Genomic DNA, 48,405 nt, shown 5'->3' with positions numbered 1-48,405 from the left:
ACCTCAAAAACTTTACCGCCTTAGTATCTCAACTATGCTTGTTCTAAATCAGCATGACGTTAATTGAGTCCATTACCTAGTATTTACCCTGATTTTGGCTAAAACGCGCTGATCCATTGTCTTGAGCTATTTGGAGATCAGCACTATGGCTAGCGTCAGTCAATCCGCATCCCTCACCAATATCGCCGCTTATCTTAAACATACTCATGCCTGTGACGAGCAAACTGCCTTAAGAGAAGCCCGTGAGGTCATGCAAAACCTTGTGAGTATGCGCCAAAAAGGGTTTATTACTGGCTGGTATTTCGATGAACGTGGACACTTGGAGTTACTCCCAAGTGATGAGATCTTAAAAAGAATAGGCGAAGATCACGGCTGACCGTCACTGTGCTTTATTTTATCCATGTCACCTCCCCCTACTCCACAGTCATTTTTCAAACCGTTTTTGATCTAAAAGCAACTTATTTTGCTCAGTTAACCATCAAGCTAAAAACCTCAGCTCATATCTCACAAAATGCAGTTTGGGTGGATTTCCACCCATAGGCAAAATCAACGTGAGCGAGATCTCACCCACAAAACTAAAAGTGTGACAAACGTCAAATGAACTACACTTTATTAACCAAACACTTACAGAATCCATCGTAAGTTGGCGTGGTATTTGCCTTTATTAAGACAGACCTCAGGGAAATCAAGGCTGTATTCCTACTCACACTTGGTAACAAACTAACCAAGGCTGAGGACAAATCCTAACAACAGAAAAAGGAACTCAAAATGACATTGAATCAACAAACTGGATTGACCCGTCCACTCAAAACCTTAGTCAAAATGCTCGCCGTTGCCTCCGTATTCGCAACCAGCTTTAACGTATTTGCAGAACCGATTGAAATTAAGTTTTCACACGTTGTGGCAGAAAATACGCCTAAAGGCCAAATGGCACTGAAGTTTAAAGAACTCGTTGAGCAACGTTTACCGGGTGAATACAAGGTCAGTGTATTTCCTAACTCACAGTTATTTGGGGATAACAACGAGTTAGCAGCACTATTGCTAAACGATGTGCAATTTGTAGCACCTTCACTCTCAAAATTTGAACGTTACACCAAACGCTTACAAGTTTTCGACTTACCTTTCCTGTTCAATGACATGGATGCAGTAAACCGTTTCCAACAGGGTGAAGCTGGTCAAGCACTACTCAACTCAATGAGCCGCAAAGGTATTGTGGGTTTAGGCTATTTACACAATGGTATGAAGCAGTTTTCTGCTAACGCACCACTCAAGCAACCTTCTGATGCTAAAGGCTTAAAATTCCGCGTGATGGCATCTGACGTATTAGCCGCACAGTTTGATGCAGTTGGCGCTATCCCCGTGAAAAAACCATTCTCAGAAGTGTTCACCCTGCTACAAACCCGCGCAATCGACGGTCAAGAAAACACTTGGTCTAACACTTACTCACAAAAATTCTATGAAGTTCAAAGCCATATTACAGAAAGTAACCATGGCGTATTGGATTACATGGTCGTGACCTCTGATGCCTTCTGGAAAAGCTTACCTGCGGACAAACGTAAAGTGATCAAAGAAGCATTAGACGAATCTATCGCTTTAGGTAACAAGATCGCTGCAGAAAAAGATAACGAAGACAAGCAATTAATCCTTGATTCAAAACGTTCTCAATTGGTGACCTTAACCCCAGCAGAACGTCAACAATGGGTTGATGTGATGAAACCAGTATGGGCTAAGTTTGAAGATCAAGTCGGTAAAGATGTGATTGAAGCCGCTGTTGCTGCAAATAAATAATAATGAAATAAGCCGCTTAATCTCATTTTGAGGTTAAGCGGTATTTGAGCGAGGGGAGTACAGCTGTGATATCGCGAATTTTTGGTTACTTTGAAGAAGGGGTGCTCAATCTCTTGATCACCTTAATGACACTCTTAGTGTTTACAGAGGTAGTGGCACGATTTTTCTTCAATACCGGTTTCTTATGGATCCAAGAACTCACCTTAACCCTGTGTGGTTGGTTTGTACTCTTTGGTATGTCCTATGGGGTGAAAGTCGGCGCTCACATCGGTGTTGATGCGTTTGTAAAAAATCTACCACCTAAAGCTAAAAAGCTCACATCTCTAGTGACAGCATTGATTTGCTTGGCTTATTGCGGACTATTTCTAAAAGGTAGCTGGCAATATCTGTCGCAGATGTACCAAATTGGCGTTCCGATGGAAGATATTCATTTCCCTAAGTTTTTGTTAAACAGCTTAGATCCTGACTTTGCTTGGAACACATTAAAAATTGATATTGAAGACGGCGCTGTGCCAATTTGGTTATCCCAAAGCATTCTATTGATTGGTTTTAGCATGTTGACTTGGCGTTTCTTAGAACTGTTTATCGCTATCCTGCGCAACCAAGTCTCTGGGTTCCAATTTGCCGATGAAGCGAAAGAAAGCATGCATTTAATTGATGAAGCTGCTCAGCACGCACAACAAGAAACAGACAATAAGGAAGCGAAGTAATGGCCATTGCGACCCTCTTTACTGCCCTACTCGTCTGTATGTTTTTAGGTATGCCTATCGCAATTGCGTTAGGTTTCTCGAGCATGCTGACGATTTTATTCTTTTCCAACGATTCCCTCGCCTCTGTGGCATTAAAACTTTATGAGTCATCGTCAGAGCACTACACCCTGCTGGCGATCCCTTTCTTTATTCTGTCCTCGGCTTTCCTATCAACCGGTGGCGTGGCAAGGCGGATCATCGACTTTGCAATGGATAGTATCGGCCATATCCGTGGCGGTTTAGCCATGGCCTCTGTGATGGCCTGTATGTTATTTGCCGCGGTTTCAGGTTCTTCCCCAGCGACAGTAGCCGCAATTGGCTCAATTGTTATCGTTGGCATGGTAAAAGCAGGTTATCCCGAAAAGTTTGCTTCAGGGGTAATTACCACCTCTGGCACTTTAGGGATTTTGATCCCACCTTCAATCGTGATGCTAGTATATGCAGCGGCGACAGAAGTCTCTGCGGCTAAAATGTTCATGGCGGGTTTAATCCCAGGCTTAATGATGGGTTTCCTACTGATGATAGTGATTTATATCGTCGCCCGTTTTAAGAATCTGCCATCACGTCCCTTCCCTGGCTTTAAGCAACTGGGAATTTCAAGTGCCAAAGCCTTAGGCGGTCTGGCGCTGATCTTTATCGTGTTAGGTTCAATCTACGGCGGTGTAGCCAGCCCAACTGAAGCCTCTGCCGTGGCTTGTATGTATGCATACTTTATTGCGGTATTTGGATATCGTGATATTGGTCCATTGAAAAATGTCGCATGGCGTAACCCTAATGAAGCCATCCCAAGCGCGATCGCTCGTAACTTAGGTCATATGGTGCTAGGGCTGATAAAAACCCCAATCGACAAAGAAATTCGCCATGTGGTGCGTGATGGTGCCAAGGTCAGCATCATGCTGCTGTTTATTATTGCCAACGCCATGTTGTTTGCACACGTGCTCACCACTGAACGTATTCCCCATATTATTGCCGAGTATATTGTGGGGATGGGGCTACCCGCTTGGGGCTTCTTAATCATTGTTAACTTACTGCTATTAGCGGCGGGTAACTTTATGGAGCCATCAGCGATCGTGTTAATTATGGCGCCAATTCTATTTCCGATTGCCACTCAACTTGGTATTGATCCTATCCACTTAGGCATCATTATGGTGGTCAACATGGAGATTGGTATGCTAACGCCGCCTGTTGGGCTTAACCTCTTTGTGACAGCGGGGATCACTGGCCGCAGCATTGGTTGGGTGATCCAATCCGTACTGCCATGGTTAGCACTGATGTTGGCCTTCCTGGCGCTGATCACCTACGTGCCACAAATCTCGCTATTCTTGCCAGAATTACTGGATAAGCTTAATGGATATTAATCTTCAGGAATAAAGATTATTCCTTGATTCTAGATAGTTTTTAAGCGAGCCTACTCAGGCTCGCTTTGTTTTATTCAGTGTGGATCAGGATCGCCTGCTATGTTGCCCATGACGCCTAAAGCCAAAAAACGTCTATTCATGACCATAGTGCTACTTGCGGGTTTGTTTGCCATCTTAAAATTAACGTACTGGGTGCATTTTTATCAGGGAAAAATAGACATCCAACAACAATCTGAGAAACAACTCAAAGAGCTAGTCAGCTTCTTAGATGGCGCCCTGTCACGCTATGAAAGCATCCCTCATGTACTCTCAACCAATCCCATGCTCGCCAATGTGCTCAACGATCAACAAAATGCCAAGAAGGTGCAAGAGCTCAACCTGTATTTAGAGGAAATTCAGCATGTGACAGAGGCGTCTGATATTTATCTTATTGATGCCCTCGGCATTGCAGTCGCAGCCAGCAACTGGCAACAGCCCTTTTCATTTATCGGCAAAGACTACTCCTTCAGACCCTATTACACCGATGCGATTTCGGGCAATTTAGGCCGCTACTATGCGGTGGGCACTAGCTCGGATAAACGCGGTTTTTACTTTTCTTATCCTATTTATCAGCAAGGCGGAAAAGGCATTCTGGGTGCCATTATTGTAAAAGTGGATATCGCCGATATTGAACAGCAAAGCACCAGTATTGCAATGGCTGGCCAATACCAATTTTTAATCAGCGATCCCGACGATATCGTGTTTATTTCAAGTGTAGATGAATGGCGCTTAACCTCACTCACACCACTGACTCAGGCCAAACAATATGCCTTAAATGCCTCAAAGCGTTACGCCGAACGCCCGATAGGTGAACTATTAATAAAACCGCAATATCAAGAAAATAGCCTCAGCAGCGGCCATATCTACCAAATCCGCCAAGGCAATAATCAAGCGCAATATATGGATACCCACCATTTGATGACTAAAGCGGGTTGGCGAGTACATATTCTTGCACCATTAAAACCGCTACATGACTCTTTACCTGCACTGATGCTGCTATCGGCATCTATCTACTTGCTGCTTGCCTTAGGTTTACTCTTTAGCAGCGAGCGGCGCCGTAACTTGCAGCGTATGCAATTAGCACAAAGTTTGTTAGAGCAACGGGTCGAGGAGCGTACCCAAGATCTGCAGCAGGCAAATGATCGTCTAAAAGATACCCAAGATGAACTGATCCAAGCCGCTAAGCTGACCGTGATTGGTAGTTTATCCGCCAGTATCAATCATGAGCTTAATCAGCCCTTAGCGGCCCTTCGCAGCTACGCGCAAAATACTCAAACTTTCCTTGCCCGCAATATGCAAGATAAGGCACTGGATAACCTGAAAATCATTATTGAGCTGACCGACCGCTTAGCCGATATTGTTGGGCAATTTAAAAGCTTTACCCGTAAGAGCAAAGGTGCGGATAGTGCCACCGATCTTAAGGGCTGTATAAAACAAGCTCTAACCATAGTGCAGCCCGAAATCGACAAACAAGGGGTTGAACTCGATGTATTGCTACCTGAAGGCCAATATCAGGTTTGGGGCGACAAAGTGCGCTTGCAGCAAGTGTTTGTCAATATTATGAGCAATGCGGTAGTTGCCATGCAGCAATCTCCAAAACGTACACTGAGTATTAGGGTAAACTGTCAGGACAAGTTCTGTATCAGTATTCAAGATTCAGGCCCTGGAGTACGCGAAAGCCAAATGGAGAAAATTTTTGAGCCTTATTTTACCACTAGCGAGCGTACAGGACTTGGCCTAGGTTTATCCATTTCCCAGCGCATTATTGAGTCTATGCAGGGGCAGATTAATGTTGCCAATGCCGAGGACGGCGGCGCCATTTTCCACATTTTTTTACCGATTTATTTAGCTGAGGAACGCCAGTCATCATGAGTCTTCCCAATTCAATTCAAGACTATAGCGTACTGATCATCGACGATGAGCCCCATATTGGCACAGTCCTGGTACAACTGTTTGAGCTTGAAGGCATCAAAGCCTTTGCCACCACCGATCCTAAAGGCATTGCTAAACTCCTTGATAGAGACTGGGCAGGTGTGGTGATTTCAGATGTGAATATGCCGCAACTCGATGGCATCAGCCTAATGCAGCAAATTCGCCAGCAAGATCCCGATTTACCCGTCGTGCTACTCACTGGCTTTGGCGATATCGCTATGGCAGTCAATGCGTTAAAGCAAGGTGCCTACGATTTTCTCGAAAAACCCTTTAACAACGAGCATATGTTAGATGTGGTGAAACGTGCCTTGGATAAACGCAGCCTTACCCTCGAAAACCGCAAGTTAAAGAAAGAGTTAGAAAGCCATAACGTGCCAGGGCCAAGAATATTAGGCCACAGCGTCGGCATTTTGCGTATGCGCCATATTATCGACCAAGTTATCGACACCCCCGCAGATGTGCTTATCGAAGGTGAAACTGGCACGGGTAAAGAATTGGTCGCACGCTATCTGCATGACCACAGTAGTCGCAATCAGGCCAACTTTGTCGCTATTAATTGCGGCGCTATTCCTGAAAATTTAATTGAGAGCGAACTCTTTGGTGCCGAAGCCGGCGCGTTTACCGGCGTCGATAAGCTACGGATAGGTAAGTTTGAGTACGCTAATGGTGGCACACTCTTTTTAGATGAAATCGAAAGTACACCGCTGTCGTTACAAGTCAAACTGCTGCGGGTGCTCGAAGATCGCAAGGTCGAACGCCTAGGCTCCAATAAAAGCATCCATTTGGACATTCGGGTGATTGCCGCCACTAAAGTGGATTTAAAGTCCCTATGTGACACAGGGGAATTCCGCCAAGACTTGCTCTATCGCTTGAATCTGGTGACTGTGCCAATTCCACCACTCAGGGATCGCCGCGAAGATATCCCTTTATTGTTCTTACATTTTGCTCGTATGGCATCAGCGCGCTATCACAAGGCCTTGATTGCCCTCAATGCCGAGCAAAATGCCATCCTTACCTCCCACGATTGGCCGGGTAATGTGCGCGAACTTAGAAATCTGGCAGAGCGTTATGTGTTACTCGGTGGTGAAGCCGCCTTCGCTGGCACCTTAGGTAATGCACCGAGTCTGCATACCAGTATGTCCTTACTGCAACGGGTTGAGTTTTTTGAGCGAGTCTTGATTGAAGAGGCCTTAAGTCATAACAAAGGCAGTATTAAGCAAACCATGGAACAACTCGAACTGCCCCGCAAAACCTTGTACGACAAGATGCGTAAGTACGATTTAGACCGCAAGCAATATATCAACGCCGACGAATAAGCTTGTCGGTGCCAATAAAAACCCCGCAAACCGGTTCACGGCTGCGGGGTTTGCTTTATCTAAGGAACTTCAAACTCGCATTAAAATGCTTATGTTTCAAAAACGCATATTGCAAAAGTGAGTCATTACTCATCCCGCACGCACATACCTTTTGATGATTTCACATAAGGCGCAAGAATAGGCATCATCCCTTTCATCACTTGTAATGGCAGCGCCGAGGTAAAACTAAAATCATCGGACTTACTGCCCGGCACAAAGGCAGTTAAGGTGCCGAAGTAGTTATCACCTAAGTAAAACACAAAAGTCGCAGTACGGTTCATCGCCGTGGTAGCGACTTTTCGGCCCTGCTGCATCTGGGTCACAATACGGTTGTCGCCCGTACCCGTTTTACCGCCAATGGCCAGCATCTCGCCGTTATCATCGGTAAAGATACCCTTAAGACGTCGTGCAGTACCGTTTTGAACGACATTTGCCAACGCCGCCTTTAACGCCAGGGCGACTTCATGACGCATCACTCGTTCGCCTTGGGTATTTTGGTTTTCGAGCCGTACTTCATAGGGCGTACCTTCAGCAAAGTGCAATTGATTAATCCGTACCGTCGGTAAACGATAACCATCGTTTTGAATAATCCCCATTAATTCCGCTAAAGCAGCAGGTCTGTCGCCCGAGCTACCGAGCGCCGAACCTAAAGAAGGCACCATAGATTCAAAGGGATAGCCTAAACGCGCCCAACGCTGATGAATATCAAGGAAAGCTTCGACCTCCAGCATTACTTGTACACGCACATCCCGCGCGTTTTTGTGCCGAGTTCTAAACAGCCAGCGATAGACTTCCTGACGCTCATCTTTACTGGCCTCTTTCACATCGTTGAGGTTAGCTTCAGGATGTTGATTCAAATAATCGAGTACCCAGAGTTCAAGCGGATGCACCCGCGCGATATAGCCTTGATCTGGGAGGTTATATTTTTCGGGGCCGTACTTGTTATATAGCTCTTTGATGCGCTTATCGGTGTAACTATTTTGTGGTAGCCGCTGCTGTAAAAAGGCCTTAAAGGCGGCGATAGACTCATTAGGCTGCAAATAACGATAAGCCGCAGTGAGTTGTTGTTCAGCTTGGGTTTGACCATCGAAAAACAGTTCTAAACGCTCATTGGGTGCCACTTTCTTATATTTACGGTAGAACTTAGTCACGAAGGTATTGCCTTCACGATCAGCAAATACCCGCAGATATTCCTCTCGGCGCGGATCCTTATCATTGCGCAGCAAACGCGCCATATTGCCTTCGTTTTGCATACTGCTGCTGTAGTTGACAATGTCACGCATTAAACGCACGAAGGGCAAGTTGATCGAGTCTTGCAGTGCTTGATACATGGTCGGAATCTTAAGATCTTCCGTTTTCTTAAAGTTATTAAATACATGCAAACCACCGCCAGTGAAGAACTGCTCATTAGGCGAGGCGGAATATTCCCGTTGCAGCGCAGCATCGAGCATACGATCAAGGCGCCTATCGGGATTGACAATCAAATAGTCAATCGCCCAGCGCGTGAGATGATCGCGAGGTTCAATCACAATCGACTCCAACTCAATGCCGTGCTTTTTCGAATACTTATCGTGAATTTCAGCAATGATCTCAAGGTAAGTCGCGAGCACCCTTAGCTTTGCCGTCGACCCAAGCTCCAACTTACTACCTTCGTTAATATCGAAAGGTTGGTCAGTACTGTCTGTTTGTACCCGTACACGATTGGCCGTGGCGGTTTTTTCATACAGCGTAAAACTGTAGAGTACGTTTTGCAGTTGGCTAGGTTCGAGTAAACGCTCACCTAAAAGTCCGACTTTTTCAGCCGTTGAAGTTTGCCCAAGGCTGCGTAAGTAGTTACTTACTTGCTGTTGTAACTCACTGTGTAGACTACTATTCACGGTTAAATCGAGTCGGTCCAAATCATATAACCCGACATTCAACATACCCGCTGTACGAATACGGATAGTGTTAACGCCCTTGTCTGCGCCCGATTGGGTATTACGCTGAGGTTTAGCGACTTTAAACTGTAATTTTTGTCCTAGTGCGGCATCCCTGAGTTTACGGTCAATCAGATAATATTGGCCGAGTAAACGGATATGGCTATCAACTAGATTCTCTAAATCTTCATGTCCCTGTAATAGGTAATAGGAAGGACGACGCTGAGCAATCATCAGTGCCACCACCTGGCGAAACACTTGACCACGTTTGGCTGTATTAGCTTTAATTTGGGGGGAAGACAACAGTTGGTTTGCTGTATCGAAATCTGTACCAAACCAAGCCCATAGGCCGTCACCTATGCCATGCACTTCACCATGGTTAGGGGCTGAGGATAAAGGCACTGTGTTTAAGTAATCTTGGATGATACGTTTACGGGCAGGTTCAGTGATTTCTCCCTGTTGGTACACTCGCACTGTTGCTGAGGCTATTTGCAGCAATTTATCCTTGATACTTAAAGTTAATCCCTGAGAAGAATGGCGAAACTTTTCAATTTGCGTCGCCAGTGTACTGCCACCGGCGGTTGAGACATTCATCCCCACCATTTCAGCGATTTGGCTCATCCCCGCCACAATAAAACGTGGCCAATCAATCACCGGATTTAGTTTTGGCTCTGTGGTCCACAACTCGCGGTTTTCAATAAACAGCAAAGTATTGACGATTTCATTAGGGATTTTATCGTCATCCTGATACACACGTTTTGGATAAGTGAACTCGTAGAGATCGGTATTGCGACAGTCGAGCAAGGTCAAACCCGATTGTGCTTTCTCATGGTAAGGCGGGAAAAAGCCTATCTGGGCGTATTCCTGCAACGCAGGAGAAAACTCAACCTGCTGTGTCACTTGGAAATTACGTTGCAATAAGCGATCAATATATTGTGGCAATTTACTGTAGCCATGACGCTCATCGAAGGGACCATAACTTGGATAGATAATCGACTGAGTGGGCTCGTTTTTCAGCTCATAGGTCAGAGTTTTAGCGTATTGGTGAATATACTTAGACTGGTAATAAGAGGTTTTGACCTCCTGACCAATCAAAATCGCTAAACAAAAAACAAGAATAAATAATAGAAACCAAGCACGCCCTTTAGATCTAGGCTTACGCTCACGCTTTGCCTTAGGCTCGGGTTGTGGCGGACGAGGACGATAGTTTTCAAATTGCATTTCTTGCGTAGAATTAGGCAAAACGGCTCCAAAAAATCACTTAACACATCCTTTCTACGTGGGATTTTTCCCAACTTATGCTTAATAAACCAACATGAAGTACAACGGCAAAACTCACACTTATGCTTATCTGAGTGTATCGCCACGATACATTCTTATACCTTGCTCGAACAAGACCTAGCTGCTCTTGGATGATGGATTATATGTGTTATATCTCACCATATTTTAATGACTTGGCAGCAAGCCTCAAAGTGGTTAGCACAAAAATTCTTATATTTTGGTTAAGTGCTAACCGAGCTTAGGTTAATCCCAAATAAACTCACGAAAATGTTTACGGCATACCGATTCGTAACTTTCATTACCGCCAATTGCGACCTGCTCACCTTCGCGCATGACTTTTCCTTCACCATCTAGCCGCACCACCATATTCGCTTTGCGACCACAGTGACAAATGGTTTTTAGCTCAATTAATTTATCTGCCCAAGCTAATAAATAATGGCTACCACTAAAAAGCTCACCTTGAAAGTCAGTCCTCAATCCATAGCACAATACAGGGATATCTATATTATCAACAATGTATGTAAGTTGTTTGACTTGTTCTTTAGTTAAAAACTGGCATTCGTCTACCAACACACAACTCAGATGATTCACTTGATGGGCAGCGGTAATCATTTCAATCAAGTTGTCATCACGGCTAAAAACCTGCGCCTCGGTCTCAATACCAATCCGCGAAGCTACTTTGCCCTTACCGTATCGATCATCGATAGAAGCCGTCATCACTAACGTATTCATACCGCGCTCACGGTAGTTATAGGAAGATTGTAATAAAGAGGTAGATTTACCCGCATTCATTGCTGAATAGTAAAAGTACAATTGCGCCAAAATGAATCCCTTTTTCAAACTGATTGATCATATCTCTGTCACCAGAGTTTATGCCGCTTAGTTTAGCATTGCGCTTGACCCTAGCACACTAGGCCTTTCTCAGCTTTTATACTGAAATCTCAATCTAAATATCTAGAATGGATATTTTAGTGATTTCATGGTCAATCAACTTTGAAAATCATTGTTCGTATTTCTGTTCAACGCTCAACATATGGAAACAGATAAAGCCATAAAAGCGCAATTGTTACAACAACCTTAATTTAACCTTAAATATTGTTTTAATTAAGAAGAATCACATTAACAAAAGTTTAGAAATGCGATCTACCTCCAAAGTTATAGTCCTAAATGCGGTTTGGTTCAAAAAACAAACATATCAATAACAGTAATATTTCATCCGAGACCAAAAGTACTCAATTTAAAAAATAAAAGTATTCGATGCTTGCAAATGAAATCAGCGGTTCAAAGCACTAATCTCCCCTGCAAACGTTAGTGCTGCAATCCGTGCCTTTAAATGCGTATTGGATTAATGGAGATTATGATGAGAATATTCACCTCTAAAAAACTGGCATACGTTGTCGCCTTAGCACTTACCGGTGCTCTCGTAGGTTGCGGCAGTGATGGTAAAGATGGTGTAGATGGCGCGCCAGGCACTCCGGGGACACCTGGCACACCGGGAACACCGGGTGAACCTTGGGTTCCACCACCAGTCACGAGTTCAACAGTCACCAATGTAAAAGTACTGAACTATAGCTTTGGTGAAGGCAATATCACCTATGAATTTAAGATCACTGACGAAAATGGCAACTTAATCAATGGACTGAAAAATGCTGAAGCCAAAGTTGCAGCATTAACCGATAAAGGCTTTATCAATAATAGAAATGAAGCCGACAAAACCGACGCAAGTGGCAATCCTGTCAAAGATAACGTCAATATCGGTGGCGCTGCGACTCAAGCAACTGAGGGCGCTTTGCTCACTTCATTAGGCGATGGTCACTATAGCTTTAAAGCCCCAATGAAAGGTGTTAACGCTGGTACCGAAGGTATTGTATGGCTCAGAGTCGGCGGTAATGCTGAAACTGGCATTGCTCGCTCAGCACCGCTGGTGGTGAACAAGCCAGAGGGAACTCATTCAACCACGACCGATAGTTGCTATTCCTGTCACGTAGACTATTCAACAAGCCCACGTCGTCACGCTAGTTATGTAGCAACCGGTATGGACAGCGAAGTCACCTTCGTTGAAGGCTGTTTAGTCTGTCACGGCTCAGTTAGCTTTGCAGCAAAAAATGCCGAAGGTTTCTCTATCGGCGGTTATGCAACCAACACACTGTCTAAGATTGGCCACATTAATCACCAGAAATTTACTAAAGATTTCAGCGTGATGAACTGTAGTTCTTGCCACGTTGAAGCTCCAACCAATATTAGTGTTTCTGGCCCAGGCTGTATTGACTGTCACAATACTGGTGGTGTACCAGGCGCGATTGTGCCAAGTAATGGTGCAGATGTCCGTCCGATGCATGAAGGTAAAACAGGTATTACTGAGCGCCAAGCATTACGTGCTAAGTATAAACTTGAATTATCTACCCCTGTTAAAGTTGATGATATTTCAACAAAAACAGATCATTATGCGCCAACTGGTGCAGCTTCTGCCGTTACCGCACCAGGCTGGTGTACCACTCTGACAGTAAAAGATACTGACGGTAATATCTTTAGCATTAAAGATAACTTCAACTACTCAAATCCGCTGGTATTTGATGCTAAGAAACCGATTGTTTACGCAGGTGCTTATCTGCATTCCTACGAAAAAAATAGCTTAGTCGGTCGCCCAGGTAACCGTACTAACTATTACTATGGCTACAATGCTGATGGTACTAAAAATATCTGTCATTTGCTGACCGATATCAGCCCTGTAAACGCCAACTATGTCTACTCTGCACGTGTGACCTTCAGCACCGCAGGTTGGATGGAGTACGACGGTAACCAACGCTATCAAAGCAATGGCAGCCTCAGAGCCAATGGCTATGACGGCTCAATGGGGGTCTCGTTCACCGCATACTCTGATGTAGTCGATCCTGCGACTGCAACCAAAGTATCCGCCTTTGAACGTCGCACCGTAGTCAGTGATAACAGCTGTACTACTTGCCACAATGATGCCACCGCATTCCACAAAAATGGCGCATTTGACGAAGGCGGTAAGGCTTGCGTAGCTTGCCATGATAACGGTATGGCACGGACATCAGCCACACTCGGTGCTGGTTTTGGTCCTATGGTGCACAGCTGGCACTGGGGCAACGGTGCGAATGTCGGTGAGATGAAGGCCGATGGCACTCAAGCGAAAACCGCTAACGGTGCAGGTGCAATCAACCCAGTCACAAGCTGTGTTGCCTGTCACGAAACCGCGATTGATTTAAACAAAATACCAAACCAATACATCCTTGAACCTGGTAACAAAATGACCAGCCCTGTCACCGCTAACTGCTATGCTTGCCACACAGGCGATGCAGTCAAAGCTCACATGGCTAGCAATGGTGGCGAGATCAGCGTTCCTGCAGTAGGTGATTGGTTCAAACAACCAACAGGAGAAGCATGTGCTGTTTGCCATAACACAGGTAGCAGCTCAGGTATCGACAAATACCACAACTTCACCCGTAAATAGTTAATCGTCCCGCTATTTTCCCTGCAAGAAAATAGTTCAAAGCGCCCCGTAACCTTGGGGCGCTTTTTTGTTTACTTTTACTTACAACTTCATCCCATAGGTTTTCAGTCCTATTTAAGTTAGTAACGCTAGAGTCACAAAAACTACAATTCTAAGGAAATCACTCAACTATGCGTAAAAGTTTTATTGCCATCGCCATTGGCGCCACACTGATGACCGGAGCACTCGCAGGCTGTAGCACTCAAGATACAAAAGCTGCAAATGTCACCGCAGTACAAACCCAAAACCCCTTATTCCAAGCCAGTACACTGCAATATCAAGCACCTGATTTTAGTGTTATTAAAGACGAGCATTTTCAGCCCGCTTTAGAACAAGGTATTAAAGAGCAGTATCAAGAAATTTTAGCGATTGCTAACAATCCTGCTGCGCCGACCTTTGATAACACAATTGTCGCCATGGAAAAAAGCGGCGCCCTGCTCAACCGTGCATCGAGCGTGTTTTACAACCTCGCAGGTTCGAACAGCAATCCAGCCCTGCGTAAAATCCAAGGTGAAATGGCCCCCAAAATGGCTGCTCACTCGGATAACATCAACCTTAATCCTGCGCTATTCGCTCGTATTGAAGCCATTTATAACGACCGCAATAACTTAGGTTTAACGCCTGAAGCGGTACGTTTGGTTGAGGTGTATCACCAGCGCTTTATCATGGCTGGCGCTAAGCTGACCGATGAGCAGAAGGTAAAAATCCGCGCCCTAAATGAAGAACAATCAACACTGACCAACGAGTTCTCTCAACGTTTACTACGCTTAACCAAAGAAATCGCTATTGTTGTCGATAGCAAAGAACAACTGGCGGGCCTAAGTGACAGCGAAATCACCTCGGCAGCAAACGATGCCAAGGCAGCAGGCCATGAAGGTAAGTACTTAATCAATATCACCAACACTACTCGCCAGCCAATACTCGCCTCTTTAGAGAACCGTGAACTGCGCCAACGCATTTGGGAAGCCTCGGCTAACCGTGGCTTAACGGGTGAAAACGAAACCGCATCTTTAGTGTCTCGTCTAGCGCAATTACGTGCCGAACGTGCCGCTCTCTTAGGTTATGAGAACTGGGCTAGCTATCGCCTTGCACCGCAAATGGCAAAAACGCCAGAAGCGGTTTACAGCATGTTTGGCTCTATGGTGCCAGCCGTAGTCGCCAACACAGAGAAAGAAGCGGCCGATATCCAAGCGATGATCAACAAGACTGGTGGCAAATTTGAGCTCGCACCATGGGACTGGGAGTTTTACGCAGAGAAAGTCCGCCAAGAAAAATACGCTCTTGATGCCAATAGCATTCGTCCCTACTTCGAATTTAACCGCGTCCTCGAAGACGGCGTGTTCTATACGCTTAAAGAGTTGTATGGCGTGACGTTAAAACCACGTCCAGATTTGCCTGTATACCACCCAGATGTGAAAGCCTATGAAATGTTTGATGCCGATGGCTCAAGCATGGCGATTTTCTATGCTGATTACTTTGCCCGTGAAGGCAAACGCGGTGGCGCATGGATGAGCTCGTTTGTAGGGCAATCCTTCCTCGAAGGTACTAAGCCTGTCGTAGTTAACGTGATGAACATTAAAAAGGCGCCTGATGGCCAACCGACCTTCGTCAGCTATAACGAAGTCACCACGATGTTCCACGAAATGGGCCACGGTACCCACGGTATGTTCTCCAAAGTGACTTACCCAAGTCTTTCTGGGACTTCGGTATCCCGTGACTTTGTGGAATTTCCATCGACTTTCGAAGAAGATTGGGCGGCCCACCCTAAAGTGTTAGCCAACTACGCCAAACACTACGAAACAGGCAAGCCTATCCCTGATGAGTTACTGCAAAAACTGTTAAAATCCGGCAGTTTTAACCAAGGCTTCGATACGTTAGAGTATATGGCTGCGGCGCTAGTGGATATGGAATGGCACTCATTAAGCCCAGACGCTCCACAGCAAGATGTAGCGACCTTTGAGGCTAATGCGCTGAAAAAGCACGGCTTAAATATCACCGCTGTACCGCCACGTTATAAGTCAACTTACTTTGCCCACGCCTTCCCAGGTGGTTACTCAGCAAGTTACTACGCGTATATGTGGAGTGAAATTTTAGCGGCTGACGCCTTTGCCTATGTGCAAACCCAAGGCGGCCTAAACCGTGAGATCGGCATGAAATACCGTAAGACCATTCGCGAAGTGGGCAACAGTATTGCACCAATGGAAGCTTACAAGAACTTCCGCGGCCAAGAGCCTACCACTGAAGGTTTACTCAACCGCCGTGGACTCAATCAGACTCAGTAATTTTAGATACTGAGTAGATAAAAATCAGCCAGCATAGTTGCTGGCTGATTTGTTTCACATTCTCAATATAAGAGCGAAGTTAAATCACGGACTTATAAAGCCGTACTTTTGGATTTAATGTGCAAACCAAAAATCGTCAATACAAACAATATGCTACAAGTCACTAATCCCGCATTGACCGATTCAGTTAAGCCAAGCACTACGTAGCCGATCATGCTGATCAGCGCAACGATTACGGCGTAGGGAAGCTGCGTCACTACGTGGTCGATATGATGGCAACTGGCCCCCGTCGACGACAAAATAGTGGTATCAGAAATCGGTGAACAATGATCACCAAATACCGCCCCCGCTAATACCGAAGCCAGCATAGGTAACATCATGGCTGTGTGACTGCCCATCGCCATATCCGCAGCTATCGGCAGCATAATCCCGAACGTACCCCAACTGGTTCCAGTAGAGAATGCAGTCAGGCCCGCTAACACAAACATTAATGCAGGTAAGAAAGCAAAGGGAATATTCCCAGTGGCTAGGCTAGCCATAAACTTACCGGTTTCAAGCTGGCCGATCACACCTGCAATGGTCCAAGCAAATAACAAGATGTAAATCGCAGGCAACATAGAGCGAGCGCCCTGCACTACACCTTTTAATACCATTGATTTTTCAACGCCTTGCACTAAGTTAAGTACCAGCGCAACCGCTAAACCAATCAGGGCACCAAAGAACAGTGATGAACTCACATCGGTTTTCTCGAAAGCAGAAATAATATTAAATTCAATGCCTTCTTTAGCTAATACTTGAGCACCGCTATCGATCATAAAATACAGGGTCGCAAATACCAGTACTGTGATAGGTAGGAATAACCCGAGGATTTTACCTGTTTCAGCTTCGGGTAAATCAGCATTAGCACCTGGCGGTAAACCTTTAGTCTCATCGTATAAATTACCGCGCATGGCATTTAATTCATGTTCACGCATAGGGCCAACATCTAAGCCCATAAACGCCACACAAAGCAGTAATAATAAAGAGAAAATTGCGTAGAAATTCATAGGGATCATTTGAATAAAGACACTCAAATGACCAGAGTCCGCAAAACCATGTGCTGTTAATATTCCGCCAATTAACGCAATAATATAAGCGCCCCAACTTGATACCGGTGAAATGACACAAACTGGTGCTGCGGTAGAATCTAATAAATAAGCTAACTTAGCGCGGGAAATATGGTAACGGTCGGTAACAGGCCTTGCGACAGACCCAACGACTAAACTATTGAAATAATCGTCAATAAAAACAACACAGCCTAAAAACATCGTCAGTAATTTCGCATCGCGCTTATTACGAATATGTAACCTTGCCCAATCAGCAAATGCCCGAGCACTACCACTCACAGTAATTAGAGCGGTGATCATCCCCAATACAATCAAGAAACCGAGAATGTATAAATTCCAAGAATTTACGCTATCTTCCGACCAAAAAAGTCCTTTTACACTGCTAAATAAAAACTCACCGCTGGCCACAGGAGAAAATTGATTGAGCAATAATACTCCAATCACAATTCCTAAACCGAGGGAAAGAAGCACTCGGCGAGTAAAAATCGCCAATACAATTGCAACCACAGGCGGGAGCAAAGAAAGCGCCGAATCGGCATAACTAACTACAGTCATTGATTATTTCTTCGTCAAAATACGAATGGAGGGCGACTGAACTGGTGGGAAAAGGCAATAGATACCCAAGATCACCTGTCCTATCAGTAGCGCTCCATAGTAACTATTCCTAATATCCGTATCTGGAAATACTATGGCAGTGTTGTACCTATTAGACACAACCCCAGCAGTTGATCGTGATAAATCAAACTACTTCGGCACCAAATCCTTTCGTGAACGATCAACGGAATCACCCTACTGATCACTACTGATATTTGGTGCGCCTCTACTTCTAAGAACGCCCATACATGGGCGTGAGGCTCATAAAAACATAAGCGGCTAAGCAGTTACCACCGCGAAGCCGCTTACTTTGACTTAGCTCACAAATAAAATCAACTTAAGCTTGCAATCAACTGCGGAACGGCTTCGAACAGGTCAGCTTCGAGGCCATAATCGGCAACTTGGAAGATAGGCGCTTCAGGGTCTTTGTTGATAGCCACAATCACCTTAGCGTCTTTCATTCCCGCTAAATGTTGGATCGCGCCTGAAATACCTACTGCAATATAGAGGTTAGGTGCGACAATTTTACCAGTTTGACCGACTTGCAAGTCATTCGGAACAAAGCCTGCGTCAACCGCCGCACGCGAAGCTCCTACTGCGGCACCAAGCTTATCAGCCAGTTGCTCTAACATGCCGAAGTTTTCACCGCTGCCCATGCCACGGCCACCAGATACGATAATGCTAGCATTACCTAACTCTGGACGTGCTGAAACTGTCAGCGCTTGAGACACAAACTGAGCTTTGGCTTCAAACACTTTATCCAAGGTAGTTACAGCAGCATTATTACCCTGTGTCACCGCATCGAAGGCACTGGCACGCACTGTCATCACTTTGATAGCGTCATGGCTTTGAACTGTCGCTAAGGCGTTACCCGCATAAATCGGGCGAACAAAGGTATCGCTACTCACCACGCCAATCACTTCCGAAATTTGCGCCACATCTAAAAGTGCTGCCACACGCGGTAACGTGTCTTTACCCGCACTCGATGCCGCTGCGAGAATATGGCTGTAGTTTGGTGCTAAGTCCACCAGCAATTTAGCCACGTTTTCGGCTAAATGCGCTTCATAAGCACTGTTATCGGCGACTAATACTTGCGCGACACCTTGTAGAGCTTGAGCAGCTTGCACCACTGCACCACATTGATGGCCCACCACCAATACATGTACATCACCGCCGATCGCACGAGCTGCGGTGACAACTTTAGCGGTATCCAATTTCAGCGCCGCATTATCGTGTTCTGCTAATACTAAAATGGCCATTTAGATCACCTTCGCTTCATTCTTTAACTTTTCAACCAGCTCTGCTACCGACGCAACCATAATACCGGCCTTACGTTCAGCAGGCGGCGTTACCTTGATCACCGTTTGATGCGCTTTGAGCGTCACACCTAAATCAGCTACCGTCAGCACATCTAATGGCTTACGTTTGGCTTTCATGATATTAGGTAATGAGGCATAACGTGGCTCATTCAAACGTAAATCCGCAGTCACCACAGCTGGCAACGGTAGATTTAAGGTTTGCATACCACCATCTATCTCACGAGCAACTTGAAGTGAATTACCTTCAACTTTAATTGCTGAAGCAAAGGTCGCTTGCGGCATATCCGTTAATGCAGCAAACATTTGGCCCGTTTGGTTATTATCACCATCAATGGATTGCTTACCAAACAGCACTAATTGCGCTTGTTCTTTTTCTTGTACGGCTTTAAGTAATTTGGCAATTGATACTGGTGCTAACTCTTCTTCAGTATCAATGTGAATCGCGCGATCAGCACCTAATGCTAATGCGGTACGCAATTGTTCTTGAACGGCTTTATTGCCGATGCTGACGACCACTACTTCAGTAGCACTGCCCGCTTCTTTTAAACGAACCGCTTCTTCTACTGCAATTTCACAAAAAGGGTTCAACGCCATTTTGAGGTTTGCGGTATCAACGCTGGTGTTGTCAGCTTTTACCCTGACCTTCACATTGGCATCAACTACGCGCTTAACAGGCACCAATACTTTCATAGGGCTTCCTTCCTACACTTTCATGTACATGGACAAAACATTGGTGATCACCAATGCAGGATAGAGCCACTTTACGTCCTGTTAACGTTAACGTCAACCAAAGTCAAACGCTTGTTTGCATTTTTAAGACTGTCGTATTGGCCACATTTTTGAACACTTATTTGCCATATATAAAAAGTTCAAAAATTAAATAATATTTAATTTTTGTTTATTGCATAATTTTATTTGATTCGAGCAATATTAGTTTCTATCATTTAGCTGTTGTTCACCATTATCCTGTAATAAAAATAGAGTGGGACGAAAATAGATATGAGCGAATTTTTAGAGATATTAACTCACGGTCGTCGTTTTAAAGCTGCGGTAAAAGATCTTAGCGTTGAAGAACTGCGTGATTTAGCGGCTAAACTAGATAAAATTTTAGTTGAGCGTGAGTCAATGGAAGCAGAAGAACAGCAAGCTATTGCTGCTCGTAATGCAAAAATTGAAGAAATCCGTCAACAAATGGAAGCCGTTGGTTTATCAATCGACGATTTAGGTGGTGTTGCAGTTAAAGCCTCGAGCAAGAAACGCGCTCCTCGTCCAGCGAAATACCAAATTGAAGTTGATGGCGAAGTGATCCAGTGGACAGGTCAAGGCCGTATGCCAACAGTATTTAAGAACGAAGTCAATAAAGGCCGTTCTATGGATGATTTCTTAATCTAATCCAATACCGTAATGGTAATGACAATAGCCATTCGCTATTATCATTGAGTAACATAAAAAAGCTCGCGCCCTGCGAGCTTTTTTATGCCTATCCCACCCCGCCCATTGTCATTCAAGTAAATGCTTAAATTGCGTTACAATTCATCTTTAGTATTTACATCTACTTTAGGTTACTCTTTATTCACCCTCCGTCTAAGTGAATAAAAAATGCAGATAAACAATAAGATAATAATAAGCTGCGGCATAATAAGTAGTTTTGTATCTCAACCCATTTTTGCCGAGGCCAATCCCATCACTCCCGTCAATAAGTTAACTGCATTGACCAATGCAGAATTAATTCTTGCACCGGGGAAACGACTCTCAAATGCCACATTATTAGTTGAAAACAATCGGATCAAAGCCATTATTGACCAAGGTGATATCCCCGCGGCGGCACTAAAAGTCGATCTCAGTGGTTATACTATTTATCCCGGCTTTATCGATCCTTTTACCGATTATGCTATCGAGTTTGAATATCCCAAATTGCAGCTCACTCGTCCGGTATATGATATTAAGCGTATTGGCGGGAATGCTGAAAATGGTGCAATTCACGCTGAAAAAGAATGGTTTAATTACATTTACCCCAATAAAGAACGCGCACGAGATTGGATCAATAACGGCTTTACCAGTGTACAAAGTAGTAAACTCGATGGTATTTTCCGAGGCACGGGTGTCAGTCTTTCACTCGCGGACAAAACTGCCAACGAGGTAATTTATCGCGCACGCAGCCAACCTTTTATGGCCTTCGATAAAGGTACGTCAGAACAAGACTACCCCAATTCCCTCATGGGTAGCATCGCGCTTATCAGGCAAACCTTTGCTGATGCTAACTGGTATAACCAAAATAAGCACAAATCGGTTAATAGTTCAGCTACACCTCAAATTGAATTTAATATTGCCTTCGAACGTTTAGATAACTTAGCCGAGAAACCAATCGTATTCGAAACAAAAAATCTGAACGATTTATTGCGTGCAGCTAACCTACTCAAAGAACATAAGCAGCCCGCCAACTTACTCGCAAGTGGCCAAGAATATGCTCGGATCAACGAATTAAAGGCTCTGAATTATCCTTTAATTCTTCCTCTTAATTACCCACAAGCACCCGATGTGGGTACCGATGATGCCGATCGCGAAGTCTCCCTTGCAGAACTCAGACAATGGGAGCGCGCGCCCACAAACCCTGCCGCAGTAGCAAATGCAGGTATCCCCTTTGCGTTTACCCAATTTGGCATTAAGACCGAGGCGTTTTGGCCACGCCTTCGTCAAGCGATTGCGCAAGGACTCAGCGAAGATAAAGCCCTCGCGGCCCTCACCACTCAAGCTGCTGAAATGGCAGGAACCGCTGACTTGACCGGAAAACTTGCCCCGGGCTATATGGCGGACTTTGTCATTACTAAGGGCAATATTTTTAAAGACGGACAGATTTACAGTGTCTGGCTACAGGGACAAGAACAAGCCATCCGCTCACTTTCACAAGCCAAGATGTTGGGTGACTATCAGCTGACGTTGAATAATTTAACTTTAGATTTGAGCCTTGAAGAAGCAGACAAAGCAGGTAAAACCACTTTGCAAGGAAATTTGAGCAGTGGCGAGAAGAGTATTCCACTCTCCAACCTCAAGCTTGAAGACGACGGCCGCGTCAGCTTTAACGCCAATTTAACTGATGCAGGCATTCATGGGATCAGCCGTTTTACCCTCTGGTTTGCCAAAGACGGCATTCAAGGCCGGATGGTAGACGCCCAAAGTCGTAGCATTAATGTTGCTGGTATTGCCCTTACGCCTCCGCTAAAGACGGAGCAAGTAAGCACGCCTAAAGCCGATGCAACGCAAACCTTAGTCAGTCAACTTACCTACCCTAACGTCGCCTATGGTTTAAGTGAGGCGCCCAAAGCCGAGAAACTCCATATTAAAAATGCCACCCTGTGGACCTCAGATAAACAAGGTATCTTGGAACATGCGGATCTGCTAATGGCCAATGGCAAGATTGAAAAAATCGGCCAGCAACTCAACACGCCTTCTGGATATCAAGTCCTCGATGCAACGGGCAAGCACTTAACAGCGGGGATTGTCGATGAGCATTCCCATATTGCCATCAACGGCGGCACCAACGAAGGCACAGACGCAGTCACCTCTGAAGTGCGGATTGGCGATGTGATTAATCCTGAAGATGTCTCCATCTATCGCGCACTCGCGGGCGGCGTGACCAGCGCACAATTACTCCATGGCAGCGCTAATCCTATTGGTGGCCAATCCCAGTTAATAAAAATGAAGTGGGGAGAAAGCGCAGAACAGCTAAAGTTTGCCAATGCCCCTGCCAGTATCAAATTCGCCCTTGGCGAAAACGTCAAACAGAGTAACTGGGGCGAAAAGTTTGTGCAGCGCTTCCCGCAGACACGCATGGGGGTAAAAGCCTTATTTGAAGAAACCTTCGATGCAGCACTCGCCTATGAGAATGCGCTGAAGGATTATGATGATTTACGCAGCAGTGAGAAGAAGAAAACCCTCGCACCGCGCCCAAGTTATCGCCTGCAGGCGGTGGCCGAAGTGCTTAAGCAACAGCGCGATGTGCATATTCACTCTTATGTACAGTCGGAAATCTTAATGTTCCTGCGCTTAGCCGAAGCCTACCACTTTAAAGTGCAAACCTTTACCCATGTGCTTGAAGGTTACAAGGTTGCCAGTGAACTGGCTGCCCATGGTGCGGGCGCCTCGACCTTTGCCGATTGGTGGGCCTATAAGTTCGAAGTCTATGATGCGATCCCGCAAAACGCGTGCCTAATGCAAAAACAAGGTGTGCTGACGAGTATCAATTCCGATGACTACGAAATGCAGCGCAGACTCAACCAAGAAGCAGCTAAGTCAATGATGTATTGCGGTATGTCAAAGGAAGATGCCTGGAATATGGTGACCATCAACCCAGCGAAACAGCTCAGAGTCGATGAGTATGTTGGCTCACTCACCCCAGGCAAAATGGCCGATATTGTGCTTTGGAACGCCGAGCCGCTGTCGATTTATGCCAAAGTGACCCAGGCTTGGGTTGAAGGCAAACGCTACTTCGATCGCGACCAAGACCAGCTTGCCCAGCAGCAAGTGGTGGCTGAGCGTGCCGCTCTTATCCAAAAAATTCTCAGTAGTGATGATAACGCTAAGGCGGGTGAAAAAGTTACACCGCTTAACGAGCCACAATGGCACTGCGATACCCATTATCAGGCTTGGGGCCAACATCATCAGGGAGCAAAATAATGAAGCACTTACCCACAACCTTGCTGCTGTCGACACTGGCCATCACCTTGTCCGTGCAGGCACATAATCTCATCCCTACGCCTAAACAAACTCACGGTGTGTTGATTAAAAACGCCACTGTGCATACGGTCAGCCAAGGGGTTTTAACCAATACCGATGTGTTGATTGAAAACGGTAAAATCAGCGCGCTAGGGCCACAGCTAAGCGCCAATGAGGCTGATGGCCAGATGCAGATCATCGATGCTACGGGTAAGCATTTATATCCAGGCCTTATTGCACTGGATACCAGTCTTGGCTTAGTGGAAATCGAGATGGTTCGCCCGACCGTAGATAACGCTGAAGTCGGTGACTTTAACCCGCAAATTAGTGCAGCAACGGCTTACAACCCGGATTCGGAGCTGCTGCCAACCATTCGCTATAATGGCATCACTCACGCACAAATTGTCCCCAGTGGTGAAGGATTAGCAGGGCAATCGGTAGTCGTAGACCTCGATGCGTGGACCATTGAAGATGCATTGCACCCCAGTGAAGGCCAATTTCATGTTTACTGGCCACAGATAAAACGCATGCCAGAGGATGAAAAAGGAAAAGCCAAAGCGATTGAAAAAAATCAGCAGACGATCAATCAACTCATCACAGCCTTTGAAGATGGTTACCGCTACTTTTTGAGCCAAAATACACCGGATGCCGACCACAAGCCTAATCTGCGTTGGCAGGCCATGTTGCCACTGTATCAAGGTAAAGCAACGCTATTTGCCCACGCAGACAGTGTTAACCAAATCGAGCAAGTAATTGCCCTGACTAAAAAATATCAATTTAAATTGGTCATTGTCGGCGGTTATGATGCGTGGCGATTGGCTTCAAGTTTAAGGGAGGTGAATGCCAGTGTGATTTACCCGCACACCCTAAGCCTACCTAAACGTACAGATGAACCGGTAGATTTACCGTTTAAAATCCCGTCGTTACTTGCGAGCGCAGGCATTCCCTATGCGCTTGGCTTTTCATCGGATTGGAACAGTCGTAACCTACCCTATGCCGCAGGTTACAGTGCCGCTTATGGCGTAACGGCAGAGCAAGCATTGAAATCTGTCACACTAGATGCTGCAAAGCTGTTAGGGATTAAGGATTTAGGCGCTATCGAAGTAGGCTATCAGGGCAGCGTTGTGCTGAGTGACGGAGATATCCTCGACCCCATGAGCAACAAAATTGATGCGATCTGGATTGAAGGAAGACAAATAGATCTGAATAATCGCCACCAGCAGCTTTATCAAAAGTATCTTAAGCGATAGAATTTACTGAGATAAATCGCACAGCACCGCGCAGTCCATGGGACTGCGCTTCTTTACCCTTAATCTCAGGTCAAACCATGAAAATCATCCTCTCAAGTGCATTAGTGCTCCTGCTTAGCGCCTGTGCCAGCGACTACAGTTTTAATAGCAATTTAGACGGTGAAGCGATTAGTGACTACTTCAAGGCAGGCGATGTTACGCTATTTGAAGGTGATAGTTTGCCTAAAGGCCACTACGAATTGAAAGGCTTAGTGCAAGGAGAATCTTGCCAAGCGGATGTAAATGGCGTGCCAGCATCCTTAAGCGAAGCCAGAACCGAAGCCCGCCGCGCTGCGGCTGATAAAGGTGCTAACGGTATCATCATCAAACAATGCGTGATGATGGAAGAAGCTGCGCAAGGCTGTATCAGCCGCGCGTTATGTGTCGGTCAAGCGATTAAAATGGCCACCGCCGACTAGTTCATCGCGTGTATACTGCACGCCATTCTTGTTGTACTTTACAACCTAAGCCATCTGAGTTTGGGTTGTTGCTCCTTCCTTTAGGTGTTTTTTGCATGACATTTACCAACCAAATTACCGCTGTGGCCACCTGCCGTACCCCCTACAAACAAAATTTGGCATTCCAAGGCAACCTGGTTTGGTGGAAGCACGCGGTTATGTTGAGCTGGAAGGCCATATCAATCATCTCGACGCCGTGCGTGGCATCGAGCAATATTCCCACCTTTGGCTGCTGTTTTGTTTCCATGAAAATCTCGCCCAAGGCTGGAAAACCACAGTTCGCCCACCGCGTTTAGGCGGTAATGAAAAACTCGGTGTATTCGCAACCCGCTCGACTTTTCGCCCAAACGGCATTGGCCAGTCCGTGGTAAAACTCCACCGAGTGGTGCAACGTAAAGGCAAAGTGTGCCTGGAGATTTCAGGCATGGATCTTGTCGATGGCACGCCGATTATCGATATAAAGCCCTATATTCCCTTCTCAGATTCGATTGAAGGTGCCGTCGGCGGTATAGCTCAAGAAGCGCCTAAGCTGATTAGCGTGGTGTTTTCCGAGCTCGCGGCAACGCAGATTAACGCCTATAGCAAACAGGACGCTTATACTGATTTGGCCGAACTTATCCGCGGCGTACTCGGACAAGACCCTCGCCCTGCCTATAAAAAAGCCAAGGATGACCCCAAGTTATATCAAGTGGCTTTGTATGAGTTGGATATCTTTTGGCGGATGGCGGTTGATGAGGATGATCGGGAATATATTCAAGTGCTCGAACTCAAACCGGGGAAATGTGGCTAAATGCAGACGCTAAACACAACCGCATTGCCTGATTATCAGAGCCAACACAAAAAGCGTCTGTCTTGGATGCCCTGGCTGTATTTTTCACTCAAAGAAAAACACTTAGTCTGGGCTAAACCTTGGCAGGATGAAATTCAAACCAACCTTTGCGCCCTCGAAACCGTCACCATTGGTGATAACTGTTTTATCGCCCCCGAGGCACAGTTATTTGCCGAGCCCAATCGCGATATCAAGATAGGTAATCACTGCATGATTGCCGCCGAATGTTTTTTACATGGCCCTATCACCCTTGGTAATGAGGTCGCCATCAATCACGGTTGCTCCTTCGATGGCGGTCGAGTAGGGATTCAAATTGGCTCCCAAACTCGCATTGCTAACCATGTGACAATCTACGCCTTTAATCATGGCATGGCGCCCGATACGCCCATTTATCAACAAGCCTCCCACTCTAAAGGAGTCGTGATAGGTAAAGATGTCTGGATTGGCGCACAGGCCGGGATAGTTGATGGTGTCACCATTGGCGACCATGCGGTGATTGGCATGGGCTGTATTGTCACTAAAGATGTCCCCGCATGGGCTATCGTCGCCGGTAATCCTGCACGGGTGATTGGCGATCGGCGAAATAAGTAAGCAGCGACGAGAATCTAGATATGAGCAATGACGAAGTCGCCCCCTAACGGCGTAGTGCTTATCTTTCTTTATCCGTTATCCAGCATCAAAAATGCTATTTGTCTCCCAGCTAGTTGAATTTAACCTAAATCCATAGGTGACATCATCAAAGCAGGTGATAAAATGGCGCCCATTCAACTCAAATTTGGACATCGGTAATGCGCGTTAGCAAATACCTACTTTCTACTCAAAAAGAAACACCTGCGAATGCAGAAGTCATCAGCCATCAATTAATGCTACGTGCGGGTATGATCCGCCGTAACGCTTCAGGCTTATACAGCTATCTGCCCACGGGCCTGCGTGTATTACGTAAAGTCGAAGCGATTGTTCGTGAAGAAATGAACAAAGCGGGCGCGATTGAAATCCTAATGCCTATGGTGCAACCGGCTGATTTATGGGTAGAAACGGGTCGCTGGGACAAGTTTGGTCCTGAACTACTGCGTTTTAAAGACCGTCATAGCCGTGACTTCGTTCTGGGACCAACCCACGAAGAAGTGATCACCGACTTAATCCGTAAAGAAGTCAGCTCTTACAAACAATTACCGCTGAATCTTTATCAAATTCAAACTAAATTCCGCGACGAAGTTCGCCCACGTTTTGGCGTGATGCGTTCTCGCGAGTTCCTGATGAAAGATGCTTATTCTTTCCATCTTGATGTGGATACCATGAATGAAACCTATGAGGCGATGTATCAAGCCTATAGCAACATTCTGTCGCGTATGGGCTTAGCCTTCCGTCCGGTTTTAGCGGACACGGGGTCTATCGGTGGCAGCATGTCACACGAGTTCCACGTACTGGCGCAAAGCGGTGAAGACTTAATCGCCTACTCTACTGGTAGCGATTATGCCGCTAACATCGAGAAAGCCGAATCGCCAATGCCAACCGAAACGCGCGGCGCGGCGACTGAAGCATTACGTTTAGTCGATACCCCCAATGCGAAAACCATTGCTGAGTTAGTTGAGCAATTCGGTTTAGATATCACTAAAACAGTGAAAACCTTGATTGTTAAGGGTGCGACTGAAGCGGCGCCACTGGTTGCGCTGATTGTACGTGGTGACCACGAGCTAAATGAAATCAAGGCAGATAAATTAGATTTAGTGGCATCACCATTAGAATTTGCCCCAGAAGCCCTGATCCGTGACGCCATTGGCGCAGGTCCAGGCTCATTAGGCCCTGTCGGCCTGAATATGCCGATCATCATCGACCATAGTGTTAGCGTGATGAGCGATTTTGCTGCCGGCGCAAACGTGGATGATAAACACTACTTTGGCATCAACTGGGAGCGCGATCTGCCACTGGCACAAGCGGCCGATATCCGTAACGTGGTTGAAGGCGAGCCAACACCGGATGGTTTAGGTACCTATGCCATGGCTCGTGGTATCGAAGTGGGTCATATCTTCCAACTCGGCACTAACTATTCTAAATCGATGAATGCGACTGTTCTCGATGAGAACGGTAAGTCACAAGTGCTGCTGATGGGTTGTTACGGTGTTGGCGTGAGCCGTATCGTGGCTGCTGCGATTGAGCAAAACTTTGATGACCGTGGCATTGTATGGCCAGAAGCGATTGCACCATTTAGCGTTGGCATTCTGCCAATGAATATGCACAAGTCACACCGCGTGACCGATATCGCCGAGCAGTTATACAAAGACTTAAGCGCAGCGGGTATTGATGTGCTACTGGATGACCGTAAAGAGCGCCCAGGTGTAATGTTCGCCGATATGGAACTGATTGGTATTCCTCACACTGTGGTGATTGGTGATCGCAATATCGACGCTGGCGTATTCGAATACAAAAACCGCCGCACCGGTGAGAAGCAGGACGTGCCTTTCGACCAAATCGTCGATTTCTTAAAGAATCTGCAAGCTTAAGCACTGTCTTTTGGCACTGAATGCACATTGAGCCTGTGTGAGTTAATGGCTTACCATTAACCTCTCAATACAGCAACGCACTTAGGTTTAACTTAAGTGCGTTTTTTATTTCCCGTCTGTTGATGGCAAACATGCTCTCAAGTGCTTGCCTTTGCCTTTTATCATCAAAAAATAAAGAAATGTCATTAAGATAACTGCTCAGACTTGCTTTTTTAGACAAGGCATTGCTTTAATAAAATCATAATAACAAGTCGTTGAGTATTAAGATTGCCAACATCAACAGCATTAGTTCTCGGTGGCGGTGGCGCTCGTGCCGCCTATCAAGTGGGAGTGTTAAAAGCACTGGTCCAGCTTTATCCTCGCAACCATGGCATTCCCTTCAAAATCATATGTGGCACTTCCGCTGGTGCCATTAATGGTACTTCAATCGCCACCCATGCCTCATGTTTTCATTTAGGTGTCAAAAAACTCGAATGGGTATGGCGTCATTTTGAAACTAGAAAAGTGTACAGAGCCACTCTTCCTGGCGTGTTAAAGCACCTCTCAAAAATGGCGCTAAAAGGCTTACAGGACGATAAGGTCAATACAGATGCTGGCAGCCTGCTCGATAATGAACCTTTACGGCACTTATTGAATGAACTTATCGATTTTAAAAGAATTGATCGCAATATCCGCAACGGCGCTTTAACCGCTCTGAGTGTCGATACCTCCTGCTATAACAACTCGCGTTCGGTGACGTTTTTTCAAGCGGCACGGGATATTGAAAACTGGACCCGCGCCAGACGCAGCGGTGAGCGGCGCATGTTAAATACCGAGCACTTGTTAGCAAGCTCAGCCATTCCCATGGTGTTCCCGTCAATTAAACTTAATCAAGCTTATTATGGTGACGGCTCAGTCCACCAGCTCGCGCCGCTTTCAAGTCCAATCCATTTGGGGGCTAATAAGCTATTGGTGATAAACCTAGACAGTCCCCATAAGCATTTTCCGATGGAGCTAGAATATCATCCGAAGACTGCGACCATCGCGGGTCATCTGTTGGATACTATCTTTTCTGATACCTTAAATAGCGATTTAGAACGCCTAGAGCGCATAAATCATACGCTTTCCCTTATTCCAGAAGAAAGCCGTGCGCAACTAGCATTACACCCCATAAAAACCTTAGTGATAAAACCCAGCGAAGATTTAAGTAAAATCGCCGCCCGCTTCTATGACGATATGCCCTGGGCAATTAAAACCTTACTGGGATTTTTTGGTATCGATAGGCAGTCTGACTCCAGTATTGTGTCTTATCTCTTGTTTGAAAAATCCTATACCAGCGCATTGATCGATTTAGGTTATCAAGACGGTATGGCGCACCTTGACGAATTGAAAGCATTTTTCAATTTAGCCTAATGCGATGACTCACAATCAAAAGGCTGAGTAAAATCGAATTGAAGCCCGCATCTTGCCGTGTTATAAATTAAACGATGACATAATTCCTTAACCGAGATATGCGAAACTCATTCAAAATTAAGGATTATTCAGTAGCAGCTAAGCTGTAAATCAGTCTAAAGTCTGAGTGGCGGAATAGATTTAACATTGATCATTTAAGTTGAATCACCTATCATGCTGTACTAGATTAGCTAAAAATTAGGTTAATTTTTTCTAAAAGGGAATCACGATGAAAAAAACTTCATTAGCACTTATCGCTGCTATTTCAATGTTAGGTTCAGTTGCGGCTAATGCAAATAACACTGGTACAGCTACTGGTGGTACAGGTGTTGGTGGCGCTACTGGTGCTATCGTTGCTGGTGGTATTGCAGCCGGTGCAGTTGTAACTGGTGTTTTAGTTGCTGCAAATGGCTCAGATGGCAACCCAATCACCACCACAAATACAAATACCACCACTAACTCTAACTAATTGATTGGTTAGTGTGTGTAAATAACCGCCTTTTGGCGGTTGTTTTTTTTGGGGCATTTAAACGTCTAAAGCAAAATAGCGAAAGCTTGAAATCACGACATCATATATTTACATTGGTTACCTACTATTATTGAGAATAAGCAACTCGGATGCGTATATATAAAAGAATTTTCCCCATTATTGCCATTTCGGCAGTTATCGTAGGGCTATCGGGCTGTAGTCAACGAATTAGCGCATTAAACGATACCGCAAAACTCGCCTTTTTTGGGAGTGACGATGTGGTTCTCTCCCCTGAGCAAGTATCGGCTAATCCTTATGCCAGCATCTATGTAAAACTTGAAGATACGGCTCAGGCATTTGTGGTTTTAGCCTTTGCAGAGCCTAAAATCAGCCTATCTTCAGTAAAAAACTCGCCCGAAGCACTCGAACTTAAGTGGTTATCTGCAGATAAAGGCATGTTGATTACGGTTAACGGCCGTTTAGTCAAAACCCATAATCTGCTTGCAGGTAACTTAAGTGCTGTTGAAAGTAATGAGCCAGATCCACTGTTATTAGGATTGCATTTAAGCAATACCCCAAAAACCTGGACTCGAACGATCGATTGGCAACCTGGTTATCATTATGGCTACCGAGCAACATCAGAATTTAAATTGATTGGTGACGAAAATATTCTAATCAATGGCACTCCCACACAAGCTTTGCATTTTAGTGAAAACGTCTCTGTGGATGCACTCAATATCCAATATCAAAATGAGTTTTGGCTAGATCCACAAACAGGCAACGTTATTAAAAGCCATCAGAAAATTGCGCCCAATCTGCCGTTTATTGATATCACCTTACTGAAGCCTTTTGCTGCTTAGTGGAGCCATAATGAGATCTTACATCACCCCGTTGGCACTGCTAGTAGGTTCACTGTTTTTACCCGCTGTAGAAGCCAATACCCAACTTGCTGTCAGTACCACTGCGTCTAACACGCCGCAGCTACAAATTACTTATCCCTCAGCCATTCGAGTTGGACAAGCAGTTCAGGATGGGTTAACCCAGCTTCCTCTTTATAATCAGCCAACAAAAAATGAGGCTGTGGCAATTTATTGGCTAGGTGCGTCACTTTTAGATATAAAAAATACTGCAGCATTAGAGGCCACTCGTCAGCAAGTATTGCAACAATTGGCTACGATGGGTGAGCAAATCGATAATGGTAACTACATTGCAAAACTGAGCAAGCTTGCTCAGTTTTTACGCACCATCAAACTTGGTCAACGGATTAATCAACCATTAGATCTCGATTTAATCCGTATCACCGATGCTTATAATCCAGTTATAGATGGTGATTTTTTACTGGTATTACCCCCTCGCCCTACTACGGTCACTGTCGTTGGAGCGGTCGCGCAAACCGGTGAACAACCATGGCAATCGCGGGCCAGCAGTAAAGATTACCTAAAGCATGCGGGTTTACTCAATAACGCCGAAAATAGCTTTGTATGGATTATTCAACCCGATGGTAATGCAATAAAACAGCCTATCGCCTATTGGAATTATCAAGCTCAGGATATCGCCCCAGGTGCGATTCTCTTTGTTGAGTTTTCAGAGCTGTTTGCTGACCATGCAAAATTAAATAACAACATTATTGAATTACTCAAGAATCGGGCTCTGTAATGAAAAAGTCGACTCCCACTTTGCATACGTTCGGGCGTTTATCTGCGCTGTCATTAGCACTGCTACCTTTATTACATGTTAGCGCCGATGAATTTTCTTATCCGACACTATTGCCTTCACAATCAGATTTTGGTGGCGTTGGTTTAATGCAAATGCCTACAGGCCGTATGGCGCCTGAAGGTGAATTTAACTTTAAAACCACTTATAACGATGATTATCAGCACTTTAGTGCTTCAGTAGCGCTATTTCCGTGGTTTGAAACCACCATTCGCTACACCCTAGTACAAGACCTACTTTACAGTAACGACCCAAGCTTTAGCGGTAATACTAAATACACAGATAAAGGCATCGATTTTAAGGTTCGCTTACTGGAAGAAAGTAATTGGTTGCCCGAAACCTCTATTGGGGTGCGAGACTTTGGCGGCACTGGCTTATTTGATGGTGAGTTTATCGCCGCAACGAAACGAGTCGGCCCATTGGATTTTACCCTCGGCATTGGCTGGGGCTATATTGGCAATAGCGGTAATCTCACCTCAGATAAAAAAGATCTTAATTACAACTGCGACAGAGATACCTCCTATGGTGGTAAAGGTGGAACCGTAGATTACCAACGTTGGTTTAAAGGCTGTGCAGCCCTCTTTGGCGGCGTTGAATATCAAACCCCATGGGAGCCTCTTCGCTTAAAAGTGGAGTACGACGGTAACGACTATCAATCAGATTTTCCCGTCGTACGTGGCAACATTCCAATGCCTCAGGACAGTAAATTTAACTATGGACTACTCTATCGGTTTGGCGATTGGGGCGATCTGCATTTAAGTTATGAGCGCGGTAATACTTGGACGCTTGGCTTTAGTCTACAAACTAATTTTAATACCTTATCGCAGATTAAAACCGATCCTGCTGCCGCTAAATATAAGCCGCTTCCGGCTGCGCCATTAACCCTTACGCAAACAGAATCCTCCGCACCGATAAACACACCAACAGTCGAACAAGCGACTGTGGGTGCTAATACTTCCGTGAATCACGATTCGAAAGTGCAAAGTGCTGAAGTAGTCAATCTAGAACCAGTAAACACGCCTAATCAGACGATGGCGGAAAGCCAAGTGGATTGGAACAAGGTCGCTCAAGACTTACAAACCATCGCAGGTTATGCTAACGCCAGAATTTATCTGGATAAAGACAGCATCACCGTCGTAGGTGAACAAACCAAATTCCGCGATAGAAATGAAGCACATCAACGAGCGGCCACCATTCTTGCCAACAATACAGACGTAACTCGTATTAAAGAGTACCGATTAATAGAAACTCGTTATAGCCAACCGATAACAGAAACCCGTATCGATGCACAGAAATTTGCTCAAGTAGCAAACTATAGCTATCTCAATGCCAAAGTCACCGATGCCAGTGTTGTCAGTGTTGTCAGCTTACCGCAGGGACAACTGGTCAATACTACTGATAAGGATTGGCTAGATAAGTTTAGCTTTGATGTGTCGCCCACCATGTCCCAATCCTTTGGCAGTTCAGAAGGATTTTATATGTTTAGTATTGGCATGACGGGTAGTGCAAGTTACCGCTTTACCGATAATTTTGAGTTTTCTAGCTCCCTTTATCTCAACCTATACGATAACTTTGATAAATTTTTATATGATGTACCGCCCGATGGTACTGACTTAAAACGGGTTCGCACCCTTGTTCGCCAGTATATTCATGATAATCCGGTTAGAGTGAATAACCTGCAACTGACTTGGATGGATAATTTAACCGATAATATTTCTTACCAAGCCTATGGTGGCTATTTAGAAATGATGTATGGCGGCGTGGGTGGCGAGGTTCTTTACCGTCCTCTAAACAGCCAATGGGCTTTTGGTGTTGATGTGAATTACGTTAAGCAACGCGACCCCGATAGCATGCTCGGCTTCTTTGCGGAAGAAAATCAATTTGACCCGCTCATTAACCGCTTCTATCGAGTACAAACGGGCAGTGTAACTGGGCATGCTTCAGTCTATTACCAACCCGATTGGTTCCCCAATACCTTGCTCAGGATAAGTGCTGGCCAATATCTAGCCGAAGATAAAGGTGTGACCATAGATTTCTCGAAACAATTCGATAGTGGTGTGATTGTGGGCGCCTTTGCGACTAAAACCAACCTGTCGGCAGATGAATATGGTGAGGGTAGCTTTACTAAAGGCTTCTACGTGTCAGTACCATTTGATTTAATGACGATTAAATCAACCCATAGTCGGGCGACAATCAGTTGGATGCCTCTTACTCGCGATGGTGGCCAAACATTAGGGCGCAAGTACAGCCTTTATGACGTAATGGATGCAAGAGATCCTTGGTTCACTCGTCCCAGCACTGAAAATAAGCCTGTAAAATAACTGAAACCGCCGTTAGCGTTTAGACGCTAACGGCGGCATTGGCATCTCTTGCGGAAAGAATGGGTGTGTTGTTTAACAGTGGCCACTCAATCGTAAACTCGGCACTATTCCAAGCAAGTACATATTCATCATCCGGCGCATAATAATCGCTACAACGATACAACACATCAGCATACTCACTTAACACATAAAACCCGTGGGCAAAACCTGGGGGGATCCACATTTGCAAATGGTTATCCGCAGAAAGAATCCTGCCAACCCATTTGCCATAGGTCGCGGATTGTGGCCGAATATCGACGGCAACATCAAAAATACTGCCAGCACACACTCGGACTAATTTGCCCTGCGGATATTGTTGCTGGTAATGCAATCCACGCAATACATGCTGCTGCGAGCGACTATAGTTATCTTGCACTAACGCTGGCGCTTCAAATCCGCGACTCAGCAAGCACTCAGTAAAATACGCTTGCCGAAAGGTTTCCATAAAAAAGCCACGCTCATCGCCAAATACCTTAGGTTCAAAGACTAGTACTTCAGCCAGCTCTGTTTCAACGCACTTCATTAAACACCTGTTTATTTAATAAGCCTAAAAGATACTCACCGTAGCCACTTTTAAGTAAAGGTTGGGCTAAGGCAGCTAGCTGCGAGGCATTAATCCAGCCACAATGGAATGCCACTTCCTCAGGGCAATTCACTTTCAAGCCCTGTCGTTTCTCAATAGCGGCAATAAATTGGGTCGCTTCAGCCATCGCATCGGGCGTGCCTGTATCCAGCCAAGCGGTCCCCCGCCCCATGATTTCAACCTGCAACTCCCCAAGCAGCAGATACTGATTGATCACATCCACAATTTCTAGCTCACCTCGCGCAGAGGGAGCAACCGTTTTAGCCAGTTGACTGGCTCTATGATCAAAGAAATATAAACCGGGAATGGCATAGGAAGACCGGGCTGCGCTCGGTTTCTCTTCGATGGAAATGGCTTTACCATTAGCATCAAACTCAACGACGCCATAAGCATTAGGATTCGCCACATGATAGCCAAATACGGTGGCGCCAACGGCTAACTGGGTCGCCTTTTGTAAGTTGGTGTTAAGTTGCTGACCATAAAATAAGTTATCGCCAAGAATTAACGCACAGGAGTGGCCAGCAAGAAAGGGTTCAGCGATGATAAGGGCCTCAGCTAATCCCCTTGGTGAAGGCTGTACAGCATATTCAAGCTGGATCCCCCAACGCTGACCATTACCCAGTAATGCCTTAAAAAGTGGCAAATCATTAGGAGTACAAATAATCAAAATGTCTCTAATGCCCGTCTGCATCAGAGTCACCAATGGGTAATAGATCATTGGCTTATCGTAGATAGGCAATAATTGCTTACACACAACCTGCGTCATTGGATAAAGGCGAGAGCCTGTACCACCCGCCAATAGAATGCCTTTTCTCATTGATATATCGAGGATTAGTGGATTGAATTAAGGCGCAGATTGTAGCATACAACTGCAAACTAAGCGCAGCCAATGGCTTACGAGAAAAGGCTGAACATTGCTATGCGACTTCTAGGCTTATAGGTTCTAGGTTCTAGATTCCGCTTTATTTCTCAGGAAGTTGTATGTCGACTTTTACGCCTTGGTTAGGCGAAGATGTCAGAATAATACTGCCATGGAGCTTTTGGGTAACCAAATTGTAGATAATTGACATTCCTAAGCCTGTGCCGCCATCTTTGCGAGCGGTGGTAAAAAAAGGCTCAAAGGCTTTCATCTTGACCTCATCAGTCATGCCGACACCATTATCTTGATAACTCATGCAAACGTTCGAGCCTTGCTGTTCAACTCGGATAGTAATTTGTTTATCACCAGCAAAATTGTCAGGAAACCCATGCCGAAAGCTATTGGCAACTAGATTGGTAAAAATTTGCGCTATTGCCCCAGGGTAAGACTCGATAAAAATTTGGTCATCAAGGTCAACGGTTAAGGTGATATTCTTCTTACGCATTAATGGCCTTAATGAGCTAAAAATCTGGAAAAGATAAGCCTTTAAATTAAATCGCTCACGTTCAAGTACCGACTGATCCGCCGCGGTCCGCTTAAAGTTGTGGACTAACTCCGCTGCTCGCGCCAAATTTCGCTCTATCAGTCCCAAACCATCTTGCATCGTATTGATAAAGTTTAAAAACTTATCTTCGTCGAGTTCATTTTGCTCAAATGTACTTTTTAGCAATGCGACCTCATCTAAACAATGAGTTACTGAGGTAACAGCAATCCCCAAAGGCGTATTGACCTCATGGGCAACCCCTGCCACTAAACTCCCTAAAGCCGCCATTTTCTCATTTTCAATCAAATGATGTTGTGTTGAACGTAAATCCGCCAATGCGGTTTCCAATTCTTGAGTTCTTAATTCAACTTGCGCTTCCAAATCCGCATTAATGGCTTTTAATTGCTGCTGATAATCTAAAATTTCCCTTGCACTCATTGCCCGACCAAATAAATCGGCCAAAGCAGAAGCAAAGGCTTTTTCATCGCGGGTCCATTCTCTTGGCTCACCTTGATGTTCAGAACAAATAATGCCCACCATCTTACCGCGATGACGGATAGGGCTATCTAATATGGAGGTAATACCATTAGGCACTAAGTAAACCTTTACAAACTCATGGGTTGCTCTATCGGTTTGAGCCTGATTAGCCACTATCGCTCTTTCATTATCTAATAAACTGAAATAATAAGGATAATCAGCACGCGTTAAGACAAAAGCTTCTTGTCTTTGCATATTATCGAGCAGGTAAAAGCAGTGCATACTTTGATGATCTTCAGTCCATAACCAAATACTGGCACGGCTGATGTTTAAGCCTTGGCACACTGAAGCAACAATGAGTTGCGATGCCTCAGCTAAATCGCCACCATCAATAATTGAAGAGCGACTCACGTCAAATAAAATCCTATCTAACATCCGCGTCATAATGATGGAGTTCTCCGCGTGGCTTCACCAGACATTGAAATCTGACAATAGCTTCTGTGGCCAATGCTTATGCAAGAGTCTTAAGTACTAACCTTAAAGTGATAGTCTTTAGTATAGATTCTATCTGCAAACTCACTAGGTAGATTACTCTACAGAATAGCATTTCAGCTCTTCTAGCTCTCCCAGCTCAACTGCGATCGCGCCATATTATCGGATTTAACACTATAGCAATGAAGCCGTAAGCGCCGCTGAAATTAAGCTCCCAAATGCCATATCGAGCATAGCCTTAATGCCTTTAATATGACCCCATACCATAGTAAATAAGTTTGGTGCCATCGTAGATGGCGGTTATCATCCCTAATATCAATAAATCAGAGGCTTGAGATGAATATGCAACGTCCACTCTTTACTATCGCCTTAGTCGCAATCATGGCAACCGCTTGCAGCGATCCGCAACATGCAACAGATAAAAACTCCACAGCCAATACAGAAACTCAAAAGACCATCCCCCTTGGCGATACCAGCCAAAATGCACTCGATTGGCCAGGCATGTATGAAGGTGTTTTACCCTGTGCGAGTTGCGAAGGTATTCAAACCACGCTAACGCTACTGGCAGATAACAGCTTTGAATTAAAAAGTATTTATTTGGGCAAAGATGAGAGCATCTTCAAGGTGGCAGGAAAATTTGACTGGGATGGCAAGGGCTCAAAAATTACTTTATCCGATGGCAGTAAATACCTCGTCGGTGAAAACCAGCTATTTATGCTAGATAACGAAGGCAACCGGATCAGCGGCGAACTGGCTGAGCACTATATATTGAAAAAGAAAGGGATGTAAAAAAGAGCATTGCAGCGTGACAGTGAGAAGTTGAGTGCTCCGCCCAGCTAGAACGCTACGGCTCTAGACTCTAGACTCTAAACTCTAAACTCTAAAGCAAGCTTGTCAGCGTTCTAGATTCTCACATCGGGGTTACTCAAAATGAAAAGAGTTACTAAGACATGAACCCAGATATCCAAATTATTCGCTATCAAGACTGTGAATCGAGTTTATGGAAAAACGGCGGCGGTAGTACTAAACAACTGTTAATATCGCCAAAGGATGCTGACCTAACTAACTTTGATTATAGGATCAGCATTGCCACCATTTCGAGCAACGGCCCCTTCTCACCATTTCCTGGCATCGATAGACAGTTGTGTATCTTGGAAGGCGAAGGCATAAAGCTGATGATGTCTAACAATGCGGCTAAATCAAGCGAGTTAGTACTCCGCCCAAACCAACCTGCATTTTGTTTTAGCGGCGAAACTCAGATTGAAAGCCAACTCTTAGATAAACAAATTATCGACTTTAATGTGATGATCAAACGCGGCAAGTATAGCGCGCATATTGAACGGCTGGAGTTGAATGGCTCGTTAAACCTTACGTCCTATGAAACCAGCCATGACGATAAGGTTTATCAAACAAAAAAACTGTACAACAACGAGTTGCAACAATGGCTACTTTGCCTTGAACCGATGCGCTTAGTTTATCAAGATCAAATGATCCAACTTAAGCGTTACGACATGGTGCAATACCCACAAGTCCAAAATTCAACAGCACAATCGCCAGAAATACGGCTCTTAGAAGTAATAACTCCCGAAGCAAACCGTTCAAACAAAGTACTATCAACAATTAAGCAAACCAAAGCAGATAACCAGCATCCACTAAACCATACACAAAGCCAGGTGCTGCGCATCGTTATAGAATGCATAAAAGGATCTAGGTTCTAGAGCCACGAAGTGGCGTTCTAGAAGCCGTAGGCCGTCCTAGCAGTTGCGAAGCAACGCCCTAGATTCTAGACATGATGTTGGAGGATGAACTTGCGCACGCACTAAGCACTCGCTTAAAGATGTTGCTGGTTAATAATCCACTCCACCGTCTTTCTGAGACCTGACTCAAAAGACTCTTGCGCTCTCCAACCTAATTCACGTTGAATTTTACTGGCATCAATAGCATAGCGTACATCATGGCCAGGCCGGTCAACGACATACTGAATTAAATCAGCAAACCCCGCACTACCCATTGCAAGAGATTGCGGATGAGTAGGCACTAACTCCTCTAATAAGGCGCAAATTTGCCGCACAACCGTCAAATTAGTTTGCTCACAGGAACCACCAATATTATAGGTTTGCCCAAGCTCCCCCTGAGTCGCAACTAAATAGAGCGCCTTAACGTGATCATCCACATACAACCAATCACGCACTTGCTGACCATTACCATAAATTGGCAACGGTTTACCCTGTAACGCATTGGTGACCATTAGGGGAATGAGCTTTTCAGGGTATTGAAAAGGGCCATAGTTATTGGAGCAGTTGGTCATCACTATCGGTAAAGCATAAGTTCGATGCCAAGCACGAACCAAATGATCCGCTGAAGCTTTACTTGCTGAATAAGGCGAGCTCGGATCATAAGCTGAGGTTTCACTAAACAATCCAGTTTCGGTCAGTGAACCAAAAACCTCATCGGTAGAAACATGATGAAATCTAAATAACCCTTTTCGCGTATCCGCTAATTGCTGCCAATATCGGCGCGAAGCTTCTAACAACGTATAGGTGCCCACAATGTTGGTTTGGATAAATGCAGCGGGTCCTTCAATTGAGCGATCAACATGACTTTCAGCCGCTAAATGCATTACCATATCGGGCTGATGAGCCTGAAAGACTTGCTCTAATGTCGCTGCATCACAAATATCCGCCTGTATGAAATGATAGCGCTCACTCTCGGCAATAGCTGCTAAAGCCTCAGGATGACTGGCATAGGTTAACTTATCGACATTGGTCACGACACACGTCGTTTGCTCAATCAGCATTCGCACTAATGCCGATCCAATAAACCCTGCACCACCGGTAATGAGTATTCGCATATCGCCTATCCCAAAGTAAAAGGTTAGAAAAATAAAAGGCCCGAAAGTATACAACTTTACCAGCAGAGCGACGTGACCTTTTTAAGTATGAGGAGCAAGAGAAATACAAGCTGTGCAGGGCGAAGCGAACACTGAGGCGAATGCGCACAATAATTAACGATAAACATCACGCTTAGATAACCCTAATTCAGGCATTGTTCTGAAGCAGGTCTGGGCTAGTACATTTACGTTAGTCGATAATTCACCTTTCACAACGGGGTATCAGTTGTTAATGGTTCACACTCTTGCGACATATATCCGGCATCTGTTGCGCCCTAATGAGATCCAAATTGACATCTTATCCTCCTTGGCATCCACATGACCTCGAAGGCCACTTACACCGAAAATTTTATAGTCTCGCTTAAGCATACCCTTCCCGTTAGCAAAACTGCTTGGCTATGAACAATAGAAATAGACAAACGACATTACTTGTCATTTTCGTGAGTACACTATGTTCATTAATGAGAATGAACGATGAAAACTGTACATGATGAAAATATTTTTGGATGATGAACGACTCGCACCTACTGGCTGGCTACAAGTTCGATGGCCAGATGAGGTTATCTCCTATTTAGCCAAAGGCATGGTAACCGATATTAGTCTAGATCATGATTTAGGAGATGATGCTAGAGGTACTGGCTACGATGTGCTGCTTTGGATTGAGCAAGCTATTGTTGATACAGGCTTTAAGCCTCCGAAAATTAATGTACATACGAGTAATCCTGCAGCAAGAATAAGAATGCTTGCTGCAGTAGAACAGATCAACCGCTTAGCTGAAATGAAATCACAATGACTGCACCTACAGTTGCACCTTTACTTTTATTGTCCGGCGATCCATTTCATCTGCTTGGCCAACTTTCAGCCTTTCATAGTCTGAAGCTAATTTGTCGGCTCAAACAAATCCTACCAACTCACGTTGGTCGAACTGTCTCGAGTCATGCTGGCATCCCCGTGTTCGCAGCAGATTTTGAATTGCGGATCATCGCAGAGGCATATAATTGCTTTGAGAATTTTGATGTTGAAATCTATTTGACGTTTCAGAGAGATCGCGATGCTTGGATGCATTATCAACAGAAGGCTAACGAAATGATTAAGTTAGGCCATTCGGTGTTAGTAACGGCTGAAGTCTATAGCCACATTGACGGCTCGATATGTTTGTATGATCCACTACTCACACCAACCGATATGCCTTTTATTCAATAGGACTGACAATGAAACTGCTCCATGTTTCCGATCTGCATTTCAACCAAGTTCAAATGCTATGGGTTACCGACAATGCATCCGAAGCTGACGTTGTTTGTCTAACAGGTGACTTCATTGATAGTCGATACAACTGCCCTACACCAATCGATGAGCAAGTGGCCGTTATCTCATGCTGGTTAAAACAGTTCAATCGTCCTATTTTTGTATGCTCGGGCAATCATGACCAATTAGGTGATGAACTCAATTCAACCTGGTTAAGGGAAATTGAGGGGATCTACGCAGATCAGGCTATAGCCTCAATCAATGGGGTGATATTCGGCAGCGCGTCATATGGTACATCTGACTTCACACCATTTTCTCGATGCAATGTACTGCTTCACCACGAGCCGCCTTCAGGGCTTAGTGTCGCGAAGCAATCGGGGAGAGATTTTGGCTCAAGGGACCTAACAACGGCAATTAAATCAGGCACCTTGTCTCTTGCATGGTTACTGACAGGTCACGTTCATCAACCAGAGAAATGCGCCTCCAAATTTCGCGGGTGCAGCATTTCAAATCCTGGAGCCAACAGTAAGAGTGAAGTCCCTAATCATCATTGGATCCGTATTTAAGCGTGCCTCAATGCTCAGAAGTACGTACAAAACTGTTCCATTAAAAAACAATATATAACTCCACATTGCGATTAAAAATCATGACATCTTAGGAGAAGTTATTTTGAGTAAACCAGAGATTGACCCAAACCATATTGTCGTTTTTACTGGAGCAGGAATATCAGCGGATCAGCTAGCGACATTTACTGATGATAATGGACTGTGGTTGAAGTATCGGGTTGAAGAGGTTTCTTCTGCTCAGGCCTTAAAAGCGTACCCAGAAAAAGTTATCGATTTCTATAATTTCCGCAAACAGGAAGTGTTGTCAGCACACCCTAATCCAGCACACATTGCCATTGCCGAACTTGAAAAAAAATACCGGGTTAGTGTTGTAACCAGTAATGTGGATAATCTTCACGAACGAGCAGGCTCAACTCAGGTTTATCACGTTCACGGAAGTCTATTTGAGGCTCGGCATTTAGAGAGTGATGTTTCATTTAGCATCGGCGATAGGCTTTATTCGCTCGAGAATAATGAAAGGCCTCACGTCGTTTTATTTGGGGAGCAGGTTCCTAATCTTTATGAAGTAAAAAAACTATTTAAAACAGCATCTAAGGTTTTGATTGTTGGCACTTCCCTTACCGTAAAGCCTGTATGTAATCTTCCAAAATATGCACGCGGAAGAGCAGAAAAAATTCTAGTCTCTAAACATGTCAACAAACGACCTTATGGTTTTGAGTTCATCCCCTTAGATGCAATTATTGCTGTACCGCTGATAGTAAAACGCTGGCTTAATCAACATTAATGGCGACCAACTCGCTCCCCACCTACTTTAGCCAACATTGTTTCCACGATATCACTTGATGACCATTGGAAAGAAATGATGGATTTTTCGATTTTGAAAAATCCATGTGGCATCCCCTTGGAAATACCGTAATCATCCAGCATGGATGCAAAGACCCTATCCAACGCGATTTTTGATTCAAATGGCACATTCTCATCACCATCAACCAAACGCCACTTTTGGTAACTTGCATTTGAATAAGGAGGCTCTTGGCTACACGTACCAATAAAAATATATCCATTCATACTGGCAAGTGTTGGACAGATATCCAGTATCTCTTTGATAACACACGTTACCGATTTCATATCTGGCTCCGATTGGGGGTTCATTGATACTACTTAGAGATACGACATCTAACGGCTAAAACAATTCTAGAACCATGAATGACATTATATGACTCTGGTCAATATATCATAGCCGTTAGTCATGAATAATAGCGAAATTCCCTTCTAGGTTATGGTGTTACATGCAAGAAAATGATCCCGCAAACGAGCGCCGTCGCAAACGTGCAATTTTTAGAAATTTGTTTATGTTGGATAACCTTCCCACTTTCCCTGCTCGTGGTATGACCTTGTCCGAAATTCATACTTTACTGGAAGATGAAGGATTTGAACTGTCAACGAGGACAATTCAACGAGACCTTAAAATGCTTTCTGAATGGGCAAACCTAGGATATGAGGACGATGACCTAGGATATCGACGCTGGTTCAGAGATTTAAAAAAGCGAAATGTGCTCGATATTCTTCCCACGTCAGAAGCATTCATGCTGGTACTGTCGGAGCAGTTACTGCGGAGAGTATTACCGCTACATCAAAGTGACAAACTTGAAGCATGGTTAAATCAGGCCAATGTAACGCTATCCTCAAAACACCTCTATGCGAACTGGATGAAAAAAGTTCGGGTTGTCTCGGACAATTATCCCATCATCTACGATGAGCAGCACATTGACGAGCAATACCGAAAAATCATCTATGAGAGTGTACTTAATGAGAAAGTCATCTCTATTGGCTATCAGTCGAGTGAGGTGAGTGACATAAAATATTACACTCTTAATCCATTAGGTTTAATTATTAGGGAGCAAAGCCATTACCTTGTAGCCACTAAGGAAGAGTCACCAGAGGTGCCTCAGCTATTCCTTTTCCACAAAATAATATCTGTCCAAAAGGAGTATTTGGGTATTACTAAACCCAAATCTTTCACTCTTGATGAGTATTACGCCAAAAACCCAACAGGCTGGCTCTTAGAGGACACATTAACCACAGTAGAGCTAAAAGTTAAACATTACGCTCTGGATGTTGTTAAACACAATAAGCTTTCCATAGACCAACAGCTTGAACAGATAGATGAAACATGGTGGAAGGTGACTTTTACTTGTTACCCAACATACGATCTCATCGGTTGGATCCTTAAATTTGGTCAAGATGTCGTGTGTTTATCTCCTACTTCACTAAAACAATTTGTAGTCAAACGATTACGAGCCACTATTGAAAACTACGAGTAAGCATTATGGATAAAATAGTTAAATTAACCACATACATTTCATTGAATAACTTTAAAAATAAAAATCAGACTTTTATCTTTGATTGATTTTATATTTACACTTATTAAATCCGTTCTTAAAAAGGCATTTATGTAGAACGGTAATAACATCATGCATCATTTGCTCTATATAAGGAAAAAATTTTGAATCAACATAATTGCTTTTGGGACACTTCCTATGATACTGAAATTGAAAAATTAGGAACAATTAACAGACTTCCATGGGTAGGCAATGCTTACCGCGAACAGGAGATGAAGATACTTATTCTTGGTGAAAGTGTATACGATTGGAATCCGAAAGAGCCTGGACATATAGAAAAAATAAATAGCCCACTTAATCTTAGAATTCTTCATAAAAATCACGCTTTAGATTTCAAGCGTAACTCAAAATTTGTAAGGAATATTGAGAGAGCAATTTATGATAAAAGAAAGCCAACAGATGAAGAAAAAAATCATTTTGGAATTCTGTATCTTATCACAATCTTGTAACTCGAGTTTTAAAAAGTAAAAAGCATAGACCATCATATACTGATTATTACTCTGGATGGTGCGAATTCAATAAGTTAATTGATTTACTTGATGTAAATGAAGTTATTGTGTACGGATTAGAAAAAGAAAAAATCAAGTCTTTAATTGATTTTTCTGAACGAAACAACTTTACCCTTGAAATTGTAAAATTACCAGAGAAGGTGGGAAGATCTTACCCAAGAAGAATCATGATAAAAAAAGGAATAAAGGAAATTAAACTACTGTTTATTCGGCATCCAAGCTCATACTTCAGCTGGAAGAAATGGTCTCCAATCATAGCCCAGGAAATACATTACAAAAAGACTATATAGTGAGTAATTACTTTATTATCATGCTAAAACTACAATCACTGCGTTACAGTGCTGTAGTGTTAAAGGGTAAGGTGAAATAATGCAAACAGATAGAATAGCAGAAATCATTTATGAAACGGCAATATCGGAAGATAAAGAACTTTCACTTATTGCTAATCAAGGGATATTTCATATGCCAGAGTTGGCATTTGCTTATCAATGCGGCAAAGCAATTTTAAAAGAAGCTCATACAATCTTTGATGGTTTAAATGTTACTTGGATTAGAGAGGAAAATCTTGGTAATGGTGGCCCTACAGATCTTGTATTCAAACTGGAGAATGGAGACACCTTAGCAATAGAGTTCAAACTCAGGGATACAACAACTTCATACGAAAAGGACATAATTAAACTCTGTAAAATTACAAAACCAAATACATTAAAGATATTTTGCGCATTAATTGATGTTTTCGATTCAAAATTACCTGATGATGGGAGACAACGTTATATTGAGTCGTTGACTGGGTATAGGGTAATACCATTATTGAAAAAATCCTTTAGTACAAAACAAAATTGGTATAAATCTGATACATCCTGTGTCGTAGGAGTATGGTCCGTTTCTTTGTTGACATACTTCACCTCAATAAGCGATTTTACTCACTTAGCGAGATGTCCAAAAGTAGCGGATCAGAACAGTGAGCCTCCGTTGACAGAAGTAGCCAGTCGGCGCTCATCAAAGAGCTTTACCTAATAGCGTTAACAGGTTTCGCTCAACCCAAAAAGACTACAGGCGAACTTGATGGTAATGGAATGGTTTTGCCCCTTTTGCACTAACTCACGTCGGCGCGATGGCTTCACCACTTTTTTCGATAGTATCTTTGAGAATATCGGCTCTAAGACGTTCCAGCAAAAATAGCAGAAATAAATAAAATCATTTTAATATCATTAACTTAAAAACATTCACCAATCCAGATCAGATTGACTAAATAACTGTTCCAAATAGTAGATCACTATTTTCAGGGGATTCGGTTCGGTGTACGCATCGTAAGTTGAGTCTTATCACTTAAGGCATTGGCGCCAGATTACACAAATGTTTTGAAAAACATCGGTTCCGGCTAGATGTAGCAGTATTGGGATCAGTAATGTAGTGAATTTTACTGATGGATGCCAACACAAATTAGGAACAGTTAAATTAGCTATATTTAATTTATTTTTTATATTTTTATGCAAAATCTAAATTTAAACTATACTTAAAATTAATGTTCCACTGTTACACAGAGCTGTATATGAATTATTATATCTCTAATTATTTTTATAAATACCTTAAATTTCAGTACTACAATAAAAAGAAAAGATTCATATTACCTTATTACTTAATGTTTCTTTGCTTTATATCTTTCGATATTACCTCTACTCCTAATAAAATAATCAGAATTGCATCCCTTGATTACCCACCATTTATTTACCATGAGAACGGAAAAAATAAAGGCGTTCTTTTTGATATTATAACAGAGGCTTTTAGAAGGTTAGACTATATCGCGATTATAGATATTTACCCAGTAAAAAGAGGACTTGAGGATGTAAAATCTGGACATGTAGATGCATACTTTTCGTTAAAGAAAACACCAGAAAGAACAAAATATCTATTATTCTCAAACACTCCAATTATCTATCAGAAATTCGTTATTTTCACATTAAATGATAGTGATGTTTATTTTGATGGAAAAATAGAGACTCTAGGCCAGTTTAAAATTGGGATTCAATGCAATACGTCGTATGGAGCATCTATAGACAATGCAATAAATTTAGGAATATTAAACAAAATTGATTGCGGTCAAAATTCCGAGCAAAACATAAAGAAATTAATAGCTAAAAGAGTTGACCTGGTAATTAACAGTAGAGATGTTGGCCTTGCCACATTGAAAAAAATTGATGCAGATAACGTAGTGAAGCTAATAATGCCGGAAATTGACACAATAGGCAGTTATATTGCTTTTACTAAAGTAAGGGATTATACAGATCTATCTGATAAATTTGATAATGTTTTTAATGGTATGATTATTGATGGCACTATTGAAAGAATTAAGGAAAAATATGGAAGTAACATCGAACTAGGATATTAATTTATACTATTAAAGCTGCGCGTGAAGGGCTTTGTTTCCTAAATCAGTTGAACTAAAACCATAGCTGGTTATCTGATCGGCATAGCCTATCAACTCACCCATCAATCGTGTCAAAACCTCGCTATAAAACAACTAACTGGAAGCAATACAATCAAGCCTTAATCAATCGTGGCTCACTTACCTTCTGGATTGATGAGGACGCTATCGCCCAGTGGAAAGCTAAGGCTGAGCAACCAAGGAAAGGTCACCCACACGTATTTAGCGACTTAACCATTACCACCGCACTTATGGTTAAACGTGTTTTCTCTATGCCACTGCGAGCGTTACAAGGCTTTATCAACTCGGTGTTTAAACTGGCTGATATTCCGCTTTCGTGCCCACATTACACTTGTATCAGCAAACGAGTGAAAGCCGTCAAGATTGCTTTTAAAACCAAGACGCGTGGCACCATTT

Annotated in this window: 40 protein-coding genes, 2 pseudogenes and 1 riboswitch; of the genes and pseudogenes, 31 read left to right on the top strand and 11 right to left on the bottom strand. The window is 44.1% G+C overall.

Going from position 1 to position 48,405, the window contains the following annotated elements; translation table 11 throughout:
* Positions 1 to 145 precede the first annotated feature (145 nt).
* The 6 genes from SHEWPOL2_RS11365 to SHEWPOL2_RS11340 all read left to right on the top strand — a co-directional run bounded on the left by SHEWPOL2_RS11365 (position 146) and on the right by SHEWPOL2_RS11340 (position 7,182).
* Positions 146 to 376, top strand: a complete 231-nt coding sequence (locus SHEWPOL2_RS11365; protein ID WP_011073026.1) for a hypothetical protein — start codon at positions 146 to 148, stop codon at positions 374 to 376.
* A 392-nt stretch (positions 377 to 768) separates the two neighbouring features.
* Positions 769 to 1,788: a TRAP transporter substrate-binding protein gene (locus tag SHEWPOL2_RS11360; RefSeq protein ID WP_037420553.1), complete on the top strand. Its 1,020-nt coding sequence runs from the start codon at positions 769 to 771 to the stop codon at positions 1,786 to 1,788.
* A 65-nt stretch (positions 1,789 to 1,853) separates the two neighbouring features.
* Entirely contained in the window at positions 1,854 to 2,498 is a 645-nt protein-coding gene (locus SHEWPOL2_RS11355; RefSeq protein WP_037420550.1) for a TRAP transporter small permease, read from the top strand.
* Entirely contained in the window at positions 2,498 to 3,895 is a 1,398-nt protein-coding gene (locus SHEWPOL2_RS11350; RefSeq protein ID WP_037428311.1) for a TRAP transporter large permease subunit, read from the top strand. The genes SHEWPOL2_RS11355 and SHEWPOL2_RS11350 overlap by 1 nt, the downstream gene beginning before the upstream one ends.
* A gap of 99 nt (positions 3,896 to 3,994) precedes the next feature.
* Positions 3,995 to 5,806, top strand: coding sequence for an ATP-binding protein (locus tag SHEWPOL2_RS11345; RefSeq protein ID WP_037428308.1), 1,812 nt, complete (start codon positions 3,995 to 3,997; stop codon positions 5,804 to 5,806).
* Entirely contained in the window at positions 5,803 to 7,182 is a 1,380-nt protein-coding gene (locus SHEWPOL2_RS11340; RefSeq protein ID WP_037428305.1) for a sigma-54 dependent transcriptional regulator, read from the top strand. Before SHEWPOL2_RS11345 ends, SHEWPOL2_RS11340 begins: the two co-directional genes overlap by 4 nt.
* A 125-nt stretch (positions 7,183 to 7,307) precedes the next feature.
* Here the strand turns inward: SHEWPOL2_RS11340 and SHEWPOL2_RS11335 are convergent, their stop codons facing one another.
* Positions 7,308 to 10,379, bottom strand: a complete 3,072-nt coding sequence (locus SHEWPOL2_RS11335; RefSeq protein ID WP_037428303.1) for a transglycosylase domain-containing protein — start codon at positions 10,377 to 10,379, stop codon at positions 7,308 to 7,310.
* Between the two features lie 282 nt (positions 10,380 to 10,661).
* Positions 10,662 to 11,240 carry a thymidine kinase gene (locus SHEWPOL2_RS11330; protein ID WP_037420539.1) on the bottom strand — a complete coding sequence of 193 codons (579 nt, stop codon included), beginning with the start codon at positions 11,238 to 11,240 and terminating at the stop codon, positions 10,662 to 10,664.
* A gap of 538 nt (positions 11,241 to 11,778) precedes the next feature.
* Between SHEWPOL2_RS11330 and SHEWPOL2_RS11325 the strand changes: the two genes are divergently transcribed.
* Both SHEWPOL2_RS11325 and SHEWPOL2_RS11320 read left to right on the top strand, forming a co-directional pair.
* Positions 11,779 to 13,893, top strand: a complete 2,115-nt coding sequence (locus tag SHEWPOL2_RS11325) for a cytochrome c3 family protein (RefSeq protein WP_037428301.1) — start codon at positions 11,779 to 11,781, stop codon at positions 13,891 to 13,893.
* A gap of 170 nt (positions 13,894 to 14,063) precedes the next feature.
* Positions 14,064 to 16,214: a M3 family metallopeptidase gene (locus SHEWPOL2_RS11320; protein ID WP_037428298.1), complete on the top strand. Its 2,151-nt coding sequence runs from the start codon at positions 14,064 to 14,066 to the stop codon at positions 16,212 to 16,214.
* Between the two features lie 92 nt (positions 16,215 to 16,306).
* Here the strand turns inward: SHEWPOL2_RS11320 and SHEWPOL2_RS11315 are convergent, their stop codons facing one another.
* The 3 genes from SHEWPOL2_RS11315 to SHEWPOL2_RS11305 form a co-directional block, all read right to left on the bottom strand.
* Positions 16,307 to 17,875: a Na+/H+ antiporter NhaC family protein gene (locus tag SHEWPOL2_RS11315; protein WP_037428292.1), complete on the bottom strand. Its 1,569-nt coding sequence runs from the start codon at positions 17,873 to 17,875 to the stop codon at positions 16,307 to 16,309.
* A 79-nt stretch (positions 17,876 to 17,954) separates the two neighbouring features.
* Positions 17,955 to 18,151, bottom strand: a riboswitch (Lysine riboswitch).
* 95 nt (positions 18,152 to 18,246) lie between these two features.
* The gene (locus tag SHEWPOL2_RS11310) at positions 18,247 to 19,173 is read right to left on the bottom strand and encodes an FAD-binding protein (RefSeq protein WP_037428291.1); all 927 of its coding nucleotides are present in this window, start codon (positions 19,171 to 19,173) and stop codon (positions 18,247 to 18,249) included.
* On the bottom strand, positions 19,174 to 19,923 hold the full coding sequence (locus SHEWPOL2_RS11305; RefSeq protein ID WP_037420526.1) for an electron transfer flavoprotein subunit beta/FixA family protein: 750 nt from the start codon (positions 19,921 to 19,923) through the stop codon (positions 19,174 to 19,176).
* Positions 19,924 to 20,232: 309 nt separating this feature from the next.
* Between SHEWPOL2_RS11305 and SHEWPOL2_RS11300 the strand changes: the two genes are divergently transcribed.
* The 12 genes and pseudogenes from SHEWPOL2_RS11300 (at position 20,233) to SHEWPOL2_RS11245 (ending at position 34,957) form a co-directional block, all read left to right on the top strand.
* Entirely contained in the window at positions 20,233 to 20,625 is a 393-nt protein-coding gene (locus SHEWPOL2_RS11300) for an H-NS family nucleoid-associated regulatory protein (RefSeq protein WP_037420523.1), read from the top strand.
* 207 nt (positions 20,626 to 20,832) lie between these two features.
* Positions 20,833 to 23,907 carry an amidohydrolase family protein gene (locus SHEWPOL2_RS11295; protein ID WP_037428289.1) on the top strand — a complete coding sequence of 1,025 codons (3,075 nt, stop codon included), beginning with the start codon at positions 20,833 to 20,835 and terminating at the stop codon, positions 23,905 to 23,907.
* Complete coding sequence (locus SHEWPOL2_RS11290; RefSeq protein WP_037428287.1) at positions 23,907 to 25,196, top strand: amidohydrolase family protein; 1,290 nt, start codon at positions 23,907 to 23,909, stop codon at positions 25,194 to 25,196. The genes SHEWPOL2_RS11295 and SHEWPOL2_RS11290 overlap by 1 nt, the downstream gene beginning before the upstream one ends.
* A 77-nt stretch (positions 25,197 to 25,273) precedes the next feature.
* Complete coding sequence (gene rcsF / locus SHEWPOL2_RS11285; RefSeq protein WP_037420516.1) at positions 25,274 to 25,654, top strand: Rcs stress response system protein RcsF; 381 nt, start codon at positions 25,274 to 25,276, stop codon at positions 25,652 to 25,654.
* Between the two features lie 95 nt (positions 25,655 to 25,749).
* A pseudogene (gene tsaA, locus SHEWPOL2_RS11280) lies at positions 25,750 to 26,483 on the top strand (tRNA (N6-threonylcarbamoyladenosine(37)-N6)-methyltransferase TrmO).
* Positions 26,484 to 27,113 carry an acyltransferase gene (locus tag SHEWPOL2_RS11275; RefSeq protein ID WP_011716467.1) on the top strand — a complete coding sequence of 210 codons (630 nt, stop codon included), beginning with the start codon at positions 26,484 to 26,486 and terminating at the stop codon, positions 27,111 to 27,113. It abuts the pseudogene before it with no gap.
* 197 nt (positions 27,114 to 27,310) lie between these two features.
* On the top strand, positions 27,311 to 29,023 hold the full coding sequence (locus SHEWPOL2_RS11270) for a proline--tRNA ligase (protein WP_037428285.1): 1,713 nt from the start codon (positions 27,311 to 27,313) through the stop codon (positions 29,021 to 29,023).
* A 267-nt stretch (positions 29,024 to 29,290) separates the two neighbouring features.
* The gene (locus SHEWPOL2_RS11265; RefSeq protein ID WP_037428284.1) at positions 29,291 to 30,415 is read left to right on the top strand and encodes a patatin-like phospholipase family protein; all 1,125 of its coding nucleotides are present in this window, start codon (positions 29,291 to 29,293) and stop codon (positions 30,413 to 30,415) included.
* Positions 30,416 to 30,683: 268 nt separating this feature from the next.
* Positions 30,684 to 30,923, top strand: a complete 240-nt coding sequence (locus SHEWPOL2_RS11260) for a hypothetical protein (RefSeq protein WP_037428283.1) — start codon at positions 30,684 to 30,686, stop codon at positions 30,921 to 30,923.
* A 149-nt stretch (positions 30,924 to 31,072) separates the two neighbouring features.
* Entirely contained in the window at positions 31,073 to 31,783 is a 711-nt protein-coding gene (locus SHEWPOL2_RS11255) for a YjbF family lipoprotein (protein WP_037428282.1), read from the top strand.
* A 10-nt stretch (positions 31,784 to 31,793) separates the two neighbouring features.
* Positions 31,794 to 32,579, top strand: coding sequence for a capsule biosynthesis GfcC family protein (locus tag SHEWPOL2_RS11250; protein WP_037428281.1), 786 nt, complete (start codon positions 31,794 to 31,796; stop codon positions 32,577 to 32,579).
* Entirely contained in the window at positions 32,579 to 34,957 is a 2,379-nt protein-coding gene (locus tag SHEWPOL2_RS11245) for a YjbH domain-containing protein (RefSeq protein ID WP_037428280.1), read from the top strand. The genes SHEWPOL2_RS11250 and SHEWPOL2_RS11245 overlap by 1 nt, the downstream gene beginning before the upstream one ends.
* Before the next feature lie 19 nt (positions 34,958 to 34,976).
* Here SHEWPOL2_RS11245 and rfbC read toward each other — a convergent pair whose 3' ends face one another.
* From rfbC to SHEWPOL2_RS11230, 3 genes are all read right to left on the bottom strand, one after another.
* Positions 34,977 to 35,519 (bottom strand): dTDP-4-dehydrorhamnose 3,5-epimerase, encoded by a 543-nt coding sequence (gene rfbC / locus SHEWPOL2_RS11240; protein WP_037428279.1) that lies wholly within the window; start codon positions 35,517 to 35,519, stop codon positions 34,977 to 34,979.
* Complete coding sequence (rfbA, locus tag SHEWPOL2_RS11235) at positions 35,506 to 36,396, bottom strand: glucose-1-phosphate thymidylyltransferase RfbA (protein WP_037428277.1); 891 nt, start codon at positions 36,394 to 36,396, stop codon at positions 35,506 to 35,508. Before rfbA ends, rfbC begins: the two co-directional genes overlap by 14 nt.
* A 145-nt stretch (positions 36,397 to 36,541) precedes the next feature.
* Complete coding sequence (locus SHEWPOL2_RS11230; protein WP_037428275.1) at positions 36,542 to 37,903, bottom strand: GAF domain-containing sensor histidine kinase; 1,362 nt, start codon at positions 37,901 to 37,903, stop codon at positions 36,542 to 36,544.
* Positions 37,904 to 38,293: 390 nt separating this feature from the next.
* Here SHEWPOL2_RS11230 and SHEWPOL2_RS11225 point away from each other — a divergent pair, with 390 nt between their 5' ends.
* Both SHEWPOL2_RS11225 and SHEWPOL2_RS11220 read left to right on the top strand, forming a co-directional pair.
* Complete coding sequence (locus SHEWPOL2_RS11225) at positions 38,294 to 38,740, top strand: copper resistance protein NlpE (protein WP_037428313.1); 447 nt, start codon at positions 38,294 to 38,296, stop codon at positions 38,738 to 38,740.
* A gap of 161 nt (positions 38,741 to 38,901) precedes the next feature.
* Positions 38,902 to 39,669, top strand: a complete 768-nt coding sequence (locus SHEWPOL2_RS11220) for a HutD family protein (RefSeq protein ID WP_037428273.1) — start codon at positions 38,902 to 38,904, stop codon at positions 39,667 to 39,669.
* Positions 39,670 to 39,782: 113 nt separating this feature from the next.
* On the opposite strand, the gene rfbB is transcribed toward SHEWPOL2_RS11220, so the two are convergent.
* Positions 39,783 to 40,802, bottom strand: coding sequence for a dTDP-glucose 4,6-dehydratase (gene rfbB / locus SHEWPOL2_RS11215; protein WP_037428271.1), 1,020 nt, complete (start codon positions 40,800 to 40,802; stop codon positions 39,783 to 39,785).
* Positions 40,803 to 41,328: 526 nt separating this feature from the next.
* Between rfbB and SHEWPOL2_RS11210 the strand changes: the two genes are divergently transcribed.
* From SHEWPOL2_RS11210 to SHEWPOL2_RS11195, 4 genes are all read left to right on the top strand, one after another.
* On the top strand, positions 41,329 to 41,634 hold the full coding sequence (locus SHEWPOL2_RS11210; RefSeq protein ID WP_197278408.1) for a cyclic-phosphate processing receiver domain-containing protein: 306 nt from the start codon (positions 41,329 to 41,331) through the stop codon (positions 41,632 to 41,634).
* On the top strand, positions 41,631 to 42,044 hold the full coding sequence (locus tag SHEWPOL2_RS11205) for a hypothetical protein (protein ID WP_037428268.1): 414 nt from the start codon (positions 41,631 to 41,633) through the stop codon (positions 42,042 to 42,044). The genes SHEWPOL2_RS11210 and SHEWPOL2_RS11205 overlap by 4 nt, the downstream gene beginning before the upstream one ends.
* Before the next feature lie 8 nt (positions 42,045 to 42,052).
* A complete protein-coding gene (locus SHEWPOL2_RS11200; RefSeq protein ID WP_037428265.1) occupies positions 42,053 to 42,652 on the top strand; it encodes a metallophosphoesterase in 600 nt (199 codons plus the stop codon).
* A gap of 103 nt (positions 42,653 to 42,755) precedes the next feature.
* On the top strand, positions 42,756 to 43,436 hold the full coding sequence (locus SHEWPOL2_RS11195; protein WP_037428263.1) for a Sir2 family NAD-dependent protein deacetylase: 681 nt from the start codon (positions 42,756 to 42,758) through the stop codon (positions 43,434 to 43,436).
* On the opposite strand, the gene SHEWPOL2_RS11190 is transcribed toward SHEWPOL2_RS11195, so the two are convergent.
* Positions 43,433 to 43,780, bottom strand: coding sequence for a hypothetical protein (locus SHEWPOL2_RS11190; RefSeq protein WP_037428262.1), 348 nt, complete (start codon positions 43,778 to 43,780; stop codon positions 43,433 to 43,435). The genes SHEWPOL2_RS11195 and SHEWPOL2_RS11190 overlap by 4 nt on opposite strands.
* A gap of 161 nt (positions 43,781 to 43,941) precedes the next feature.
* On the opposite strand from SHEWPOL2_RS11190, the gene SHEWPOL2_RS11185 reads away from it, so the two are divergent.
* The 3 genes from SHEWPOL2_RS11185 (at position 43,942) to SHEWPOL2_RS11170 (ending at position 46,580) form a co-directional block, all read left to right on the top strand.
* Positions 43,942 to 44,976 (top strand): WYL domain-containing protein, encoded by a 1,035-nt coding sequence (locus SHEWPOL2_RS11185; RefSeq protein ID WP_037428260.1) that lies wholly within the window; start codon positions 43,942 to 43,944, stop codon positions 44,974 to 44,976.
* Between the two features lie 182 nt (positions 44,977 to 45,158).
* Complete coding sequence (locus tag SHEWPOL2_RS11180; protein ID WP_037428258.1) at positions 45,159 to 45,503, top strand: hypothetical protein; 345 nt, start codon at positions 45,159 to 45,161, stop codon at positions 45,501 to 45,503.
* A 429-nt stretch (positions 45,504 to 45,932) separates the two neighbouring features.
* Positions 45,933 to 46,580, top strand: a complete 648-nt coding sequence (locus tag SHEWPOL2_RS11170) for a hypothetical protein (protein WP_037428256.1) — start codon at positions 45,933 to 45,935, stop codon at positions 46,578 to 46,580.
* Positions 46,581 to 46,588: 8 nt separating this feature from the next.
* On the opposite strand, the pseudogene SHEWPOL2_RS23185 reads toward SHEWPOL2_RS11170, so the two are convergent.
* Positions 46,589 to 46,745, bottom strand: a pseudogene (locus SHEWPOL2_RS23185) (IS3 family transposase); the annotation flags it as partial.
* A gap of 370 nt (positions 46,746 to 47,115) precedes the next feature.
* Here SHEWPOL2_RS23185 and SHEWPOL2_RS11165 point away from each other — a divergent pair.
* Together SHEWPOL2_RS11165 and SHEWPOL2_RS11160 are read left to right on the top strand one after the other, a co-directional pair.
* On the top strand, positions 47,116 to 47,952 hold the full coding sequence (locus SHEWPOL2_RS11165) for a transporter substrate-binding domain-containing protein (protein WP_037428255.1): 837 nt from the start codon (positions 47,116 to 47,118) through the stop codon (positions 47,950 to 47,952).
* Positions 47,953 to 48,059: 107 nt separating this feature from the next.
* Positions 48,060 to 48,405: IS5/IS1182 family transposase (locus tag SHEWPOL2_RS11160; RefSeq protein WP_037428254.1), on the top strand; the 346-nt coding region annotated here is incomplete at its 3' end.

This window comes from Shewanella sp. POL2, assembly GCF_000282755.1.
Classification (GTDB): Bacteria; Pseudomonadota; Gammaproteobacteria; order Enterobacterales; family Shewanellaceae; genus Shewanella; species Shewanella xiamenensis.
The sequence above is the reverse complement of the archived record's forward strand: the minus strand, read 5'-3'. Positions and strand labels throughout refer to the sequence as shown.

Excerpts from the sequence above, each read along its gene's own strand:
- SHEWPOL2_RS11245 (WP_037428280.1), top strand. The coding sequence starts at position 32,579 with ATGAAAAAGTCGACTCCCACTTTGCATACGTTCGGGCGTTTATCTGCG.
- SHEWPOL2_RS11200 (WP_037428265.1), top strand. The coding sequence starts at position 42,053 with ATGAAACTGCTCCATGTTTCCGATCTGCATTTCAACCAAGTTCAAATG.
- rfbC (WP_037428279.1), bottom strand. The coding sequence starts at position 35,519 with ATGAAGTGCGTTGAAACAGAGCTGGCTGAAGTACTAGTCTTTGAACCT.
- SHEWPOL2_RS11260 (WP_037428283.1), top strand. The coding sequence starts at position 30,684 with ATGAAAAAAACTTCATTAGCACTTATCGCTGCTATTTCAATGTTAGGT.
- SHEWPOL2_RS11250 (WP_037428281.1), top strand. The coding sequence starts at position 31,794 with ATGAGATCTTACATCACCCCGTTGGCACTGCTAGTAGGTTCACTGTTT.
- SHEWPOL2_RS11360 (WP_037420553.1), top strand. The coding sequence starts at position 769 with ATGACATTGAATCAACAAACTGGATTGACCCGTCCACTCAAAACCTTA.
- SHEWPOL2_RS11315 (WP_037428292.1), bottom strand. The coding sequence starts at position 17,875 with ATGACTGTAGTTAGTTATGCCGATTCGGCGCTTTCTTTGCTCCCGCCT.
- SHEWPOL2_RS11275 (WP_011716467.1), top strand. The coding sequence starts at position 26,484 with ATGCAGACGCTAAACACAACCGCATTGCCTGATTATCAGAGCCAACAC.
- rfbB (WP_037428271.1), bottom strand. The coding sequence starts at position 40,802 with ATGCGAATACTCATTACCGGTGGTGCAGGGTTTATTGGATCGGCATTA.
- SHEWPOL2_RS11325 (WP_037428301.1), top strand. The coding sequence starts at position 11,779 with ATGAGAATATTCACCTCTAAAAAACTGGCATACGTTGTCGCCTTAGCA.
- rfbA (WP_037428277.1), bottom strand. The coding sequence starts at position 36,396 with ATGAGAAAAGGCATTCTATTGGCGGGTGGTACAGGCTCTCGCCTTTAT.
- SHEWPOL2_RS11225 (WP_037428313.1), top strand. The coding sequence starts at position 38,294 with ATGCAACGTCCACTCTTTACTATCGCCTTAGTCGCAATCATGGCAACC.
- SHEWPOL2_RS11190 (WP_037428262.1), bottom strand. The coding sequence starts at position 43,780 with ATGAAATCGGTAACGTGTGTTATCAAAGAGATACTGGATATCTGTCCA.
- SHEWPOL2_RS11350 (WP_037428311.1), top strand. The coding sequence starts at position 2,498 with ATGGCCATTGCGACCCTCTTTACTGCCCTACTCGTCTGTATGTTTTTA.
- SHEWPOL2_RS11310 (WP_037428291.1), bottom strand. The coding sequence starts at position 19,173 with ATGGCCATTTTAGTATTAGCAGAACACGATAATGCGGCGCTGAAATTG.
- SHEWPOL2_RS11340 (WP_037428305.1), top strand. The coding sequence starts at position 5,803 with ATGAGTCTTCCCAATTCAATTCAAGACTATAGCGTACTGATCATCGAC.
- SHEWPOL2_RS11290 (WP_037428287.1), top strand. The coding sequence starts at position 23,907 with ATGAAGCACTTACCCACAACCTTGCTGCTGTCGACACTGGCCATCACC.
- SHEWPOL2_RS11345 (WP_037428308.1), top strand. The coding sequence starts at position 3,995 with ATGTTGCCCATGACGCCTAAAGCCAAAAAACGTCTATTCATGACCATA.
- SHEWPOL2_RS11230 (WP_037428275.1), bottom strand. The coding sequence starts at position 37,903 with ATGACGCGGATGTTAGATAGGATTTTATTTGACGTGAGTCGCTCTTCA.
- SHEWPOL2_RS11320 (WP_037428298.1), top strand. The coding sequence starts at position 14,064 with ATGCGTAAAAGTTTTATTGCCATCGCCATTGGCGCCACACTGATGACC.
- SHEWPOL2_RS11295 (WP_037428289.1), top strand. The coding sequence starts at position 20,833 with ATGCAGATAAACAATAAGATAATAATAAGCTGCGGCATAATAAGTAGT.
- SHEWPOL2_RS11305 (WP_037420526.1), bottom strand. The coding sequence starts at position 19,923 with ATGAAAGTATTGGTGCCTGTTAAGCGCGTAGTTGATGCCAATGTGAAG.
- rcsF (WP_037420516.1), top strand. The coding sequence starts at position 25,274 with ATGAAAATCATCCTCTCAAGTGCATTAGTGCTCCTGCTTAGCGCCTGT.
- SHEWPOL2_RS11185 (WP_037428260.1), top strand. The coding sequence starts at position 43,942 with ATGCAAGAAAATGATCCCGCAAACGAGCGCCGTCGCAAACGTGCAATT.
- SHEWPOL2_RS11300 (WP_037420523.1), top strand. The coding sequence starts at position 20,233 with ATGAGCGAATTTTTAGAGATATTAACTCACGGTCGTCGTTTTAAAGCT.
- SHEWPOL2_RS11255 (WP_037428282.1), top strand. The coding sequence starts at position 31,073 with ATGCGTATATATAAAAGAATTTTCCCCATTATTGCCATTTCGGCAGTT.
- SHEWPOL2_RS11270 (WP_037428285.1), top strand. The coding sequence starts at position 27,311 with ATGCGCGTTAGCAAATACCTACTTTCTACTCAAAAAGAAACACCTGCG.
- SHEWPOL2_RS11365 (WP_011073026.1), top strand. The coding sequence starts at position 146 with ATGGCTAGCGTCAGTCAATCCGCATCCCTCACCAATATCGCCGCTTAT.
- SHEWPOL2_RS11205 (WP_037428268.1), top strand. The coding sequence starts at position 41,631 with ATGACTGCACCTACAGTTGCACCTTTACTTTTATTGTCCGGCGATCCA.
- SHEWPOL2_RS11165 (WP_037428255.1), top strand. The coding sequence starts at position 47,116 with ATGAATTATTATATCTCTAATTATTTTTATAAATACCTTAAATTTCAG.
- SHEWPOL2_RS11220 (WP_037428273.1), top strand. The coding sequence starts at position 38,902 with ATGAACCCAGATATCCAAATTATTCGCTATCAAGACTGTGAATCGAGT.
- SHEWPOL2_RS11210 (WP_197278408.1), top strand. The coding sequence starts at position 41,329 with ATGATGAAAATATTTTTGGATGATGAACGACTCGCACCTACTGGCTGG.
- SHEWPOL2_RS11170 (WP_037428256.1), top strand. The coding sequence starts at position 45,933 with ATGCAAACAGATAGAATAGCAGAAATCATTTATGAAACGGCAATATCG.